Origin of the sequence: Streptomyces sp. NPDC002133, assembly GCF_040296405.1 — a bacterium.
Taxonomy (GTDB): Bacteria; Actinomycetota; Actinomycetes; order Streptomycetales; family Streptomycetaceae; genus Streptomyces.
Genome location: NZ_JBEOXF010000063.1, coordinates 1 through 42,644, shown reverse-complemented (window position 1 = coordinate 42,644; position 42,644 = coordinate 1). Strand labels below are relative to the sequence as shown.

The window sequence follows — 42,644 nt, the reverse complement described above, 5'->3', positions numbered from 1 at the left end:
GCCGCGGCCCAGCTCGCCACGACCGGCCGCCGCCGCTACCTCCGCCTCGCCCGGCACTGGCCCTGGACCAACCTGATCACCAATGCATTCGAGCGACTGCAAGCCTTGCCGAAGCTCGGATGACCAGCCACAACACCTGTCCCGACGAGCACGCGCACAACCCCGGAGCCGTGGAACCCGGCGCACACCCGACGCGACCGTCGGGCCGTCGACCTGCCCGCCACCGCACCGAGAAGCCGAAACGGCCCACCGAGGAACCGATGGGCCGTCACGCAAGATCGAGGTTAAGTGGGATGACACAGCGGCGGGCGCTCTCGTCGTTTCTGGGGAAGGATGCCTCGCCTTGCTCGGCGCCCTCTTCGAGATGGTCTGGGACAGCGCCCAACCATTCGCCGACACACCGCAGCATCACGCACATGACCTGGCCGACAGCGAGTGCACCGTCTTGAAACTCCTCGCGGCCGGCTATACCGACCAGGCAATTGCGCTGCGGCTCAACATCTCCCACCGCACCACCCGCCGTATAGCCACAGGTCTAATGAACAGGCTAGGAGCCCGGAGCCGTTTCGAGGCCGGAGTGCAGGCAGCCAAACGCGGCTGGCTGTAGGCATCCGGTCGGACCCGGCGCGGCGTTGCCACGTTGTCCGGTGCTGGTAGTCCCTCGCGGCCCGGGCAACCTAGCCGCGACGCGGCCGCTCCCAGAAAGCGGCCGCCAGCCGGGTCTGTGCCCCCTGCAGTCAAGCTGCACCCACTTCCTTCCTTGACCCACCACTCTCCCCAGCTCCCATCCCGTCTGCCGTCGTCCCACACACCGTGGAGCGGGCGTGGTCCCTGGCGTCCAGGTGGAGCGCGCCACTGTACGAACGACCGGACGCCAGGGGTCGCGTCTGCTCGGCTCTGCCTGGGTCGATGGCAGACGGGATGGGAGCTCCCCGCGCACGCCACTCTCCAGCCGGCACTCCGCCGCACCAGACATCGGGATGCGGACGGCAGCGCTACCGGGCCCCGAGCGTGGCAGGGCTGCGCGCTGTACTGGCCGGATCCTCAGCCGCGGAGCCGAGGGTGCGGGGCGAGTGCTGGCTTCCTCCGCTGAGCTGGGACCCCCGGAAGCCGCGCTCCCGAGCCCGCTGTGCTGGAGCCGACTGCCGTTGCGGCGGCACGGTGCTGGCCGAGCTTGCCCGCGAAGACTTCCTCAACCCGGATGAGGCCGGGCGCATCCGGGCCGCACCTGCTGCGACGCCTTGAACTTCTTCTCCTCGCACGCCTCCGCCGACACCCGGGGCATCCCTGGCCACGTCGTCACCCTCAGGCCCGTGGCCCCCTGCGCGCGTCGTCTCCCTTCGCCGCCGTTCGGGTGGTCTGCTTTCTACAGGAAGGCGATTACGAGGACTGCGACTTACCACCTGCACGCGGCCCTGGGCAGGTTCTGCCAGGGCGGTCCGCTGGGGGAGAAGAGCCGGGGCCGGTATCCCGGCGCACGGCTTGAGGTTGGACTCGTTGAAATTCACCGGCGCCTGTCCCGGATCATGAGAGGCTCGGAGTCGTCAGGTGCCCTCTCGATGCGGAACGTTTCGGTCTCAGCGGCCGAGATCATGCCAAGTCAGAGGGCATCTGTCCGTTCAGGTCCATGATCTGCCGGCACAACGAGGCGGTGGATCCGGGCTCATAGGCCGGATGGAAGGGGATGGGGCGATGCTGGAGACGGCGTTCGACAGCCGGCACTTGCCGGCGGCGGATCGGGTCGCTGCGTGGCATGACATCACGGATCGGATGCTGACGCCCAATGAGTTCGTCGTCGACGACGCGGCCGCGTTCCGGGCTTCGCTGCGAACTGGGGACATGGGCAAGGTGCAGGTGACTGCCCTGACGTACTCGTCGATGCGGTGCCGGAGAACGCCGGATCTGATCCGGCGTTCTGACCCCGGCATGTACGCGTTGGGGCTCGGCATGCGGGGGCGGCAGCTCATCGACCAGGAGCGGTGCGAGGCATCGCTCGGTGCCCGCGATCTGGTGCTGTACTCCACCTCTCGCCCCTACACGTGCGCGGTGGATGCCCGGCAGGGCACGGCGGCCTCTGTGGTGGTGCAGTTTCCGAGAGCTGCGCTGCTGTTACCTGCGGGCCGTGCGGACCGCGTGTTGGCGACCCGGCTGCCGGGACAGGAAGGGATCGGGGGTCTGCTCGCCGGGTTTCTCACCGATCTGGTCACCGGCACCGGCACCTACCGGCCCGCCGACAGAGAGCTGCTGGGCGCTGTGCTCCTCGATCTGATCACTGCATGTCTGGCGCACCACACCGACGCCGAGGATCAAAGTCCTGTCGAAACCCGCCACAGGACGCGGTTCCTGCAGGTCCAGGCGTTCATCAACGAGCACCTCGCAGATCCCGAGCTCTCGCCCGCCGTTGTCGCCGCCGCCCATCACATGTCTGTGCGGTCCCTGCACCGGCTCTTCCGCGACTTCGGCACCACGGTCGCCTCGTACATCCGATGTCAGCGCCTCACCCGTGTCAGACGCGACCTTGCCGACCCGTCTCTGGCCGCGCGGCCCATCCACGCGACAGCCGCCCGCTGGGGTTTCCCTCGTCCTGACGATTTCACCCGCACTTTCCGCACCGTATACGGCGTCACCCCTTCCGAATACCGCCACGCGTCCCTGCCTGCGCAGGCCGGCACACAGCGCCAAGTAAAGGTGTCGGAGACCGGAAAGGGCTTGCCCACAGGGCCTGATCAGCGGCAACACCGTGGGCAAGCCTGATGCCTGCCCCACCTCCGGCAGCGGTCCCGGTGCACCCCGGGACCGCCTCTGCACCCACCCGTGGAACCGCTATTCCAGCCGCCCTCCCAGTGCAACGCCTGGCCCCCCGCGCCAGGCGCCCGGCGGGAACCCTCACGGTTCCTTGGGCAAGCCCCGCCGACTGCCCGGGCAAGCGCAGCCGGCTAGTAGGCCGTGCGCCCGGAGCGCGTCCCGCCGCCGTTCGTCGTCACGAAGTAGAACGTAGTCCCGTCCAGCACGTCGGAGGCGACCACTCTGTAGCCGACGTCCTCGGGGACCCAGGTCCAGTCCTTCTGGCAGGTCTGGTACTTGGCCCAGCACACCGCTACCCACTGGCCGCCGCCGGAGTCGATCCGCAGGTTGATGTCGTTGCAGCGGGAGCTGGTGGTGTACACCGAGCTGTATCCGTTCGGCGGCAGGTTGATCGCCACCGAACCGCCGTAGCAGGTCGTCGCCGCGCTGGCCTGCGGCGCTGAGACAGCCAGACCTGCCACCGAAGTGACGGCGACAGCCGCAGCCGTGACGAACTTCCGAGAAAGGTTCAACTTTCCTCCATTGGAGTATTCAGGGACCTCGCTTGACCGTGGTCATTCATGAGTGTGCCGAGGAGCAGTGAGGAACTCGTTGGCAACGCGCGCCAACGTGCTGGCAATGCGCGCCGAGGTGTTGGCGATGCGCGCTGCTGCGGTCCGAGCCGGCCGTGTTCGGGCCGGTCGCCTCCGATCCGACGGTCTCCCGGCTGATCGACACCCTCGCCGCTTCGGGCGAGAAGGCTCTGACCACGATCCGCGCCGCACGTTCCGAAGTACGCATACAGTTCCGGGAGTTGGCTGGCGCTCAGGCTCCGGATGCTGGCCGGCAGGTGATCGTGGACCCGGCGGGGTCCTGGTCGTCGCACACTCGGGCAAGCAGGACGCGGCTGCAGCCTGGGAGAAGAGCTACGGCCACCACCCGCTCTTGGGGTTCGTCGACCACGGCCCGGGAGGAACGGGAGAACTCGTCTCCGCTCTCCCTCGCCCTGGCATCGCGGGCTCGAACACGGCCGCCGACCACATCACCACCGCCCGACTCGCCCTGGCTCAGCTGCCCAAGAAGTTGCGGGCCGCCCGCGACGCGGAGCTGAAGATACTGATCCAGCAGGTATTCGACGCCAACTACCGTGTCCATGGGGCCCGCACGATCTGGGTGGGAACTTCACCGGCAGGGCCACCAGGTGGCCCGCTGCGCGGTGGAACGGCTCATGGGCGAGCTTGGGTATCGCCGGAGCGGTCCGCGGCCGGAAGGTTCCGTACGACCGTCGCAGACCCTGCTGCCGAGCGCGCGCCGGACCTGGTGGCGTGCGACTTCGTCGCCGACACGCCCCGAACCGGTGCTGGGTCGCGGACTTCACCCGTGTGAGGCCCGCCTCGCCGCGGCGACGCTGGCGACGTCTTTGCGGCCTGCTCCTCGATGTCCGGTGATGTCCGGCTTGCTTGAGTGTGGCGTTGCCCGGTGTGATGGGGGCGGGCGTCTCGCCGGCCGCGGGCGGGTGATGGTTCAGTCCATGCGTTCCTGCTTGGCCGCGGTCAGCTCGGGCCGGCGGCGGCGCGGTGTTCTTGGTCTCGTTCCGGCCGCGTCGCGAGAAGGCCGGGGGTGGTGTGCTCAGGCTTGGCGGGCCACTGCGTCGTATGCGGCGACGATCAGCAGGGTGCACAGATGCACGATCTCCTCGACGCTGCCTTTCTGGCTGCCGAGCGTCCAGTCGACGGGGGTGGTGTGCTCAGGCTTGGCGGGTCACTGCGTCGTATGCGGCGACGGTCAGCGGGGTGCACAGATCCACGGTCTCCTCGATGCTGCTTTGCCGGCGGCCGGGCGTTAAGTCGACGAGGAGTTCGTTGACGCCGCCGTCGAGTGCGATCGTCATCGTGGGCAGTTTCGGCGTCGTCGGTGTCCCCATGTGAGGGAGCGCGCGGGCGGCGGTGAAGTCGGCGAACTCGTGCATGACCGCGTGGCGGTGCTGTTCGAGGCGGGGGCCGACCCCGACCGCCTCGATCAGCACGGTGCGGGCCTTGCGGGGATCATCGGTCAGGGTGCGGACGAATGCGTCCAGGCCGGCGCGGACCTGCGCTTTGAGTTCCGGACCGGCCTGGTCGGCTGCGGCGAGGGTCGCCACCTGGATGCCGCGGATCTGCTCGTCGTGGACCGTGGCGAGCAGATCCTCCCGGTCGCGCAGCGATTCGTGGAAGTACCGCTCGGTGAGTCCGGCCTGCCGGCAGATGTTCTTCACCGACGTAGCCGTGTAGCCGACGGAATTCTCTGATCTGCGGAAATGCGTCCCGCGCCGTGTATGGATCCCGCCGTTGAGCAGGGAGAATCCCGGCTTCCTTACGCGTGTGGTCCTTCGCCGTCCAAGATCGTGTGGGTTCTCGTCAAGGGAGTGGGTCCGCGGCGGTAATGCGCGCCAGCAGCGTACGGGCTTCTCGAATGCGGGGGTGGTCCGGATGCAGGAACTGCTCGCAGGCGCTCAACGCGCCACGGGCTGTGGCTTCCGCCTCGGTGCGCCGGCCCAGACCGTGGAGGGCTGTGGCCATGACGATGCCCTGAACCCCGCTGCCGGCGCGGGTCACATGCTGCGTAATCCGACGGGCTTCGGCCAGAGCCTCCTCAAAACGGCCCTGCCCATTCAAGCTGCGCACCAAGACACACTGAAACCCGGCTTCACGGTGTCCTTCCGCCCGGGGCAGGTTGCCGCGGGCTATGGCCTCCGCCTCCTCGTAGCGGCTTTGCCCGCACAGCGCCTGTGCCAGGCTGTCCAAAGCGGACAGCTCGATGCTCCACACCTCGGTGAGGTGCGCGAGACGGGTCGCAGCGCGCAGGATGTCCTGCGCCTCGGCCTCTGCCTCCGCGTACCTTCCCTGGCCGACGAGTGCCACCACACGGTTTGCCCGGACCGCCAGCAGCAGTCTCCGGTTGGCGCCCTCCGTCTGCTCCAACTCCGCGATCAAAGCGTCGAGTTCGGCCAGCAGATCCGCCCCGCGCCCGTGAGCGATGCCGGCTGCCAGGGCCATGGCCCTGGCGAGCCACACCCCCATGAGGCTCCGGTCCCAGCCACGGCGCGCCGCGGCCGCAAGAGCCCCGGCCTCGACCTCCTCGTACTGGCCTGCCTCCAACAGGTCCCGGAGGCCGTTGAGAACCACCGTCTGAGAACGGGACACGCCACTGCTTGACCACTCGAGCCACGAGCGGCCCGACACCGTTCTTATGAGTTTCACAAGGCGCGAGGCTACGTGAACTGAGCAGTCGCAGTCCCCGCGCGATGAGAATGCTCAACCTTCAGCGAGATGGGAAATGGTCAGGCGAGAGCATCAGGTCCGCTGACCTCGCGACGCGTATTTTCTCGCGAGCTGTGTTTCGTCGGTTGCCCCACCGCGTAGTCGGTGGTGCCGGGCAGTTCCGGCCTGGTGGCGGTCGGCCGTGCTGGCCGCTTCTTGTGGCGTTGTGCCGGGTCACGGCCCCCGTGCCGGCGTCCCCCGCCCGGTGCCGTCACGCCCACCTCACTGCTTCTTGTCGGACTTCTTGACAGCGTGCCCGGCCGATCTGACCCTGCTCCGTGTCGGATTGAGGCTTGGTGGGCGGCCCGCGCGTGGGGTGCAGGGACGGAGAGGCATGACGGACGAGTGGGTACGCCGTGCGAGGGGAAGACAGGTGCCCGGTTCGGCCCGGTCGCCGCTGGGGGGCCGGGTGGTCGCGGTCACCGGCGCGGGCCGCGGTATCGGCCGGGCTGTCGCGGACATTCTGGCGGGGGCCGGCGCCCTGGTCGCGCTCGGAGACCTGGACGGGGCGTCGGCCCGAACGGCGGCGCAGGAGATCTGCCGCGCGGGCGGCCAGGCGGCGGGCTTCGCGCTGGACGTGACGGACACCGCGTCGTTCGCGGCCTTTTTGGACCGGGCGGAGGAGCGGTTGGGGCCGGTGGACGTGCTGGTGAACAACGCGGGGATCATGTGGGTCGGGCCGTTCGCGGAGGAGGCGGAGCAGACCGCGGTCCGCCAGTTCGACGTGAACGTGCACGGGGTGCTGCGGGGGATGAAGCTCGCGGTGCCCCGGATGCGTGCCCGCGGCAGCGGACACATCGTCAATATTGCGTCCGCGGCCAGCAAAGTGACTCTCATGGGCGAGGCCACCTATGCCGCCACCAAGCATGCCGTCCTCGGCTACAGCTCCGCGGTGCGGGCCGAACTGCGGGGCAGCGGGGTCCGGGTCTCCCTTGTCATGCCCGGTGTCGTGGACACCGAGCTGGCCATCGGCACCAGCGCCGGCGCCACCCGCCGTCTGACCCCGCAGGACGTCGCCCGAACGGTCCTGGGCGTGGTCCTGCGGCCCCGGCCCGAGGTGTTCGTACCGCGGCACATCGCTCTGGTCCCGTGGGTCTGCGCGCTGCTGCCGGCCAGGGCCCGGGCAGGGTGGCTGCGGTTGGTCGTGCCCGACCAGCTGGCCGCGCTCACGGACCCGTCGGTACGTGCCGCCTACGAGCGCGACAGCGGCACCGCGACACAGACCGGCGGCGCCGCCCCACGGACCAGGGAGAGGACAGAGAGGACGGATCGGTGAGCGTGCCCGGCACCGGGCAGCCACCGCCCGGTGACATCCTCGGCGCCGGCATGCGCACGATCGAGGAATTCGCGGGCGTGCACGAGGTGTGGCCACGGGGCGGCCGGCTTCAGGCGGTGCGCGAGGCTGCTCTTGCCTGTCGCGAGCGCTTTTGCGGCCAGGGCCGGATCCACGCGGTGCGCAGTTTCGGCATTGCGGCCGCGCCGCACCCCACCCGGTACGCCTTCCACGGCGCTGCGATCGGCCCGAACCCGTTCGTCAACATCGTCAACCGGGTACTGGTCGTGCACTTCGACGGGGTCGACAGCACCGCCGTACTGCCGGCAGTGGAGGAGTGGCGCACGCCAGGCCTTCCTGAGCAGCGAGGGCGATGTGTGGTTCGTCGACATCGTCTTTCTGGAGGTGGATCCGGAAGACGTGGACGAGCGCGGTTCCGACGCGGTGGACGATGCATGTGACGCCCTGATTCCGATCTACTGTGACCTGCTTGCCGAGCTGCTCGCCGCGGTCGAGGGGAGAGTCCCTGTGTCTTCCTCGGCCCTGGATCTGTTGAGCGACATCAACTTCGTCGAGTCGACGAGGTGGGAGATCGCCGGCCGTCCTTTTGCCATGGGCGTCGCGAGTATGGATATCGACACACCGGTCCTCGTGATGGCACGGATCGGGCTGAGCCCGTTGCAGGATGCATCCGAGAGGTGACAGCCGGGACTCAAGCCGCCGGGGCGACGGTGAACGGTCGGGTTCCGGATGGAGGAGCTCCCGCCGCAGGTCCCGTGATGGCTAGGGTTCTCGCACCATCCGGGAGCTGAGAGGGGTACTGGTGACTGCTGAGGGGCCGATCGATCTGATTCGGCTGGAGGGCGAGGGCAACAGCGTCGTCCTGAGGCTCGCCGGGAGGGCGGAGCGGCGGGAGCCGGACGCGGCCGACGGGCTCGTCGGAGAGTTTCTGGTCGAAACGCCCTTCGTACGGGGAAGCCTCGGAACCTCGGTCACTCAGGGCGACTTGAGGCAGTGGCAGCAGGTCCTGGACGCGCTCGATGCCGGGCAGGACGTCGCGTGGCGCGAGGACGCACGCGGGCCTGAGGTGTTCATCGAGCGGGATGCCGAGGAGGAGCGGGCGCAGGTCACGATCAGGGATCGATCGATGTCGCTGACAACGGTGACGGTGACCGTGCCGCTGGTCGACGCCTGGTTCGACGACGCCTACCGCCGACTGGACCTGGCCTGGGAGACCTGGCCCATGACCGAAGGCTGAGACGGACGGCCTTGCCCCCTGAGCGGCCGGTCCGTGGCTGTGAGCCGGCCGTTCACTGGCCACAAACCGGTGTGGCGGCCGACGACTGGCAGGCCGGGCTCTCCCGGGTCCCCGGGGTCGGGCGGCACGCGCGGTTCTTCCGGCAGGAGATCGTGCCCAACGCCGACGCCGACGCCAATGCCCTCGAGGACTTTCTCGACCGGTACGGCTCCATGGTCAGGGAGGAGACGCGTCCCGACCGCAGCGCCCGGGACCCGCGCTGGCTGCAGATCCTGCCGTCCTCGGCTGGCTGCAGATCCTGCCGTCCTCGGAGATCGCCCGCTGGGAGCGGCGGTGGCCGGTGTGGCCCAGGTACTGGCACGGCGGGCTGCGCTGCGGGAGCTTTTCCGGCGGGGCCGCGGAGGGCCGGGGAGAGATCCCGTGATGATCGGCCCGCCCTTCGCAGGTTCGCTGCCGGGGGCGCCGGGCCGGCTGTGATCGGATGGCGCGGCGCGCCGGGGCGGGCGGCGGTCGTCCTTGTGCACGGCTGCCCCGACTCCGGCGCGGTGTGGCGCCCGGTTGCCGGACTGCCGGCCGTGGGCTGGCCTCTCGTGTGCTGTTCATGTGTCGGCCCGGGGCCGGGGTGCGGTCAGTAATCCCAGACGGCCGGTACGAACCCGGCACCGGCGTGGTGTGGCGCCGGGTGGCCGGACTGCCGGCGGTGGGCTGGCCTCTCGTGTGCTGTTCATGTGTCGGCCCGGGGCCGGGGTGCGGTCAGTAGTCCCAGACGGCCGGTACGAAACGGAAGGCGTTGTTGTCGGCTGCCACGTGGCAGACGGACGGGAACGGCAGGTGGGTTGCGACCAGTTGCTCGCCGCGTGCCGCCAGTTCTTTGAGGAGTCGGATCCGGACGCGGGTTGTCAGCTCGGGGTCGTGGTCGAAGCCGTTGTGCCATTCGGGTTTGTCGAACCCGGGCTGGAACAGGGCATCGCCGGCGAATGTCAGCCGGTTGCCGCCGGATTCCAGGCGGACGATGCTGTGGCCGGGGGTGTGTCCGCCGGTGCGCTGCATCACCACTCCTGGCGTCACCTCGTACTCCGTCTCGAACGGTCGCAACTGGCTGCGGTACACGTCCAGGAAGCGCGAGGCGGTCCTTCGCAGGACGTCCGGCACCGGTGCCGGCATGACGGTGCGGGAGAAATCGGGTGCGTCCCAGAACTCGGCCTCGGCGGCGGCCAGGTGGACCCGCAGGTCCGGGCGGAGCCGGCCCCTCAGCCCGTCGACGAGCAGGCCGCCGATGTGGTCCATGTGCAGGTGGGTGAGCACCACGTCGGTCACGGATGCGGGGTCGATTCCGGCGGCCTCCAGTCGCATGGCCAGCTGCCCGGCTCGCGGGAAGCCCGGAAACTCCGTTCCCAGCCCCGAATCGACGAGGATGGTCCGGCCACCGGTGCGCACCACGGCCACATTCAGTGGCCAGTCGCACACCTCCGGCGGCAGGAACATGTCACCGAGCCAGGCGGTCAGGTCGGGCTTGGCGGCGTTGGGGGCCAACGTCACGGTGGGTATCGGCATCACCCCGTCGCTGATCACCATCACGTCGATGTCGCCGACCTTCAGCGCGTAGCGCGAGGGAACCAGTTCGTCACGCCCCGGTGCCTCGGGGTGTGCGATGTGGACATGGCTCATGTTGTTCTCCTCCTGAAGAGAGTTGACCGAAGACATCGACAGCGCCATGAGTCACACCGTCCAGTCATCCTCTAGGACCGGACGGCGGCCCGATTTGTGACATTCACCCTGCTTTACCCCTCGTCTTGTCCGGCGGGCAGCTGGGTGGCGCGGAACTCGATGAGCCGGCTTTTCAGGCCGCCGTGGACGCTTGCGGCGACGAGGAGCAGCTCACCTGCCTCGAGGCGATGCCGGCCTGTGGCGGTCGCCCGGCCCGCTGTCGCCGGGCACGGCGTTACGCGGTCCGTCATCGAGCGCGCGATCCGCGCAGCCGAACTTTCCCTGGGCGGCACCCGCTTCACCCGGCTCATGCAGCAACTGCGCGCCGAACAGGCACAGCACCGGGCCCGGGAGCATCCGGTCATCGGCGAACGCCGCGCCCCGTGCGGCCGCTGTCCGGCTCCCGCGCCGGACAGCACACCGCGTACCAGGTCATCACGGCTGACAGGTACCATATGGTGTGTAGTAACCATTGCCGGAGGAATCTCCACGTGCTGAGCTCGATACCCACGGTGGTGGTGACCGAACGTCCGGCCATGCCCGAGCGTTCTGCCACCACGCAGGCCGGCGGTGACAGGCGCAACGACGGCGGGCATCGCCGGGCGGCAACCGGGACCATCTCCTCGCCGTCCGCCCCGGCCCGCACGCCTGCGCTCGCGCTGCAGGGCGGGCATCTCGAGACGCAACTGCGGGGGACCCTGCACAGACCAGGAGCAGCACGCGCGCGATGATCGGCCGGGATAAGGAGCTGCGCACCCTGCGCGGGGTGTTGTCAAACGCGGCGGCGGGGCACGGCGATGCGCTGCTGGTCCATGGCACCGCCGGCGTCGGCAAGTCGGCTCTGCTGCGCACAGTCGGCGCCGAGGCCGCACAAAGCGGTTTCAGGGTGCTGCGCACGTCGGGCGTGGAGACCGAGCAATGGCTGCCGTTCGCCGCACTGCAACTGCTGCTGCAACCCATCGCCCGGGGCATCGAGAACCTGCCGGCCCCCCATCGGCTGGCGCTGAGCGGCGCCCTCGGCGTCACGGAGACCGAGCCCGAGATATTCCGGGTGGGACTTGCCGTACTCGAACTGCTCGCCGACGCGGCCGAACGGCAGCCGGTCCTGCTGCTCGTCGACGACCTGCAGTGGATCGATTCGTCCAGCCGGGACGTGCTCAGGTTCGTGACCCGGCGCACCCGCGACTTCGCCATAGTGGCCGTCTGCGCCGCCCGGATCGACTCCTGCGACTCGTACACCCCGAGCGCACACCCGGACCTGCGTCTGGGACCGCTCGGTGGGACGGCCGCCGCCGAGCTGCTCGACGCCGGCGCGCCCGGCCTTGCGGCGCCGCTGCGCACACTCATCCTGGAGCGCGCCGCGGGTAATCCGCTGGCCCTGGTCGAGCTGCCCAAGGCGGTGCAGGGCATGACCGCCCAGATGGACGGCCTGCCGCTGACCCAGCGGCTGGAGGACGCGTTCGCCGCGCGCAGCGACTCGGCGAGCCAGGAGTGCCGCGCGTTCCTCCTGGCCCTGGCCACCGAGCCGGCCGCGCCGCTGAACCGGCTGCTGGAAGTATCCACTCACCTCTTCGGCTCGGCGGTTTCCGTGGACGCAGTGCAGGAGGCGGTCGACGCGGGTCTGGTCACCCTGGTCGGCCGCACTCCCGAGTTCCGGCATCCGCTGATGCGCTCGGCGATCTACACCCGCGCCTCGGTCGCCGACCGGCTGGCCACCCACCGCGCCCTGGCAGCGGTCATGGAGGACACCCCCGAGCGCCAGCTCGCTCACCAGGCCGCGGCCACGATCGGCCCGGATGAGGAACTGGCCGCCCGGCTCGAGCGTTTCGCCGGCACGTCGCAGGCCCGGGGCAAGGTGGCGGCGGCCGTCCCGGCTCTTCGCCAGGCGGCCGAACTCGTCCACGACGCGCAGCGCCAAACCGGCATCCTGGTCCGGGCGGCCGAGCTGTCCAGCGAGATCAACGACCGCGTCCAGACCCAGATGCTGCTGGACCGCACCGATATGAGCGTGCTGGGCCCAGTCGAGCGGGCCCGCCTCCTGGTCGTGTACGACAATGCCGCATTCGAACCGGACGAACCGCACCGGCGGATCCACGACATGGTCACCGCGGCGGCCGGCGCGTTCGACGCAGGGGGCGCGGACGTCGCCGAGAACCTGCTGTGGCGTGCCGCCGCACGATGCTTCTGCCAGGACGGCGACCCACAGGTCCGCGCTCAGACCGTGGCCGAACTGGACCGGTGGAACCCCGATCCGAACGCCCCCCACGTGCTGGTGGTGCGGGCCTACGCCGAGCCGTACCGGCACGGGGCGGACGTGCTCGCACGGCTGGACGGCCTCGAGCCGGACCGTGAGGACGGCCGGATCCTGCACTTCCTCGGCGACGGCGCGATGGCCATGGGCGACATCAGCCGCGCCGCCCGGTATCTGGGGCTGGCGGCCGCGGCATGGCGGTCACGCGGCATGCTCGGGCTGCTCGCCCGTTCGCTGGCCGCCGGCTGGCCGCGGCTGTTCCTCGGCCAGCTCGACCGGGCGCGCGAGGACTCTGCCGAAGGGCTCGCTCTGGCCGAGGAGACCGGGGAGTGGATCGTGTGGCTCGCCCTGAAGGCGGCGGCCGGCCTGGTGGCGGCCCTGCGCGGTGAGGCCGAGGAAGCAGTGCGGTCGACCCGCGAACTGCGCGCCCACAGCCTGTTCACCGACATGCCGTACGTCACCGTGGTGGCGCAGCAGGTCGACGGGCTGCTCGCCCTTCTCGACGGGCACGCAACCGAGGCATACACCATTCTCGCACGCACGTTCGACCCGGCCGACCCGCACTACCACTCGGTGAGCCGCTGGCTGCTCGCGCCGGACCTCGCGGACGCCGCAGTGGCCGCCGGCGCCGTGGAGCACGCCCGGGAACTGCTCGCCGAACTTCCCGAGCTGGCCAGCCGGCTGCCCTCGGAAATGATGACCGTCGCGCTCGCCTACACCGACGCGGTGCTGGCTCCGGACGACACCGCGCAGGAGCGCTACGCCGCAGCGCTTACCGCGTTGCCGGCGAGCTGGACGCTGTCGCGCGCCCGGCTGCACCTGCACCACGGCCGCTGGCTGCGCCGACAGCGCCGCAACGTTCACGCCCGGAACCCGCTGCGCACGGCCCGCGACGAGTTCGACCGGATCGGCGCGCAGCCCTGGGCCGAGATGGCCCGCGAGCAGCTGCGTGCCACCGGCGAGTCGAGCGGCCGGCGGCACGCGCACACCAGCGAGCAGCTGTCGGCCCAGGAAATGCAGGTGGCCGAGCTGGCGGCACAGGGGCTGAGCAACCGGGAGATCGGCCAGCGGCTGTTCATCTCGCACCGCACCGTCGGAGCCCACCTGTACCGGATCTATCCACGCCTGGGCATCACCAGCCGGGGCAAGCTCGCCGCCGCGCTCGCCGCCCTCCAGGAGGAATGAGCCGAGGGCCCCGTGAAGATCGTCGTGCAGGTCAAGCCGACAGCGCGGAGGCCGACCAGGCCTGCGCGCTGTCGGCGACCCTGCACGCGGTCAATGAGTCTGCGAACTGGGTATCGGGCACAGCGTTCGAGCGTGGCGTGCCGCGTGAGTACGAGCTGCGCAAGCACACCTGTGCCGAACTCAAGCAACGCGGACTCGGCGCGCAGGCCGCGCAGCACACCATCAAGAAGGTCCGCGACGCCTGCACGACGTTGAAGGCGAACATCCGGGCCGGGAACCTCGGCAAGCCCGGTGGCAAGCGCCGGATCAAGGCCGAGTCCGAGCCGGTCGTTTTCCGTCCCGGGCCGCGCACCCGTACGACGACCGGTGCCTGTCCTGGCAGTACGACGCGCATACCGTCAGCATGTGGACCACCGCCGGGCGTTTGAAGAACATCCGCTTCGTCTGCTCCGCCGACGCGCTCAAGACGCTTCGTGAGCACCGTAAAGGCGAGTCCGATCTGATCGAACGCGATGGCGCGTTCTACCTGGTCGCGGTGTGCGATATCCCCGAAGCACCGGTCAACGAGAATCCCCACGGGTTCCCCGGCATCGACCTCGGCATCGTCAATATCGCCACCGCCAGTACGGGATACCGGGCCGCTGGACGCGGGATGAACCGGCACCGCAAGCGTCAGCTCGAACTCCGGCGCAAGCTCCGGGCCAAGGGCACGAAGTCCGCCAAGCGCCGGCTCAGGCACCGAAGCCGCAAGGAGTCGCGGCATGCCGCGAACGTCAACCACATCATTTCCAAGACCATCGTCACCACCGCTGAGCGCACCGGCGCGGGTGTTGCCCTCGAAGACCTCACGGGCATCCGCGACCGGGTACGGCTCCGAAAGGACCAGCGGACCACACTGCACTCGTGGAGCTTCCACCAGCTCGCCTCTTTCGTGGAGTACAAGGCGAAGCGGGCTGGGGTGCCGCTGGTGTACGTCGATCCGGCGTACACCAGCCGGCAATGCTCCGAGTGCGGCTCTACCGACCGGAAGAACCGTGCCGATCAAGCAACGTTCGCGTGCCGGTCCTGCGGCGCCCTCATGCACGCGGACGACAACGCGTCCCACAACATCGGCCGCAAGGGCGAAGCCGTGTGGATCGCGGGGCGTGAGTCACGCGTCCCTGCTACCCATAGGGGTGTCCGGACGGAGGAGGCCACACCACAGCCAGTGGTGCCCTACCTCCAAACCCAGCCCTTCAGGGCCGGGTCAAGTTGACGTGCTTGCGGGCCCGGCAGACCAACTGTCGAGCGTTGCCCTCGCTGGTCTGCACGATGGCTGCCACGAGCGGGTATGGGAAGTCGAAGGCTTCCCGGAGGATGTAGGCGGCCCGTTCTGTCGGGTTCAGCTTCTCCATGAGGAAGAGAACCGCGAAACCGAGCGTCTCGTCCTGCTCGGTGCCTGCCTGTGGGTCCAGGCTCGTGTCGACGGGTTCAGGCAGCCAGGGCCCGACGTAGGTTTCCCGCCGCACCTGGGCGGACTGAGCGTAGTTGATCGCCAGGCGGATGGTCATGGTCATCAGGAACGCTGTTGTGGAACGGATGCCGGACCGGTCGATGATCTGCCATCGAAGCCACACCTCCTGAACGATGTCTTCGGCCTCTGTCCTGCTACCGAGCGTCCAGTAGGCGAGGCCGATGAGCTTCGGGCGCACCTTGGCGAACTGCCGCGCGGCTTCGTCAGGCGCGGCTGGGTCCGCCGGCCCAGCGTTGTGCATAGTCGTTCCTTCGGATCTTCACCAGCGTGCTGCGCATCACCCGACAGGGGGCGCCTTGCGGAACAAGGAACGTTTACGGCGGCTCTCGTCTTGGAACCCAAAGGGACGGGCTGCTATTAAGCACGGGTAGTTCATTAATTATATGGAGTTGAGTCAAGGTTCCCCCTCGGCGTGTACGCGGTCACCTCGAGGCGGTCCATTCGCCCCACTCCAGGCAGCCTTTACACTAAATCAGCGCGAACCGCGAACAGCGACTTCTATTTGAAACATTTGATGGATGATAATTTCCGTCTTTACCGGAAGGTCGCTCCTGGCCCGGACATCTCGTGACGTAATTGTCCTGAGTGGCGGGATCCCTCCGCATCTGCCACGGCATTACCCACACCATGCAGGATGAGCCGACCACCATGCAGGATGAGCCGGCAGCGAGGCGCCGGCCCGGTGACCGGATCATGATGATCGCCTCCACGGACCCCGCTGTTACCTGACAGACGCGGGACCATCCTCCACTCGCGTCCCGGGCCCGAACATCGGTCATCTGACTGCGCGCCGTGCACGAGGGCATGGCCAGGGGTGGCAGGAGGCCGTGAGCGAGCCCTTCGTACGCCTTCCGGAACAGACCCGCGGCACGGAGCCGCGCGCGGTCCGCAGCGGGTAGGGCCCGGGCCGATCGTGTCTGCTCATAGTCACGTGACTGATGCCTGAGATCTCAGGCCGGCCCCAGACTCGCAATAGCCTGATCCAGCGGAGCAGGTGACGAAGTACGTGACGAAGTACCGAACCAACCGTCGCGCAATTCACGGCGCTGTGCGGGTACCGATCAGTACCCGCCAGGGGGAGACGGGAGGGGGCGAATCGATGGCTCGGCCCGGCGCGCGGTCTCGACGGTCGGTTCCTCGGACCGGTTGCACAACGCCGAATACCACCAGGACACCCTGCCGGGATTTCAGGATCAGGCGGATTCGTCTTGATGTCTGCGTCTGTGACTGAACCGAGACCAGAGATGCAACACCAATAGCGATGAGGAGTAAGTAATTATGGTGCAGCCTGTCACGGGGTTTCCCGGGGTGACCCTGGAAAGCGATGTACGGTGTCGGTTGCGTGACGGTGTCGAACTGCTCGCGGACGTCTACCGCCCGGACGCGGCAGGAGGTCCCTATCCGGTTCTGCTGCAGCGCACCCCGTACGGGAAGCAGGGCGCCCAGTCGGAGACGGCGTTCGCGCACCCGGCCTGGTATGCCCATCAGGGGTTCATCGTCGTCGTCCAGGACGTACGGGGTCGGTATGCGTCCGGGGGCGAGTTCTACCCGTTCCGTGACGAGGGCCGTGACGGCTACGACGCCGTGGAGTGGGCGGCCGGCCTGCCCGGGTCGAACGGCCGGGTGGGTATGTACGGGTTCTCCTACGCCGGGTTCACCCAGCTCCTGGCCGCGGTCGAGCAGCCGCCCAGCCTGGCTGCGATCAGCCCGGCCCTGACGGGCTCCCAGGCCTACGAGGGATGGACCCACAACGGGGGTGCCTTCGCCTACGGGTTCAACGCGTTCTGGGCCGCCTACCTGGGCATCGCCGAAGCGGTCCGGCGCGGCGACCAGGAGCGTATCGGTGCGCTCAGCGGCGCCCTGATGCACGCGCCGGACAACTTCTGGATGGATCCGCAGACCTTTCCCGCTCTCGACCGGGACATCACGCCCTACTACTTCGACTGGATCGAGCACCCTACGTACGACGACTACTGGGCGCGTTGGTCCATCGACAGCGACTACAGCCGCATCCAGGTGCCCGGATTGCATGTGGCCGGTCTCTACGACGTGTTCGTGTCGGGGACCAAGCGCAACTTCGTCGGACTCCGCAACGGCGCGGGCAGCCCCGAGGTCGCCGCCCGGCAGAAGTTCGTGGTGGCACCCTTCCACCACATGCCCTGGTACCCCGTCGCCCAGGTGGAGGACGGTGTCGCGGACTCCAAGGTCGTCGACGACTGTCAGGTGCGGTTCTTCACGGAGACGCTCAAGGAGACGGGCACCGGCACCTTCGAATCTGCGGTCAGTACCTACGTCCTCGGCGCGGGCTGGCGTGACTTCTCGGCCTGGCCTCCGCAAGAGGCACGGATGGAACGGCTCTTCCTGCACTCGCAGGGACGCGCCAACACCCGCTTCGGCGACGGCACCCTGGACGCCCACACGCCGGGTGAGGAGTTGCCCGACCTCTACATCTACGACCCGAACGCGCCGGTCATGAGCGCGGGTGGCCATTCCTGCTGCGTCGAGGAACTGACGCCGATGGGCCCGGCCTGCCAGTGCCAGCGTGAGAACGGCAAGGGCGTGCTCGTCTACACGACCGCTGCGCAGGAGCGGGATGTGGACGTGGTCGGCGATGTGACACTGACCCTCTACGCGGCCTCCTCGGCCACCGACACCGACTGGACCGCGCGCCTGTGCCTGGTCGACGAGGACGGCTGCTCGCGCAACCTGCAGGAGGGCATCGTGCGGGCCGCCTTCCGCGAGTCCCTGACCGCGCCCCAGCCCATCACCCCGGGCGAGGTCTACAAGTACGTCATCGATCTCGGTCCGGTGTCGGCTCGCATCCCGGCAGGGGCACGCCTGCGCATCGACGTCACGAGTTCGGACTTCCCGCAGTGGGCGCGGAACTCCAACTCCGGTTACCCCGGCGACGGAATCCCTCAGGTGGCCACCCAGACCGTCCTGCACACCGCGGAGTACCCCTCCCACCTCACGCTGCCGATGCTCCCTGCATAGAAGCAGCATCCCCACCGATCAGGGAACATGAGGGCTGAATGGCCGGGGGACCTTCAGACTCCACGCGCATGAAGGCAGGGCCTCTCGGTAGCTCAGGGATGGGAATCCGAGCCGAGTGATACCGGGAGGCCCCCTTTCGCCCGCCCCCTGCACCCAGGGCGGCGTGAAGCCGACCGGCGAAGGACGACGTCAAGTCAGCGCCTGGGCGCTGCTGTACCAGCAGTGCAGCAGTGAGGAGGAGCGCATCGACCTCACCCGTGACGCGCTGCGCACCCGCCCCAAGCTGACAGCACCCCAGGGGGCCAGGCACATCGGCAAGTCCGGCACCCGCCGACGGGCCCTGCTGCACGCAGCCTGCAAGGAAGTCACAGAGAGCGCCTGGGCGCCATCGCCGAGCCGCGCCACCGCCAAGCCCAGCATCTCCGGCGCCCGCCAGGCCGAACTCCTCGGCCAGGTTGTCGCCGAATCCGAGCAGCACCGCCAGTGGTACGCCCCCAGCGCGGATTCACCCCCAAAGAGCCCACCGAGATCTCCGGCACCCGCTTCGTCCCCTGATCCCGGGACTCCAGCCCCTCACCGTCTCACGTCGGCGGGAACACCCGTGCCCGCCGACGCGGAGCACGTTCCCCCCATCCCCCGTAACAAGAAACCCCTCCCTATGAGCGACCCCAACGCACCCTCCTTGGCCTTCCGGCGCAGCTCCCAGGAGTTCCTGCTGACCTTCGTCCTGCTGTTCGGCGTGACGACCATCGTGCGCTGGGTCATCGGCCCGTCCGCCCTCTCCGAGGCGATCCCCGGAATCCGCCTGAAGCTGCTCGTCGTCGGCGTGGCCGCCGGGCTGCTGGCCACCGGGCTCATCCTCAGCCCTCCCGGCAAGCAGTCCGGCGGACACATGAACCCGGCGATCTCCATCGCCATGTGGCGCTTCGAGGTCTTCCCCGGCGCGGCGGTGGCGCCGTACATCGTGGCCCAGCTCGCCGGATCCCTGCTCGGCGTGCTCGCGGCGCGCGGCGTGTGGGGCAGCGCCGTCGGCGCTCCTCCGGTGGCCTATACCGCCCTGCAGCCTGCACCCGGCTGGTCGGCCACGGGGCTCTTCCTGGCGGAGACGGCGTCCACCGGCGTCATCGTGCTCCTCGTGGGGCTGTTCCTGTCGGTACACCAACTGACGCGCTTCATCCCCTATCTGGTGGGCGTCCTCGTCTGCCTGTGCATCGTCCTGCTGGGCACGAGCACCGGCGGCAGCCTCAATCCCGCCCGCCAGTTCGGCCCGGCGCTGGCCGCCGGACAGTTCGGCTTCCTGTGGGTCTACCTCCTGGCCCCCATGGCCGGCGCCGTCCTGGCACCGGTGGTACGGGATCTGCTTCCCGGACGCCGCCGGGTGCCCGCCCACCACCTGCACGACGCCGACGGGCCGCCGCTGCACCACCCCGCGACCCGGTCAACTTCTCGGCCGTAAAACGACCGAGCCTGTTGACTCAGTCATCCACGCCGTGTCGCGCTCCCGACCGCCCCCTACGGCAGGGCGGTCACAGGCCGCATCCACCAGCAAAAAGGGAGGTGTTCAGGCCTTCTGTGACGGGTCCGTTGACGAGAACCCACGCCGAGCGTGCACGGCTGCGCACGCTGACCCCGGCGACGTGACCGGCGGAGCCGGCGAGCCCGCACCGACGACAACAGATCCTCTTACCGCAGCCTGAACGCAGACCCGGACCGCGGGACCATCGTGTCCTGACGTACCGTCAGGCACCTCCAGACCCGACAACGTCACAGCACCCCTTATCCATCAAGAACAAACGTCGAAGTTTTGAACTACCTGTTGTGAGAAGTGCGACGATGAATGAGACCCAGGCCGAGGCCACCGTAGAGATCCTGTCCCCCCGCGACGTGCCCCTGGGCGGCCCCCGGGCGATGAACGTACGGCGCACCCTGCCGCAGCGATCCCGATCGCTGATCGGTGCGTGGTGCTTCGCCGACTACTACGGCCCGAACGAGACAGCGGTCACCGGCGGCATGGATGTCGCACCCCATCCCCATATTGGGCTCCAGACCGTCTCCTGGCTCTTCAAGGGTGAGATCGAACACCGCGACAGCCTGGGGACGCACTCGACAATCCGCCCCGGCGAGCTCAACCTCATGACCGGCGGACACGGCATCTGCCACTCGGAGGTCTCCACCGCGAGCACCGACGTCCTGCATGGCGCGCAGCTGTGGGTGGCGCTCCCGGACCGGTACCGGGACACCGGCCCCGACTTCCACCACTACGTCCCGCAGGCCGCCGCCCTTGACGGAGGCGAGGTCAAGGTGTTCCTGGGCTCCCTCGCCGGTGACACCTCACCGGTCCCCACTTTCAGCCCCCTTCTCGGCGCCGAACTTCGTCTGGACCCCGGTGCGACCGTCACCCTCGCGGTCGACCCCGCCTTCGAGCACGGCCTCCTCGTCAACAGTGGGGACGTCTCCCTGGCCGGCACTCGGCTGAGCCCGTCCCATCTCGGCTACCTCCCCGTCGGCAGGGACACCTTGACCGTGACCAACCACTCGGACGCACCCGCGGTGACTCTGTTGCTCGGCGGGCCCCCCTTCGGCGAGGAGATCCTCATGTGGTGGAATTTCGTCGGCCGTACCCAGGAGGACATCGAGAAGGCCCGCGAGGACTGGATGAACGGCTCCCGGTTCGGCGAGGTGATCGGGTACCCGGGAGATCCCCTTCCCGCGCCCGAACTCCCGCGGGTGCCGATGAAGCCGCGCGCCTGACACGCCCCCGTAGACCTCGTCCCCCGCGACCCGGCCCACGCGGTGCCCGGCGTCAAGGAACCGGCCGATCATGCGGGCGGCCGGCTCCGGCTCGGTCGCGAAGACGGTGTCCTCACCCGGCCCGGCGGCCCGGCAGCGGCCCGGGTCGCCCGTCCACGAGCGCGGGCTGTTGTTCCTGGCCTCCGGCCTCCTCGTCTCCGAGTTGCCACAGGCGGGGTGTGGCGGTCATCTACAGGCGTCGCAGGGACGGGATGCGGGTGTTGTCGTGGACGACCGCCCACGACTTGCTGATCTCGTGCCCGATCACGTTTCCGCGTTCACGCTGCTTCCAGCCCGTCCCACCCGGTGCCCCGGACAAGGCGGGCCTACCGGAGGTCACGGCGGTCGAGGCGGTGGATGAGGCCGGGGCGGCGCTGGTAGTCCTCGTGCAGGCGGGTCAGGCGCTGGTGGAAGTCGGTGTGCCGTCCGGTGTGGGCGTATGCGTCGCGCAGGTCCGCGAGGAGGGGCCTGCACAGTGCCGGCTCCAGGTACAGCGCCCAGGTCGTGATCGTCCCCGGCTGCGCGGCCACAGATGGGTAGCTGCCAAGGTGTGCACACTTCATTAAGGTGGTGTGCATGACGGAGACGACCTACTCGATCGTGGAAGCCCGCGCCCGCCTGGGCGCCATCGCGCGCGCGGTCAGCGCCACCCGTGAACCGGTCGCCATCACCGACCATGGCCAGACCATCGCCGTACTGGTCAGCCCCGCCGACGCCCTGGAACTCCAGGAACTACGGGCCCTGGCCGCCTACCGCGCCCGCCAGGCCCGCGGCGAGGACGCCGGCATCCCGCACGACGAGGCGTACCGCCGCGTGTTCGGCGGAGCTGAGGCGTGAGCTACGAGGTCATCTGGGAGCCCGAGGCCCTCGCCCAGGCCAGCGGTTGGCCAAGGAAGACCCCGACGGGGTACGGCAGGTGTTCACCGCGGTCGACCGCCTCGCCGAAAACCCCCGGCCCGACGGCGCGTTCGGCAGCGCCGACCTGCTGCGCATCCATGTCGGCCACTACCGCGTCATGTACGAGATCGACGACCGGCAGATCCGCGTCAGCGTCATCCACCTCGGCCGCGTACGCTGAGCAGCCGCACAAGGCAGTCCGTCGGCTCGTCACCGGACGCCCGGCTCACTATCGTTTCAGAATGACGTGCTTGGCCCGACAGTTGTGTACTGCGAAGATGCGACTTCGACTGGGCGGTTGAGAACGGGGGGCGAGTCGTGACGCAGTGGCAGCTCTTGCAGGGGAACGTCTTGCTCGGTGAGCTCAGTGAGTACGGCTGTGACCAGCCGTTCTTCCTGGCGCGCTTCACTCCGGGGCCAGGCTGGGAGAGCGTGAGGGCCTTGTTCGAGGCATGGGCGGCCCTCAGGGGCCCGGACCCGGATGGCTCTCGCACCGTCGCCGTGGTAAAGCCGTTGCGGGACTTGGAGCTCACGCTGGCCCCGGTCGGCGGCGGGCAATCTTTGCTGCAGGTCTTCAAGAACTGCACGCTGCGCATCGACGGGTCTGAGGCCCGCCTCCGCTACTGACCCGGCGAGCGGCGATTCTGCTGGAGTCTTCGCAGGCAGATCACGCTGCAGGCCAGTTCGAGAAGGCCCTGATGGAGGTCGGCGCGTCGCTCGTAGCGGATGCGGAGCCGTTTGAACTGGTGCAGCCAGGCGAAGGCGCACGCGACCACCCAACGCACCTTGCCCAACCCAGAACCGTGGGCGACGCCACGTCGGGCGATCATCGGCTCGATCCCGCGCTTCCACAGCAGGCGGCGGTACTTGTCGTAGTCGTAACCCCGGTCGGCGTACAGGCGTTGGGGCTTGCGACGCAGGCGTCCCCGCAGGCCCCGGATCGGTGGGACGGCGTCCAGCAGCGGCAGCAGCGGGGTGACGTCGTGACGGTTTCCGCCGGTGAGAGTGACGGCCAGCGGGGTGCCGTGTCGGTCGACGACATCACATGGTGCTTGGAGCCGGGGCGGGCGCGGTCGACAGGCGAGGGGCCGACGCGATCCCCCCTTTGAGGGCCCGGACATGTGAGCCGTCGATGGCGCAGTCGTCCAGGTCCAGCAGGTCCGCTCGCCGCAGCTCGGCCGGCAGGGCGGCGTGCAGGCGGGGCCACACGCCAGCCTCGGTCCAGTCCCGCAGCCGACGCCACGCCCTCACTCCGGAGCAGCCCACGGTCTCGGCCGGAACGTCCCGCCAACCGCGCAGCCGCTCGTTGGCCACCAGCTTCGGTGTCTTGGGACGCCGCGCCATCAGCTCTGCCTTCCACCGCGCGGTTGAGGCCTGATGGTCGAGCCGCCTGCCGCGCGTGGCCGCATTTGCGTCGCACCTCCCGGGAGGGGGCCGAGGGCGATCTGCCTAGTTGCCGCCTGGACCTTGCAGAGCAGCCGTCGCAGGCAAGAGCGAGCCTTGGCCGGATGTGGCGTCGTATCGCCGACGACGAAGGGGACCCTGGGCAAGCCGGCGGGCTGGGGGATGCCCAGCGCCCCGATGCGGACGAGGCCGCCCACCCCTGCGCGGGTCGCCAACCGTTCCGGTTTCCCGGCGGAGCGGCCGACGACCCGACGGGGGAGCGCTGGGTAGCCGCCTCTGTCACAGGCGGAGGACGACCAGGGCGGTGTCGTCGGTGGGACCGGCAGGGGGCATCAGGTCGGTCAGGAGGGCGTCGGCAAGCGTTTCGGGGTCGGTGTCCTGGTGGCAGGTGAGGGAGGCGGCGAGCCGGGTCAGGCCGGCATCGATGTCCTCGCGGCGGCGTTCGATCAGCCCGTCGGTGTACAGCACAAGGCTGGCTCCCTCGGTGAACGGGGACTCTGCCTGGGGGCCTGGTCGAGGAAGTCCGCGGCGCCGTTGGGGTGCAGCAGGGCTGGTGGAGGGTGGCCGGCGCTGCTGTAGGCGATGGCGGGGTTGGTGTCGTCGATGACGCACAGGACCGCGGTGGTCGACTCCGCGCCGTCGACCGAGCGGGCATACAGGTCGAGGGCTTCCAGCTCCAGGACGCCCTGGACTGGCTGTCCGGCGCCCCCCGTTGAGCCGTCCACCGGCCTGCTCACCGACCTTGCCGTTTTCGACCCTCGCGGCTCGGCGGAAGTCACCCGCACCTACTGGCAGGGCGACACCCACAAACGCGCCTTCGGTATCGGGCCGCGACCTGTTCTGCAGCGCCTTCCGGCATCAGCCCAGTCGGCGCCAGGTGAGTTCGGCCGATCGGTCGGCGCCCCAGAGGCGGGTGGGGGTGACAAGGCTCAGTTTCAGGTACTCGTTTTCGAAGCTGACCGTCCTGATCTGGGGCCGTCCGGTCCAGTTCGGGAAGAGGCTGGCCGTGACGTGATGCTCGACGGTTGTTGGATCGACCACGTGGAAGGGGCCGCCGTAGGCGACGTAGGTCATTGCAGCCTGCGTCAGTTCTTCTGCCGTGGCTTCCTCGAGACGGTTGGATCGCGTGCGCTGGCGGTCGCTGCGGCACAGTTGGGCGGACATGTAGCCCTCGGGGGTGTAGATGATCAGACCGTGCGGCCGGTGGCCGAGGGGGTGGATGATCTGGCCGTCCGGGCTTGTCGCGGTGTAGGACACAAGTTCCCATGCGCCCAGCAGCTTTCTGCGCACCTCTTCACAGACCTCGTGTTCGCTGATTGCTGCCGCATGGTCGTAGGTTGTCATGGATATGCTCCTTTCATCCGTGGGTTCGTCGTCCGGCCCCGTTGGGTGCAGCTCCCCGCGGCGAGAGGGCGGGCCGACAGCCCGCCTCGTGGACCGCCGACAAGGCTGCGTAGATCGCCGCGTCGAGGAGGCCGGACAGGCGAGTCAGGCGCGCCGGACTTGGGCAGGACGAGCAGCAGGGAGGCAGCGGCAAGGGCAGCTGCCACGCAGTCGGCGCGCCATGTCCCGTTGCTTGCGAGTGGACTCCCGGACGGTGCGAGAAAGCAGCGCCCCCAGGGCCGGTCCGGTGCCGCCGGCTCCCAGGGCCCGGCCGGCCTGACCGCCCGCAGTCGAGGCAGCGTGTAGCCGATCTGGCTGGCCGTGGTGATGATGCCTGCCGCCGTGGTGGAGACGCCCAGGTCGTGGGCGTTCTGTTGACCAGCGGCTGTGTGAGGCTTCTTGGGGGGCACGGAGGGGGCCTGTGGGTGAGAGCCGTGGGGGTCAGTTGCGTGTGGGTTCGCCGTCGACGAGCCGCCACAGGCGCAGTGGGTTGGCCTCGCGCAGCGGCTCGGGCAGCAGCTCGTCGGGGAAGCCCTGGTAGGTGACCGGCCGCAGGAATCGCTCGATCGCGCTCATTCCGACGGAGGTGAAGCGGCTGTCGGAGGTGGCCGGGAAGGGGCCTGTGTGGACGGAGGCGTTGGAGACCTCTTGCGGCATGGAGAAGGCGTTGATCACTATGCGGCCGGTGCGGCGCTCCAGGATCGGCAGGAGCTGCTCTGCGGCGGCACGATCGGCTGCTTCGGCGTGCATCGTGGCGGACAGCTGTCCCCTGAAGGCGCGGGCCACGTGATGCAGTTGCTCCATGTCGGTCAGCCTGACCAGCAGGATGGATGGGCCGAAGACCTCCTGACGCAGGGCCGGTTCGGCCAGCACCTGCCCACCGGTGACCTCATACAGCAGAGACTGGCCGTCCCATGTGCGGATCGGGTCCGCTCCCGCGCCGATCCGGGTGGCGCCGCCCTCCTCGATCCGCCGTACGTTGCGGGTGTAGGAGTCGTGGATGCCGGGCGTGAGCATGGTCCGCGCGGCCGTCTTGGCCACCTCGGCCGTGGCCGCGTCCCGCAGCTCCGTGAAGCCGGGCCCGTCGATGGCAAGGAGGATGGCAGGCTTCAGGCAGGCCTGCCCGACGTTGTACTGCGCGCGCTGGGCAACGCCGGTACCGATCTCCGCGCCCCGGGCTGCCAGGGCGGCGGGCAGGACGAAGGTCGGGTTGACGCTGGTCATCTCGGTGAACACGGGGATGGGGTCAGGACGCTGCTGGGCCCGGCGGAAGAGGGCCATGCCGCCGCCCTCGGAGCCGGTGAAGGTGACCGCCCGGACCAGGGGGTGTTCTACCAGTGCCTCGCCGATCTCGTTGCCTGCGCCCCGGACCAGCGAGAAAACCCCTTCATGCAGTCCCGCTTCGGTGACGGCCTGCCGGATGGCGCGGCCCTGGATCTCGGAAGCACCGGGATGGGCGTTGTGCGCCTTGAGGACGACTGGGCAGCCGGCGGCCAGGGCGGAGGCGGTGTCGCCGCCTGCGACGGAGTAGGAGATCGGGAAGTTGCTGGCGCCGAAGATCACCACGGGGCCGAGGGCCACCTTCTGCATCCGGTGGTCCATGCGCGGTGCGGGCTGCCGCTCCGGCTGTGCGGGGTCGATGGTCGCCTGGAGAAAACGGCCTTGACGGACAACGGTGGCGAACTTGCGGAAGTGTTCAGCGGCCCTCAGGGTCTCACCCTCGAACTGGGCAGCGGGCAGTCCGGTCTCCAGTGAGGTACGGGCGGCGAGTTCGTTCTTGACCGCCTCGAGCCTGTCCGCGATGAGGTCGAGGAACGCGGCCCGCTCGGTGGGGCCGGTGTGGCTGTAGCTGTCGAAGGCCTCGTCGGCGAGGCGGAGGGCGCGGTCGACCTCGGCTGGGCCGCCGACGGCGAACTCGGGATCGAGGAGCTCGCCGGTGGCGGGGTTGAGTGCCCTCATCGTGCCTGCGGTGGCGGGTACGCAGGCCGCTCCGATCAGCAGTTCTCCGGTCAGCGTCATGCCTGGGCTCCCGTGAATGCGGTGGTGAGATCGTCCGTGGTGACAATGGCGTGGGCGTAGGTGGGGCCGTTCAGCTCGTGTGAGGCGTGCATCTCTTCAGGGAGAAAGGCGGCGGTGGCGTCCCGGACCAGCGTCACGTGGTAGCCGAGTTCCATGGCGAACCGGCCGGTGGACTCGATGCAGGTGTTCGCCAGCAGGCCGACGATCACGACGTGGGTGATGCCGTGCTGCTTGAGCTGGAGGTCCAGGTCGGTGTTGGCGAATCCGCTCTGCCCCCAGTGCTCCTGGGCGACGACATCGCCGGCCTGCGGCTGGAAGTCGGGGTGGAACTGGCCGCCCCAGGTACCGCGGGCGAAGTTGTGCCGCTCCTGGATCTTCCGCTGGGTGGGACTCGGGTGGTCCCAGGTCTCGTAGTCACCCGGCTCCCAGCGGCGGTGCGGGACGAACACCACGCGTATGCCGCTCTCGCGGGCGGAGGTGACCACGGAGCGCAGGTGGTCCAGCAGGCCGACCTCATGCGCCATGCGCTCCAAGTGCGGCCAGACCTTGCCGCCCTCGGAGAGGAAGTCGTTGTAGGGGTCGACGAGCAGGACCGCCGTGCGGCGGGGGTCGTAGGTCTCGGTCATCGTGTCTCCTTCATTCTGGATGATGTGGAACATCTAGATTAGAGGATTAGCCGCATCATCCTGGAAGTCAAGTGAGTGCAGGTCGTATCAGCATTTCCCCACCATGTGTATGATGAGCATCTTCTAGTCGTCCGGCGACATGCGTCGCACCTCGAAGGGAGGCCCGACATGGGGCACTCGCAGGCCGACAAGGCGGCATCCCGCGAGCGGGTGCTGCGGATGGCGGCCCGCAAGGTCCGCGCCGAGGGCGTGACCCGGCCTGGCGTCGCGGACCTGATGAAGGAGGCCGGGCTGACGCACGGCGGCTTCTACAAGCACTTCACTTCCCGGGACGACCTGATCGCCCAGGCTTCGGCCGTGGCCCTGGCCGAGGGCTCGGCGAAAATGGAGAGAGCCGCGCGGAAGAACAAGCAGGATCCGCGTGCCGGCCTTGTCGACGCCTACCTCGCCAAACAGCACCGCGATGCGCCGGCCACCGGTTGCGCCCTGGTCACGCTCGGCGCCGCAGCCGGGCGTGGCGACCAGCACTTCAAAGAGGCCTACGAGAAGCAGGTCCGCGCATACCTCGACCTGATCGCCGGCCTCGACGACGATGCCGAGGAGGCCCGGGCCGAGTCGATGCTCACCCTCAGCGCCCTGGTCGGCGCCACGCTCATGTCCCGGGCCGTGGCCGACTCCGGCCTCTCCGACGAACTGCTGGAAGCGGTTGCCGGCCGGCTCAAGCGCCGCGCTCCAGGGACCCCGTCTTCCGCCGTCTGATACACGCTCGGGCACGGACGCTTTGCCGTCCGGCAAGGTTCCCCGGCCGTATCCAGCGCAGCGCGGCGGGGGTTGGGAACTGCTGCGGGTTGAGTGGTCAGGCTCGGTGCGGCAGTAGTGCGCGGTGCAGGGGAGGGGCGCGACTGGTGGCTGGCGAGGGGCGGTGGAGGACGTCGCATGGGTCAGATCCCCTCGCAACGGCGCCGAGGGGCACCTGAGGGACATTCGGCCGAAGAAGACCCGAGACGGCTGCGCCCGCGACTGGGCGATGTGGGCTGAATTCCACGGCTGGCTCGCCTAGCGCACCGGCACGCCTACTCGACTTCATCGGCCGGGCGAGAGCAGCCGCGCCGGCGAGAGCTGATCGAGAGGGGCCGCGGCTTTGTCGGGCAAGTTGGTGGGCTGCCGAGGCGTGCTGGGCCCCAGCGGCCCGGACCGGTTGCAGTACTTCCTGACCCGCGCGGTGCGGATCTGTGCCGCCCCGTCGGCGTTGGCGAACCGGTTCAGCCGTGGGGGAGGATGACGGCTCGGCCGCTGATCTTCCCGGCGTGGAGGCGTTCGTAGGCGAGGGGTGCGTCGTCGAGGGAGAACGTCGCGGTGTGGACCGAGACGTTGCCGTCGCGGGCGAGCGCCAGGACTTCGATCAACTCGCTGCGGGAGCCCCAGTAGGGAGAGGAGACCGATGCTTCGTAGGGGCAGGTAGCCGAAGCCGACGGGCAGCGCTCCTCCGCCCAGGTCCACGATGCTGATCTCCGCCTGCACCGCGGCGACGGCCGCGTAATGCGTACGGTCGGTTCCGCACCGACGAAGTCGAACACGCCCTCGGCGCCGATGCCGCCGGTCAGGTCCGGACCTTCGTCACGGCCTGAGCGTTGGAGAGGACGGCCTCTGGCACACCCCTGCGGCGGTGACCTTCAGCATGACCTGCCCTGGTTCCGGTTCGGGATCGGGGACGGTGGCGATCTTCGGCGCGGCACCTATGGCGGGGTACTGCAGTGCCTTCACGGTCGTAGTCCTTTTCGTTCTTCGCTCGCATGTACCGGGTGAGGGGGCCACAGCGGTGCCGCCTCTCCCAGCAGAGCTCGTAGGCCACCCGCGCACCGGCACCGATGCGAGCACGCACGCCGAAATGCCGGGCCAGGTCCTGGACCGGGCACACCACGTCCGCCGGAGTCGTGTTCGACGACGCCGTCCATCGTCGGGGCCCACGCCGACCCCGTATCCAGCCGCTCCACTGCCGCCGGATCGACGAGGTTGGGGTCGACGAGGTCGCCCAGCCCGCTCAGGCTGTCAGGCCTTCGATCGCCACGGGGAGGTGGCGGGGGCCGCGCATGACGAGTCCGGAGCGTGGCGTGGCCGTATCAGGCCCGGAATGATGTGACCCGGACGCAGCAGCCGGTGAGGAGCCGACGACCGGTCCCCGGTGTCAGCTCCGGCCGGACGCGCCTGCTATCCCTTCCACGTAGCCGCAGTTGCGGTCCCCGCCGCGGAGTCGGTGGTGCACGCGGTCAGCAGGGCCAGCGGAGTCGCCGCGGCCCAGGCCTGCGGCGAGTTCGAGTGCGGATACGGCACGGGGACGGCGTGCTCCTCGCGACCGTATCCCGCGAGCACCTCCGGCAGTCGGTAGCGGTTCTGGGCGGCTGCGGCCGTCAACCCGGAAGCGAGGAGGTCCAGTTCATCGCGCAGGCCGTACCGGGCGAGCCCGAGTGCGATGACGGCATTGTCGTGGGGCCAGGCGCTGCCCCGGTGGTAGGACAGCGGATGGTACGGGGCCTGCCCCGACGCCAGGGTGCGGATCGCCCAGCCGGAGAAGAAGTCGGACTCCAGCAGCCGCCGACCGACGCGCTCGCCCCGCTCCTGGTCGAGGATGCCGGACCACAGGAGGTGGCCGGCATCGGACGCGAGCGCGTCCACCTGCCGGCCCGAGCCGTCGAGCGCCAGGGCGGGGAAGTCGTGCGCGGGCATCCAGAAATCCTGGTGGAACCGCTCGCGCAGCCCCGCGGCAGCGGCCTCCAACTGCTCCGCCCAGTCGGGGTCGTGCCACACGGTCCGCGCCAGACGCGCGGTGCGCACCAACGCGTCGTACGCGTACCCCTGGGCCTCGCAGACCGCGATCGGTCCCTCGGCCTGGGTACCGTCCGCGAAGCAGATCGCGCCGGCGGAGTCCTTCCAGTTCTGGTTCACCAGCCCTCGCGCGTCCGGCCGGTAGACGAGGTAGCCGTGTTCGGTCAGGCCGCCGTCCGTGAGCATCCAGTCGACGGCCGCCCGGGCATGCCTCTCGAGCCGCAGCGCGAGCGAGGTGTCGCCGGTGGTGTCGGCGTGCGCGCCGAGCAGCACCAGGAAGAGCGGTGTGGCATCGACGGAGCCGTAGTAGCGGCCGTACGGGACCTGGCGGAACTCGGCGAGCTCTCCGTGGCGCACCTCGTGGACGATGCGTCCGGGCTGTTCGCCCCGGAAGTCGTCGTACTCGCAACCCTGGGTGGCGGCGAGCGCGAGCAGGGTGTGCTCGGCGGTGCGCGCCCGGTAGGGCAGCAGGAAGTACGAGGTGAGGAGCGAGTCGCGCCCGAAGAGGGTGAGGAACCAGGGGATGCCGGCGGCGGGCACGGTCACCTGCTCGCCGCCGGGCCCGGTGGCGGACACCCGGAGCAGATCGAGGTCCGCGAGCCCCTGCCGACAGGCGCGCAGGAGGTCGGGTTCCGCCGAGCCGGGCAGATCCGTGCGGGCGGACTCGGGTTCGGGCAGCGGGCCGACCGGGTCTCCGTGCGGTCGGGCCTCGGCCGTCAGGCGCAGTTCGGCCTCGCCGTGGGGAGGCAGCGTCACGGTCCAGGCCAGCCGCTCGGCGGCGACGGTGTCCGGGGCGGGGCTGGCGCTGACCGTGGTACGGGAGTGCCAGTGGCCGCGCCGGTAGCTGAACTCGACCCCATCCGGCAGTGTCCTGACCTCGTGCTCGGCGTCGGGCTTTTGGTAGACGCGGTCGTCGGCCCGGAGCTCGAACTGGTCCGCGAAGTCGGCGCCCACCGCGAGTTCGATCCGCGCGGTCAGCGCCGCAGGGCGGTTGTTGACCATGCGCAGGGTGTCCGTGAACCGCCCCGCTTCGACCGTCTGTTTGCGGAAGACGGTGTAGGCGGGGGGCTCGTCTCGGGTACCGGCGGGGGTGAGGACGCCGGTCGAGGGGACGGAGTCCGACGCCGGGACGAGCACCGTGGGAGCGGTGCCGTCGACCGTCAGCTCCCAGCGGCTCAGATGGCGGGCATCGCGCAGGAACAGCCCGTCGGGTGCCGTCCCGCGGGATCCCGCGATCGAGCCGTCCGGGCCGAGCACCGCGAACGTGCCGTCGCGGACGAGCAGGACGCGGCCGGGGTTGGTCATCGAACGGCCTCCGGATGCGGGGTGGTGAGCAGATCGAGGGTGAGGGCGGCGGTCCAGCCGAAGTCGCGGGTGCCTCGGCCGTCCCCGGTGAACGGGTCGACGTACTCGGCGAATCCCGATGTCCTTGCGGTGTCGAGGAAGGCGGCCCGCAGTCGCTCGGCACGGTCGTCGGCGCGGTACAGCCGCAGTCCGCGCGCGATGAGCCAAGCGGTGTTGAACCAGGCGGGTCCGCGCCAGTAGCGGGTACGGTCGAAGGCGTGTCCGGTGAGGGCGTAACTGGCGACGAGGCCGGTGTCGTCCGCCCGGAAGTGCGGGCCGTCGAGCGTGTCGAGCAACGAACGGACGATGTCGTCGGGCAGGCCCGGGACGATCAGCGGCACGAGTCCGGCGACACTGCGCTCTTGTACGAGCCGGCCGCTCACCAGGTCACGGCAGAGGAACTGTCCGGCCTCGGCGTCCCACAGCCGCGAGACGAGTGCGTCCGTGAGCCGCTGCGCGCTTTGCTCGTGGACGAGCGGGTCGGCGCCGGTCGCCCGTGCGATTCGGGCCAGGGCGTATTCGGAGACGATCAGCAGCGCGTTGACGCTCGGGTCCTCGACGGCGAATGCGTGCCCGTCGTCCGCGTAACCGGAGTCCCGGTAGTCAGCGGCGAGCCGCACGTACCGTCCGTAGTCGACGTCGGTGGGACGGTCGTCGGCGTGGCCGTGGTCCAGATCGGCGCGGCGGAAGGAACTGGGATCGGCCGGGGCGATGCGCGCGAGCGGGCCGTCCCAGCACGGGCTGTTGTCCATGCCCGGCTCCCACGGGTGCACGACCGCCGCCAGGCCGGCCCCGCCCAGGTCCCGGGCGGAGGTGAGGTAGCGGTGCCAGGCCGTCAGCCTGGGGTACACCCGGGCGAGGAAGCCGCGCCGTGCGGACTCGGCGGGATCCGCCTCGTGCACCAGCCATGCGGCGAGCGCGTGCACGGGTGGCTGGACGATGCCGGACGTCTCGATGGCGGCGGGGGCGCCGGCCGCGGCGCCCGCCTGTGACGAGCGCCAGAAGTCCGGGCTCGGGAAGTAGGCGCCGAGCGGCACGGCCGGATTGAAGACGATGTGCGGGACGCGCCCGTCGTCCCACTGCGCCCCGAGGAGGGTCTCCAGTTCGCGCTGGGCGCGGCGCGGTGACAGGTGCCGCAGCCCGATCGCGATGAATGCCGAGTCCCAGCTCCACTGGTGCGGATACAGGGTGCGCGAGGGAACGGTGGAGGCGCCGGTCCAGTTGCGGAGGAGGACCCGTGCCGCGCCGCGCCGCAGCGTCAGGTCTGCGGCAGCGGCGGGCACGGGCGGATCGAGGGGGCGGTTCGCCATGAGCAGGGCGGTCATGCGCCGGACCGCCGCAGGAAGCCGGGAATGGAGCGCACGGCCTCGACGGGGTCGCCGGTCAGGCGGCATTCGGCGGCGAGGTAGCCGTCGTAGCCGATGGCCTCGAGCGCGGCGAGCCACGCGGGCCAGTCGAGGTGGCCCGCGCCGGGCTGGAAGCGGTTGGAGTCGGATACCTGGGCGTGCCCGATGACGTCCGCGTGGGCGAGGATCGACGCGGCCGGGTCGGTCTCCTCGATGTTCATGTGGTAGCTGTCGATGCCGATCTTCACGGCGTCGATGCCGACCGTACGGATCAGCTCGGCCGCCTGCTCGAGCCGGTTGACCATGTGGTCCTCGTACCGGTTGAGCGGCTCCAGATAGAGGGTGACTCCCTCGGCCCTGGCGTGCTCGCCCAGCTCGGCGAGCCCGGCCAGCAGGACCTCGCGGTCCTCCTCCTCGCTGCGCGGGGGCTCGAACGGCGGCAGCCGGCGCGAGAACATGCCGTACGACGCCGGGGTCTGCGCCCCGAGGCCGCCGAGCTCCGCGATCACCGAGAGCTGGGACTTCATCTGGGCGATCGCGTCACGGCGCAGTTCCTCGTCGAAGGCGCCGAAGAAGTGCAGCATCTCGACGCAGACGGTCGGCATGACGACGCCGTCCTTGCGCGCCTGCCGGAGCTCGGGCAGACGGTCCCGGAAGTGGAAGTCCCCCTTGGCGCGGAGCTCGATCGCGTCGTACCCGGCAGCCTGCGCGAAGTCCCACTTCTCCTGAAGCGTGGCGCCCGGCAGCAGCTGTTCCTGGGCGGCGGTCTTGAGCACGGTCTCTCTCCTCGAAACTCAGAATTCCAGGACGACCTGGAGGGCGTCCGCGGGGCGCTCGTCCAGCAGGACGTACGCGTCGGCCGCGTCCGCGACGGGGACGACATGGCTGACCAGGGACTCGACGTCGACCTGTCCCTCGGCGACCAGGCGCAGGAAGGTCCGCTGCAGCCGCTCGACCGTCCAGCGGCCCGCGAGCTGCGGCGGCACACCGCCGATCTGGGAGCAGATCAGCTGTACGCGGTTGTGGTGGAACTCGTCGCCGAGCCGCAGCCCGGCGCCGTCGCCCTGGTAGAACCCGGAGGCGACGACCCGACCGCCCACGGCGACCGAGCGCAGTGCCTCGTGCAGGGCGGGGTAGGCACCGCTGATCTCGATGGCGAGGTCCGCGCCCAGGCCGTCGGTGGCCTCGCGGATGCGCTCGGCGACCGCGTCGGTGCGGGCGTTGAGGGTGTGCTGCGCACCGTGGGCCTTGGCGCTCTCGAGCCGTACGTCGAGGGCGTCGACGGCGGTGACGCGTGCGCCGCTGAGCTGGGCGAGGCGGGTGGTGAGGAGCCCGATGACGCCCTGGCCGAAGACGGCGACGTCCTCACCGAGGTGGATGTCGGAGGCGAGGACGGCGTTGTAGGCGATGGCGCCGACGCGGGCGAAGGCTCCAGCGAGCGGTGCGAGTCCTGCGGGCAGGGTATGGCCGACCATGCGCTCGGCGGGAACGATGCCCTCGCTGCGATGGCCCCAGATGCCCCAGACCAGGTCGCCCGCCTCCGGCATGCCGGGCGTGCCGGCGAGCTCGGGGGAGACCTCGGTGACCTCGCCCACCTCCGAGTAGCCCCAGCCGGCGACCGGGTACTCGATGCCGGCGGCGCCGTCGCGGAAGAGCCGGGCCTCCGGGTCCCAGGTGCGGGTCAGATACGGGTTGGTGCCCCGGTAGGCCGTCAACTCGGTACCGGCCGAGATGCCCGAGTAGCGGGTGCGGACCCGCAGATGACCGGCGGGCAGCGGGGCGGAGTCGTGCTCCGCGACCTCGACCTGGCGAGGGCCGGTGAATTGAACGACGCGTTCCACGTAGGGCTCCGAAGGGTTGGGTTCACCACTTAGGTCGAGAATATCTTCGACTTACGTCTTGTCAACACGCAAAAGTGATGCTGAGATGCCTTCCTAATGGACGTAAGTCGGTGAGGGCTCCTACGCCGGCACCGAGGCACTGAGGACGGGACATGCGCAACAGGACCCGGCGGTCGAAGGCGATCGCAGTAGGTCTCGCAGCGGCAGTGGGCATGGGGGTGCTCGCCGGCTGCTCCACCGCCACCGGCCCCGGCAAGGCCGACAAGAGGATCACCGTGTGGTCCCAGGAGAATCTGACCCCACGCGTGGCGGCCACCGAGAAGATCATCGACCGCTTCGAGAAGGAGACCGGTATCCAGGTCGACCTCGTGGGCGTCGACGAGGGCCAGATGCCCCAGCTGATCATGTCGGCCGCGGCCGCCGGCAAGCTCCCCGACGTCATCGGCGCCGTACCGATGGGCCAGACCTGGCAGATGTACGGCAACGGTCTGCTCAACACCGACATCCCCAAGGCCATCGTCGACGAACTCGGCCGCGGCACCTTCAACACCAACGCGCTCGGCCTCACCGCCGACGGCGCCACACAGCTCGCGGTCCCCTCCGACTCCTGGCTGCAGCTCCTCGTCTACCGCAAGGACCTCCTGCGACAGGCCGGTCTGAGCACGCCCGACTCCTACGACGCGCTCCTCGCCGCCGCCAAGGGGCTGGACACGAAGGGACGGGACGGCATCTCCGCCGCCACCGACCCCGGTGACGTCTTCACCCAGCAGAGCTTCGAGAACATCGCCCTGGCCAACGACTGCCAGCTCGTCGACGGCCAGGGCCAGGTCCAGCTCGACTCGCCCCGGTGCGACACCGCCTTCGCGGCATACGACACCCTCGCCCGCGACCACGGCGCACCCGGGACCCAGACCGTCGACTCCACCCGCGCGACCTACTTCGCCGGCAAGTCCTCGATGATCATCTGGTCCTCGTTCCTGCTCGACGAACTCGCCGGGCTGCGCAAGGACGCGCTGCCCAGCTGCGCCGAATGCAAGGACGACCCCGACTTCCTCGCCGCCAACAGCGGTGTCGTCACCGCCCTCAAGGGCCCCGACGGCGCGAAGCCCGCCCAGTTCGGCGAGGTCACCTCATGGGTGACCACCAAGACGGCCGAGACGGACGCCTCGCGGAAGTTCATCGAGTACATGATGGGCGCCGGGTACGAGGACTGGTTCGGCCTGGCGCCCGAAGGCAAGATCCCCGTCCGCAAGGGCACCGCCGAACAGCCGGGCAGGTACCTGGACGCCTGGCGCCACAGCAAGATCGGCGTCGACACCCTCAGGCCCATGAACGAGGTCTACTCCGACCAGCTCCTCGACCAGCTCGCCGACGGCGTCAGCAACATGCAGCGCTGGGGGATCACCCAGGGCCAGGGCGCCCTCGTCGGTGCGATGAACGGCGAACTGCCCGTCCCCAAGGCCATCGGCGCCATGACCAGCGGCCAGATCCGCCCGGACGAAGCCGCCCACGAGGCGAACGAGGAAGTCGCCGCACTGCAGAAGTCCCTCCAGTAGGCCGAGGAACCGACCCCATGACTACAGCTCAGCGCGGCGCGACGGAGCGCCGCCCCAAGGACCGGCGCCCGCTCACCGCCACGCCGCCCCGCCCCGACAACCGGCCGCTCACCGCCAGCCAGCGCGAGAACCGCGCGGGACTCGCCTTCGTCACGCCCACCGTCCTGGTGGTGCTGGTCGTGGTCGTGCTGCCCATCCTGTGGACGGTGCTGCTCGCCTTCCAGGACGCCAAGCTCGTCGACATCCAGGGCATGGGTCTCCTCGGGAACTGGTCCCTGGACAACTTCGCGCAGGTCTTCGGCTCGGCGGGATTCTGGAGCAGCCTCCTCACGACCGTGGTCTACACGGCCGGCGCCACCGGCGGTTCACTGCTGCTCGGTCTCGTGGCCGCGCTCGCCCTCCGCAGGCCGTTCCGCGGCCGCGGCCTGCTGCGCGGCGCGATGCTCCTGCCGTACGTCGCCCCCGTCGTCGCCGTCGCCTTCGTCTGGGAGGTCGCGCTCAGCCCCCAGTACGGCATCGTGAACGAATGGGGCCGCAAGCTCTTCGGCTGGGACGACCCGATCGCCTTCCTGTCCACGCGCGAGTACGAAATCAGCATGCTCGGGCTGCACTTCGACATCCCGCTGGCCCTGTTCACCGTCATCGCCTTCGAGATCTGGCGCTACTTCCCCTTCGCGTTCCTCTTCCTCCTCGCCCGGCTCCAGGCGGTGCCGGACGGACTCGAGGAGGCCGCCAAGGTCGACGGCGCCACTCCGCTGCAGAACTTCCGCCACATTCTCCTTCCGCAGCTCATGCCGGTCCTGGCGCTGCTGTGCGTGCTGCGCTTCATCCTCACGTTCAACAAGTTCGACGACGTCTACCTGCTCACCGGCGGCGGCTCCGGAACGGACATCGCCGGCGTCCGGGTCTACGACTTCCTCACCGCCCGATACGACGTCGGCGCCGCCGCGGCACAGGCCCTCGTCCTCGCCGCCGTCCTGGTGGTCGCGCTGGGCCTCTACTTCAAGTTCTTCGGCAAGAAGGTCCAGGAGGAGCAGTCATGATGCGCTCGGCCATGACGCGTACGCCCATGACGCGCGCGCAGTTCGAGGAGCGGCTCTTCCGCGTCCTGCGCTGGGTGGTGATCGCGTTCCTCGCCGCGATCACGATCGTGCCCTTCTACTACATGGTGCTGCTGTCGGTGAAACCCATCGACGCGCTGCTGCTGGACCCCGGATCGCTGTGGGTCTCCGCGAAGGAGTTCACGCTCGACACGTACCGCAACGTCATGACGCCCACCGAGGACGGCGGGCAGGGATTCACGAGGCTCCTGCTCAACTCCGCGCTCGTCTCGCTCGGTACGGTCGTGCTGACCCTCGCCGTCTCCGTGCCCGGCGCGTACGCCATCAGCCGCCTCAAGTTCTTCGGCGGCCGGCAGATCAGCGCCCTCTTCCTGGCCGTCTACCTCTTTCCGTCCACACTGCTGGCCGTTCCGCTCTTCGTGATTTTCGCGAAGCTGGGGCTCTCCTCCAGCCTCGCCGGTCTCGCCATCGTCTACGTGGCCCAGACCGTGCCCGTGTCGATCTACATGCTCAGGAACTACCTCGTCACGATCCCGTACTCCATCGAGGAGGCCGCGGCCCTCGACGGCTGTACCCGCCTGCAGACCGTGCGCAAGGTGATCCTGCCGCTCGCGGCGCCGTCGCTGATGGCCACCGGGCTGTACGTCTTCATGATCGCCTGGAACGAGTTCCTCTTCGCGCTGCTCTTCCTTGCGGCCGACCCCGGCAAGTGGACGGTGTCCCTCGGCCTCGCCCAGCTCGCCAACGGCATCGAGGTCTCCAAGACCGTGCTGATGGCCGGGTCGGTGGTCCTGACGATCCCCGTGGTAGTTCTGTTCTTCGCCGCCGAGCGCCTGCTCACCGAGGGGCTCACCAGCGGCGCGGACAAGAGCTGAGGGGACGGGGAACGATCATGTCGGGGAACCAGGCGAGCGCCGGACACCTGCTGCGGCTGATCCGCCGGGGCGACGCCAACACACGCGGCGACCTGCAGAGAGCCACCGGGCTGTCGCGCTCCACCGTCGGTCTCCGGCTGGAGCAGCTGTACCGGGCCGGCTGGCTGCGTGATGTGGCGGGCACCTCGACCGGTGGCCGCCCGTCCGCCCGGATCGAGTTCGACCCGACGCACGCCGTCGTGATCGCCGTCGACCTCGAGACCCGGCACGCCCGCGCCGCCGTACTGGACCTCGCGGGCACGGTGCTCGCGGCCCGGTCCGGGGACGTGCTGATCGGCGACGGGCCCGTCGCCGTCCTCGACACCCTGGCCGGCTGGTTCGCACCGCTGCTCGCCGAGGCGGGCGCCGAACCCACGGATGTGTGCGGCATCGGCCTGTCCGTCCCCGGACCGGTCGACTTCGCCACGGGCCGCGTGGTCCAGCCCCCGATCATGCCCGGCTGGGACGGCTTCCCCGTCCGCGAGAGGATGCAGGAGGCGTACGCGGAGCAGGTCGGCCCCTCGCGCGAACCGGGACCCGTGCCGGTGCTCGTCGACAACGACGCCAACCTGATGGCGTACGCGGAACACCGAGCCGGCCATGCCGACTGCTCGGCCTTCGTCCTCGTCAAGGCGTCCACCGGTATCGGCGCCGGTGTCGTCGTCGACGGCGAGATCTACCGGGGCATCGACGGCAGCGCCGGCGACATCGGGCACATCAGGCTGCACGACCGGACCGACGCGCTCTGCATGTGCGGGTCCTACGGCTGTCTGGCCGCCGTCGCGAGCGGTCGTGCCCTGGCCGCCCAGTTGTCCGACGCCGGCGTTCCGACCACCTCCGGCTCGGACGTCCGCCGGCTGCTCGCCGAACAGCAGCCCGACGCCGTCCGGCTCGCCCGCGAGGCCGGGCAGCGCATCGGTGAAGTGCTGGCCACAGTCGTCACGTTGCTCAATCCCGGCGTGCTGGTCCTCAGCGGGGACCTGGCCGGGACGCCCTTCCTGACGGGTGTGCGCGAGGTCCTGTACCGGCGCGCCATGCCCCGCACCACCGCCAAACTCGACGTCGTAACCGGAAAGCTCGGCGACCGCGCAGGCCTGATCGGCGCGGCCGCCCTGGTCGTCGAGCACCTCTACGCGCCCGACCAGGCCGACGGGCGCCTTGCCGCCCTGGCCGCCGACCGCAAGCACGGAGCCCCCGTATGAACAGCCCCTGGACGTCGCCCCCGGTCAAGGTGGGCCTGATCGGCGCGGGCCCCTGGGCCCGGGCCATGCATGCCCGGATGCTCGCCGCGGGACCGGAGACCGAACTGGCCGCGGTGTGGGCGCGCCGGCCCGAGGCCGCCCGGGAGACGGCCGAACCCTATGGAGCGACGGTCGCCGGCTCGTTCGAGGAACTGCTCGACCGCTGCGAGGCCGTCGCCTTCGCCGTCCCGCCGGCGGTCCAGGCGGACCTCGCCGTACGTGCCGCGAAGGCCGGCCGCCATCTGCTGCTGGAGAAGCCGCTCGGCCCGGACGTGCACGCGGCGCGCGAGGTGGCGGACGCGGTTGCCGAAGCGGGAGTCGTGTCCCAGCTCGTCCTCACCAAGCGCTACCACCCGGCGACCCGCGAGTTCCTGCGCGAGGCCGCCGGACTGGAGATCACCGGAGCGCGCTCCTGCTATCTCCACGGAGCCTTCCTGGGCGGTGACTTCGCGACCGCCTGGCGCCTTGAGCACGGTGCCCTGCTCGACCTCGGACCGCATCTGCTCGATCTGCTGGACACCGCGGTCGGTCCTATCGCCGACGTCCGCGCGACCGGGGACCCGCGCCGCTGGATCGAACTCACCTGTGAGCATGAGAACGGCTCGGTCAGTCAGGCCTCCTTGTCCGGGACCGTGAACCTGCCGCGGGCCAGGACCCGTATCGAGCTGTTCGGGCCCGGCGAAGAACTCGTCTACGACACCGCAGAACTCGACCACGAGGAGTGCTGGCCGATACTGCGCCGCGAGTTCGCTGAGGCCGTACGATCGGGAACGTCCACGCCCATCGACGCGGCTCGCGGCCTGCGGCTCCAGGAACTGATGGCACTCGCGGATCCCGGGCGAAGCGGCAGAGCGTACTGACCCGGAGCGCGCACCGCCCTGGAGCGCCGACCGTCACGGCGCTCCAGGCGGCGCCCGCAGGTGGCACACGGCGAACGCCCGGTCGATCACGGGCTGGGCCACGTTGCGCACCTGGACCCCGCCCGCCGTCATGCCGTGCCTTGGCCGTTGAGGATGCCGCTCAGAGGGGGAGACCTCGTGGCCGCGGGCACTGCAATGGCTGGGCCAGGGGTCTTTGATCCGGCCGGTGCACGGGACCAGCGGCTCAAGGCCTGCCGCGCGCATGATCTCCTCAGCGGTGCCAGGGGCGTATCGGCGCTCGGCACCCTCGTGGAGCCGGCAGTATCGGCAGGCTCGCAGCCCTCGGCGGAGATTGGCGAGGCGGATGGTCACCTCTCGCCCGCACTGACCGTGCTGGCAACGCCACAGTCTCGAAGGCCCGGGGTAGGGTCAGGTCAGGATCAGCCAGCGGCGGCCGTCGATGAGCTCCCGGGCCGCGTCGAGGTGGCCGGCGTGGCACGCGGTCTCGGTGATGACGTGAAGCAGGACGTCGCGCAGGGTGTGCAGGTGCGGTTCGCCGAACAGACCGGCCGGCCACCAGGCCAGGGTGGCGTCAGCAGGGGTGCTGGTGATGACGGCGTCGGCGAGTTTTGCCTCCTGCCGGTATTGGTCGAGCACGTCGATGGCGGGCACTTCCGGGGCCACGTTCCAAGCTTCATCGCCGTTTGTCAGGCCAAGGATGATCTCCTCGTCCCCGGCGACGACTGCGCGGAACCAGAACCGCTCAACGTCCAGCGCGAGGTGCTGGACCAGCCCCAAGCAGTGCCATCCGGATGGCAGCACGGGCCGCCGCAGAGCCTCCGCATCGAGACCCTCGAGGATGCCGAGAACGTGGCGCCGCTGTCCGTCCAAGGCCCTGAGAAGCACGCTTACTTCACTGCCCGGAGTTGTTTCACTCATATCTTCGATCATGGCCACACATGATCCCCGAATCCCTGCGGTCATGCAGGGAGTTCCCTAACGCCCAGGAGTCACAGTCGGCGGGAGACTAGATGATCGATTCCAAGGGATCGGTGCGCACAAGAGGCGAGGGAGCCCAACGTCAGTGTGTGATGACAGAGTTGGACTCCCTCGCCACCGCACTCTATGTGAAGACCGACGACCTGCTGAAGAGCTCACCGCATCTCGCGCCGTGGCGGCCGACGGTGGGGATTGCCCCGCAGCTGAGCGACGCCGAGTTGGTCACGCTCGCGATGATGCAGGCGGTGCTCGGCTTCGCCGCACCATTCTTGATGTGGCAGGCGAGGTTGGCGACCTTGCTGTCCGTGCTGAGCTGCTCCTGCACGTGTGCACCCCACGGCACGCTCTGAGTGCCGTGCGTGACCATCCCCCGGGGAGACGTCGAGCCGGAAGGATCCGGGCACCGACGACTGCCTGTACCAACGAGCTCCGTTGCGTCGCGTGGAGGCCCCGTGTCAACGCTCCTTGCGTGACCTGCGAAAACGCTAACTACCCGGCCTTGGGGAAGCCTCACCTGCCGCTGCCGGTCACCGATCCGAAGCAGATCACCCACCTCGACATACGACGACGACTCGGCGGCGTCCTCCACGAGTACCAACATGCCGCGTGGACTGGGCGGATGAGGTTAGGTGCAGCTACCGTGATGCCCACGGCAGGCTGACCCAGGGCCGAGAACCGAGCACACTACACCCTGACACACCATCAACCAGCGAAATCACACTAAGTTGACAATGCCCCGCCGTGTCCGGTCGTCCGCTGGCGGGTGCTGCCGGGAGCGGTGGAGAAGGGGCAGCGCGATCAGGGGGAAGATGACCACGGAGAGCAGCCCGGCGGCGACCAGGGCGGACGCGTTCTCGGGGCGTATGGCGTCGAGTTTCAGGCCGATGGTCGCTGCGGCCACGATGACCGGCAGTGATGTGGCCTGGAGCAGGGCGCCGGCCGCGACTTCCGGCCAGGAGAGTCCGGTTGCGCGGTACAGGAGTGCCGGAAGGCCGCGGACCAGCAGCAGCGCGGCCAGGAACATCGGCACCCGGAGGATGGTCCCGGCGTCCTCGAACAGGGCGCCGAGGTTGAACTGGATACCGCTCGTCACGAAGAACACGGGAACGAGGAATCCGTAGCCGAGGCCTGTGAGCTTCATGTGGAAGCGGGGGTGGGACCGTTCGGCGTGGGGGTCGACCAGCCGGAGGACGGCACCTGCGACGAAGGCGCCGAGGATGGCCTCGAAGCCCAGGTGGAGCGCCATCGCCGAGAGGCCGACGACCAGCAGCATCGC

At 69.6% G+C, this 42,644-nt stretch carries 33 protein-coding genes and 10 pseudogenes; 21 read left to right on the top strand and 22 right to left on the bottom strand.

Features of this window, described 5'->3' with window-relative positions; all coding sequences use genetic code 11:
- Positions 1 to 343 precede the first annotated feature (343 nt).
- Together ABT078_RS35625 and ABT078_RS35620 are read left to right on the top strand one after the other, a co-directional pair.
- Positions 344 to 607: a helix-turn-helix domain-containing protein gene (locus ABT078_RS35625; RefSeq protein WP_351235300.1), complete on the top strand. Its 264-nt coding sequence runs from the start codon at positions 344 to 346 to the stop codon at positions 605 to 607.
- Positions 608 to 1,692: 1,085 nt separating this feature from the next.
- Positions 1,693 to 2,754 carry an AraC-like ligand-binding domain-containing protein gene (locus tag ABT078_RS35620; protein ID WP_351235298.1) on the top strand — a complete coding sequence of 354 codons (1,062 nt, stop codon included), beginning with the start codon at positions 1,693 to 1,695 and terminating at the stop codon, positions 2,752 to 2,754.
- Positions 2,755 to 2,936: 182 nt separating this feature from the next.
- Here ABT078_RS35620 and ABT078_RS35615 read toward each other — a convergent pair whose 3' ends face one another.
- The gene (locus tag ABT078_RS35615) at positions 2,937 to 3,317 is read right to left on the bottom strand and encodes a hypothetical protein (RefSeq protein WP_351235296.1); all 381 of its coding nucleotides are present in this window, start codon (positions 3,315 to 3,317) and stop codon (positions 2,937 to 2,939) included.
- 131 nt (positions 3,318 to 3,448) lie between these two features.
- Here ABT078_RS35615 and ABT078_RS35610 point away from each other — a divergent pair.
- A pseudogene (locus ABT078_RS35610) lies at positions 3,449 to 3,897 on the top strand (transposase); the annotation flags it as partial.
- 634 nt (positions 3,898 to 4,531) lie between these two features.
- Here the strand turns inward: ABT078_RS35610 and ABT078_RS35605 are convergent.
- Both ABT078_RS35605 and ABT078_RS35600 read right to left on the bottom strand, forming a co-directional pair.
- Entirely contained in the window at positions 4,532 to 5,038 is a 507-nt protein-coding gene (locus ABT078_RS35605) for a TetR/AcrR family transcriptional regulator (RefSeq protein ID WP_351235294.1), read from the bottom strand.
- A gap of 142 nt (positions 5,039 to 5,180) precedes the next feature.
- Positions 5,181 to 6,023, bottom strand: coding sequence for a tetratricopeptide repeat protein (locus ABT078_RS35600; protein ID WP_351235292.1), 843 nt, complete (start codon positions 6,021 to 6,023; stop codon positions 5,181 to 5,183).
- 394 nt (positions 6,024 to 6,417) lie between these two features.
- Between ABT078_RS35600 and ABT078_RS35595 the strand changes: the two genes are divergently transcribed.
- The 3 genes from ABT078_RS35595 (at position 6,418) to ABT078_RS35585 (ending at position 8,614) form a co-directional block, all read left to right on the top strand.
- Complete coding sequence (locus tag ABT078_RS35595; protein WP_351235290.1) at positions 6,418 to 7,359, top strand: SDR family oxidoreductase; 942 nt, start codon at positions 6,418 to 6,420, stop codon at positions 7,357 to 7,359.
- A 372-nt stretch (positions 7,360 to 7,731) separates the two neighbouring features.
- Positions 7,732 to 8,058, top strand: coding sequence for a hypothetical protein (locus ABT078_RS35590; RefSeq protein WP_351235288.1), 327 nt, complete (start codon positions 7,732 to 7,734; stop codon positions 8,056 to 8,058).
- A gap of 121 nt (positions 8,059 to 8,179) precedes the next feature.
- Positions 8,180 to 8,614 carry a DUF5959 family protein gene (locus ABT078_RS35585; RefSeq protein ID WP_351235286.1) on the top strand — a complete coding sequence of 145 codons (435 nt, stop codon included), beginning with the start codon at positions 8,180 to 8,182 and terminating at the stop codon, positions 8,612 to 8,614.
- A 753-nt stretch (positions 8,615 to 9,367) separates the two neighbouring features.
- On the opposite strand, the gene ABT078_RS35580 is transcribed toward ABT078_RS35585, so the two are convergent.
- Together ABT078_RS35580 and ABT078_RS35575 are read right to left on the bottom strand one after the other, a co-directional pair.
- Positions 9,368 to 10,330, bottom strand: a complete 963-nt coding sequence (locus tag ABT078_RS35580; protein ID WP_351235284.1) for an MBL fold metallo-hydrolase — start codon at positions 10,328 to 10,330, stop codon at positions 9,368 to 9,370.
- 65 nt (positions 10,331 to 10,395) lie between these two features.
- Entirely contained in the window at positions 10,396 to 10,572 is a 177-nt protein-coding gene (locus ABT078_RS35575) for a hypothetical protein (protein WP_351235282.1), read from the bottom strand.
- Positions 10,573 to 11,048: 476 nt separating this feature from the next.
- Between ABT078_RS35575 and ABT078_RS35570 the strand changes: the two genes are divergently transcribed.
- Both ABT078_RS35570 and ABT078_RS35565 read left to right on the top strand, forming a co-directional pair.
- Positions 11,049 to 13,757, top strand: coding sequence for a helix-turn-helix transcriptional regulator (locus ABT078_RS35570; protein WP_351235280.1), 2,709 nt, complete (start codon positions 11,049 to 11,051; stop codon positions 13,755 to 13,757).
- 12 nt (positions 13,758 to 13,769) lie between these two features.
- Positions 13,770 to 15,012, top strand: a pseudogene (locus tag ABT078_RS35565) (RNA-guided endonuclease InsQ/TnpB family protein).
- Here the strand turns inward: ABT078_RS35565 and ABT078_RS35560 are convergent.
- Positions 14,999 to 15,511: pseudogene (locus tag ABT078_RS35560) on the bottom strand (sigma factor-like helix-turn-helix DNA-binding protein); the annotation flags it as partial. The pseudogenes ABT078_RS35565 and ABT078_RS35560 sit on opposite strands and share 14 nt — an antisense overlap.
- 1,097 nt (positions 15,512 to 16,608) lie before the next feature.
- On the opposite strand from ABT078_RS35560, the gene ABT078_RS35555 reads away from it, so the two are divergent.
- From ABT078_RS35555 to ABT078_RS35545, 3 genes are all read left to right on the top strand, one after another.
- Positions 16,609 to 18,264 (top strand): CocE/NonD family hydrolase, encoded by a 1,656-nt coding sequence (locus ABT078_RS35555; RefSeq protein WP_351235278.1) that lies wholly within the window; start codon positions 16,609 to 16,611, stop codon positions 18,262 to 18,264.
- A gap of 163 nt (positions 18,265 to 18,427) precedes the next feature.
- A complete protein-coding gene (locus ABT078_RS35550; RefSeq protein ID WP_351235275.1) occupies positions 18,428 to 19,720 on the top strand; it encodes an MIP/aquaporin family protein in 1,293 nt (430 codons plus the stop codon).
- A gap of 377 nt (positions 19,721 to 20,097) precedes the next feature.
- Positions 20,098 to 21,015 carry a pirin family protein gene (locus tag ABT078_RS35545; protein ID WP_351235273.1) on the top strand — a complete coding sequence of 306 codons (918 nt, stop codon included), beginning with the start codon at positions 20,098 to 20,100 and terminating at the stop codon, positions 21,013 to 21,015.
- A gap of 3 nt (positions 21,016 to 21,018) precedes the next feature.
- Here ABT078_RS35545 and ABT078_RS35540 read toward each other — a convergent pair.
- Together ABT078_RS35540 and ABT078_RS35535 are read right to left on the bottom strand one after the other, a co-directional pair.
- A pseudogene (locus ABT078_RS35540) lies at positions 21,019 to 21,180 on the bottom strand (IS701 family transposase); the annotation flags it as partial.
- Positions 21,181 to 21,380: 200 nt separating this feature from the next.
- Positions 21,381 to 21,617, bottom strand: a complete 237-nt coding sequence (locus ABT078_RS35535) for a hypothetical protein (RefSeq protein ID WP_351235271.1) — start codon at positions 21,615 to 21,617, stop codon at positions 21,381 to 21,383.
- 13 nt (positions 21,618 to 21,630) lie between these two features.
- On the opposite strand from ABT078_RS35535, the gene ABT078_RS35530 reads away from it, so the two are divergent.
- The 3 genes from ABT078_RS35530 to ABT078_RS35520 all read left to right on the top strand — a co-directional run bounded on the left by ABT078_RS35530 (position 21,631) and on the right by ABT078_RS35520 (position 22,578).
- Entirely contained in the window at positions 21,631 to 21,891 is a 261-nt protein-coding gene (locus ABT078_RS35530; RefSeq protein WP_351235269.1) for a type II toxin-antitoxin system Phd/YefM family antitoxin, read from the top strand.
- Between the two features lie 46 nt (positions 21,892 to 21,937).
- Positions 21,938 to 22,132, top strand: coding sequence for a type II toxin-antitoxin system RelE family toxin (locus ABT078_RS35525; protein ID WP_502981468.1), 195 nt, complete (start codon positions 21,938 to 21,940; stop codon positions 22,130 to 22,132).
- A 137-nt stretch (positions 22,133 to 22,269) separates the two neighbouring features.
- Positions 22,270 to 22,578: a hypothetical protein gene (locus ABT078_RS35520; protein WP_351235267.1), complete on the top strand. Its 309-nt coding sequence runs from the start codon at positions 22,270 to 22,272 to the stop codon at positions 22,576 to 22,578.
- Here the strand turns inward: ABT078_RS35520 and ABT078_RS35515 are convergent.
- From ABT078_RS35515 to ABT078_RS35490, 6 genes and pseudogenes are all read right to left on the bottom strand, one after another.
- A pseudogene (locus tag ABT078_RS35515) lies at positions 22,572 to 23,223 on the bottom strand (IS5 family transposase); the annotation flags it as partial. The gene ABT078_RS35520 and the pseudogene ABT078_RS35515 overlap by 7 nt on opposite strands.
- Before the next feature lie 21 nt (positions 23,224 to 23,244).
- A pseudogene (locus ABT078_RS35510) lies at positions 23,245 to 23,410 on the bottom strand (IS30 family transposase); the annotation flags it as partial.
- A gap of 224 nt (positions 23,411 to 23,634) precedes the next feature.
- Positions 23,635 to 24,029 (bottom strand): annotated as a pseudogene (locus tag ABT078_RS35505) (PP2C family protein-serine/threonine phosphatase); the annotation flags it as partial.
- Positions 24,030 to 24,213: 184 nt separating this feature from the next.
- Positions 24,214 to 24,699, bottom strand: coding sequence for a lipocalin-like domain-containing protein (locus tag ABT078_RS35500; protein WP_351235265.1), 486 nt, complete (start codon positions 24,697 to 24,699; stop codon positions 24,214 to 24,216).
- Between the two features lie 480 nt (positions 24,700 to 25,179).
- On the bottom strand, positions 25,180 to 26,757 hold the full coding sequence (locus ABT078_RS35495; RefSeq protein ID WP_351235263.1) for an aldehyde dehydrogenase (NADP(+)): 1,578 nt from the start codon (positions 26,755 to 26,757) through the stop codon (positions 25,180 to 25,182).
- Positions 26,754 to 27,383, bottom strand: a complete 630-nt coding sequence (locus ABT078_RS35490) for a cysteine hydrolase family protein (RefSeq protein WP_351235261.1) — start codon at positions 27,381 to 27,383, stop codon at positions 26,754 to 26,756. Before ABT078_RS35490 ends, ABT078_RS35495 begins: the two co-directional genes overlap by 4 nt.
- Before the next feature lie 168 nt (positions 27,384 to 27,551).
- Here ABT078_RS35490 and ABT078_RS35485 point away from each other — a divergent pair, with 168 nt between their 5' ends.
- Positions 27,552 to 28,142 carry a TetR/AcrR family transcriptional regulator gene (locus ABT078_RS35485; protein WP_351235259.1) on the top strand — a complete coding sequence of 197 codons (591 nt, stop codon included), beginning with the start codon at positions 27,552 to 27,554 and terminating at the stop codon, positions 28,140 to 28,142.
- 503 nt (positions 28,143 to 28,645) lie between these two features.
- Here ABT078_RS35485 and ABT078_RS35480 read toward each other — a convergent pair.
- The 5 genes and pseudogenes from ABT078_RS35480 to ABT078_RS35460 form a co-directional block, all read right to left on the bottom strand.
- Positions 28,646 to 29,049: pseudogene (locus tag ABT078_RS35480) on the bottom strand (zinc-binding dehydrogenase); the annotation flags it as partial.
- Between the two features lie 542 nt (positions 29,050 to 29,591).
- Complete coding sequence (locus ABT078_RS35475) at positions 29,592 to 31,511, bottom strand: amylo-alpha-1,6-glucosidase (RefSeq protein ID WP_351235257.1); 1,920 nt, start codon at positions 31,509 to 31,511, stop codon at positions 29,592 to 29,594.
- Positions 31,508 to 32,875, bottom strand: a complete 1,368-nt coding sequence (locus tag ABT078_RS35470; RefSeq protein ID WP_351235255.1) for an MGH1-like glycoside hydrolase domain-containing protein — start codon at positions 32,873 to 32,875, stop codon at positions 31,508 to 31,510. The genes ABT078_RS35475 and ABT078_RS35470 overlap by 4 nt, the downstream gene beginning before the upstream one ends.
- On the bottom strand, positions 32,872 to 33,672 hold the full coding sequence (locus ABT078_RS35465; RefSeq protein WP_351235253.1) for a sugar phosphate isomerase/epimerase family protein: 801 nt from the start codon (positions 33,670 to 33,672) through the stop codon (positions 32,872 to 32,874). Before ABT078_RS35465 ends, ABT078_RS35470 begins: the two co-directional genes overlap by 4 nt.
- A gap of 18 nt (positions 33,673 to 33,690) precedes the next feature.
- Entirely contained in the window at positions 33,691 to 34,737 is a 1,047-nt protein-coding gene (locus ABT078_RS35460; RefSeq protein ID WP_351235251.1) for a zinc-dependent alcohol dehydrogenase, read from the bottom strand.
- A 152-nt stretch (positions 34,738 to 34,889) separates the two neighbouring features.
- Between ABT078_RS35460 and ABT078_RS35455 the strand changes: the two genes are divergently transcribed.
- From ABT078_RS35455 to ABT078_RS35435, 5 genes are read left to right on the top strand one after another with little or no spacing between them, the layout of a single operon-like run.
- Entirely contained in the window at positions 34,890 to 36,293 is a 1,404-nt protein-coding gene (locus tag ABT078_RS35455; protein WP_351235250.1) for an ABC transporter substrate-binding protein, read from the top strand.
- A 17-nt stretch (positions 36,294 to 36,310) separates the two neighbouring features.
- Positions 36,311 to 37,336, top strand: coding sequence for a carbohydrate ABC transporter permease (locus tag ABT078_RS35450; protein ID WP_351235248.1), 1,026 nt, complete (start codon positions 36,311 to 36,313; stop codon positions 37,334 to 37,336).
- A 26-nt stretch (positions 37,337 to 37,362) separates the two neighbouring features.
- Positions 37,363 to 38,229: a carbohydrate ABC transporter permease gene (locus ABT078_RS35445; protein WP_502981470.1), complete on the top strand. Its 867-nt coding sequence runs from the start codon at positions 37,363 to 37,365 to the stop codon at positions 38,227 to 38,229.
- A gap of 17 nt (positions 38,230 to 38,246) precedes the next feature.
- Positions 38,247 to 39,470, top strand: coding sequence for an ROK family transcriptional regulator (locus ABT078_RS35440; protein WP_351235246.1), 1,224 nt, complete (start codon positions 38,247 to 38,249; stop codon positions 39,468 to 39,470).
- The gene (locus ABT078_RS35435; protein ID WP_351235244.1) at positions 39,467 to 40,369 is read left to right on the top strand and encodes a Gfo/Idh/MocA family protein; all 903 of its coding nucleotides are present in this window, start codon (positions 39,467 to 39,469) and stop codon (positions 40,367 to 40,369) included. The genes ABT078_RS35440 and ABT078_RS35435 overlap by 4 nt, the downstream gene beginning before the upstream one ends.
- A 33-nt stretch (positions 40,370 to 40,402) precedes the next feature.
- Here ABT078_RS35435 and ABT078_RS35430 read toward each other — a convergent pair.
- A pseudogene (locus tag ABT078_RS35430) lies at positions 40,403 to 40,507 on the bottom strand (metallophosphoesterase); the annotation flags it as partial.
- Positions 40,508 to 40,798: 291 nt separating this feature from the next.
- Entirely contained in the window at positions 40,799 to 41,320 is a 522-nt protein-coding gene (locus tag ABT078_RS35425; protein WP_351235302.1) for a DinB family protein, read from the bottom strand.
- Positions 41,321 to 41,457: 137 nt separating this feature from the next.
- On the opposite strand from ABT078_RS35425, the pseudogene ABT078_RS35420 reads away from it, so the two are divergent.
- Positions 41,458 to 41,631 (top strand): annotated as a pseudogene (locus tag ABT078_RS35420) (IS982 family transposase); the annotation flags it as partial.
- 452 nt (positions 41,632 to 42,083) lie between these two features.
- Here the strand turns inward: ABT078_RS35420 and ABT078_RS35415 are convergent.
- A partial coding sequence (locus tag ABT078_RS35415) for a cation:proton antiporter (RefSeq protein ID WP_351235242.1) occupies positions 42,084 to 42,644 on the bottom strand: 561 nt, incomplete at its 5' end.

Excerpts from the sequence above, each read along its gene's own strand:
- ABT078_RS35425 (WP_351235302.1), bottom strand. The coding sequence starts at position 41,320 with ATGATCGAAGATATGAGTGAAACAACTCCGGGCAGTGAAGTAAGCGTG.
- ABT078_RS35455 (WP_351235250.1), top strand. The coding sequence starts at position 34,890 with ATGCGCAACAGGACCCGGCGGTCGAAGGCGATCGCAGTAGGTCTCGCA.
- ABT078_RS35500 (WP_351235265.1), bottom strand. The coding sequence starts at position 24,699 with ATGACAACCTACGACCATGCGGCAGCAATCAGCGAACACGAGGTCTGT.
- ABT078_RS35475 (WP_351235257.1), bottom strand. The coding sequence starts at position 31,511 with ATGACCAACCCCGGCCGCGTCCTGCTCGTCCGCGACGGCACGTTCGCG.
- ABT078_RS35570 (WP_351235280.1), top strand. The coding sequence starts at position 11,049 with ATGATCGGCCGGGATAAGGAGCTGCGCACCCTGCGCGGGGTGTTGTCA.
- ABT078_RS35580 (WP_351235284.1), bottom strand. The coding sequence starts at position 10,330 with ATGGCGCTGTCGATGTCTTCGGTCAACTCTCTTCAGGAGGAGAACAAC.
- ABT078_RS35440 (WP_351235246.1), top strand. The coding sequence starts at position 38,247 with ATGTCGGGGAACCAGGCGAGCGCCGGACACCTGCTGCGGCTGATCCGC.
- ABT078_RS35545 (WP_351235273.1), top strand. The coding sequence starts at position 20,098 with ATGAATGAGACCCAGGCCGAGGCCACCGTAGAGATCCTGTCCCCCCGC.
- ABT078_RS35595 (WP_351235290.1), top strand. The coding sequence starts at position 6,418 with ATGACGGACGAGTGGGTACGCCGTGCGAGGGGAAGACAGGTGCCCGGT.
- ABT078_RS35470 (WP_351235255.1), bottom strand. The coding sequence starts at position 32,875 with ATGACCGCCCTGCTCATGGCGAACCGCCCCCTCGATCCGCCCGTGCCC.
- ABT078_RS35620 (WP_351235298.1), top strand. The coding sequence starts at position 1,693 with ATGCTGGAGACGGCGTTCGACAGCCGGCACTTGCCGGCGGCGGATCGG.
- ABT078_RS35450 (WP_351235248.1), top strand. The coding sequence starts at position 36,311 with ATGACTACAGCTCAGCGCGGCGCGACGGAGCGCCGCCCCAAGGACCGG.
- ABT078_RS35495 (WP_351235263.1), bottom strand. The coding sequence starts at position 26,757 with ATGACGCTGACCGGAGAACTGCTGATCGGAGCGGCCTGCGTACCCGCC.
- ABT078_RS35530 (WP_351235269.1), top strand. The coding sequence starts at position 21,631 with ATGACGGAGACGACCTACTCGATCGTGGAAGCCCGCGCCCGCCTGGGC.
- ABT078_RS35535 (WP_351235271.1), bottom strand. The coding sequence starts at position 21,617 with ATGAAGTGTGCACACCTTGGCAGCTACCCATCTGTGGCCGCGCAGCCG.
- ABT078_RS35575 (WP_351235282.1), bottom strand. The coding sequence starts at position 10,572 with ATGACGGACCGCGTAACGCCGTGCCCGGCGACAGCGGGCCGGGCGACC.
- ABT078_RS35490 (WP_351235261.1), bottom strand. The coding sequence starts at position 27,383 with ATGACCGAGACCTACGACCCCCGCCGCACGGCGGTCCTGCTCGTCGAC.
- ABT078_RS35445 (WP_502981470.1), top strand. The coding sequence starts at position 37,363 with ATGACGCGCGCGCAGTTCGAGGAGCGGCTCTTCCGCGTCCTGCGCTGG.
- ABT078_RS35485 (WP_351235259.1), top strand. The coding sequence starts at position 27,552 with ATGGGGCACTCGCAGGCCGACAAGGCGGCATCCCGCGAGCGGGTGCTG.
- ABT078_RS35435 (WP_351235244.1), top strand. The coding sequence starts at position 39,467 with ATGAACAGCCCCTGGACGTCGCCCCCGGTCAAGGTGGGCCTGATCGGC.